Raw genomic sequence first — 57,671 nt, 5'->3', positions numbered from 1 at the left:
CTTTGTTCTTGGCTTTTGCCAATGAGGTTTTGTTGTGCCAAACCACCGTATCCGAAGTGATCACTATTTGGTCGGGTTCCAATTCTTCTTTGAAGGGAGTGGCTTTGAGCTGTGCCAAATATTCTGATATTTCTTGTCCTTGTAATTCTTTAGGATAGACTTCCTCTACGGATTTGGGGCGTACCTCAAAATCCAATCCCAACTCTTCCAAGAACATTTTTCGTCTAGGTGAGCCGGAGCCTAAAATAATTTTTTTATACTTAAGTTGTTCTTTGAGTGGATTTTTAGTCATTCTCGGCGCTAAAATTATCGTTCCAGTCCCCACGAACCTTTAAAACTTGCTCAATAATATCACGAACACAGCCTTCGCCGCCATTTTTATGCGAAACATAGTCAGAGATGGCTTTTACCTCAGGTACTGCGTTTTGTGGGGAAGTGGCCAATGCTACCATTTTCATTGGGGGGATATCGGGTACATCGTCACCCATATAAACCACCGATTGAGGGTCAATGCCATGAATATCCAAATACTCTTCCAAAGGTTCTTGTTTGTGGTGTGCGCCCATATAAAAATCGGTTACCCCGAGTCCTTTTAAGCGCTCTTTTACGCCTTGGTTGGTGCCACCCGTTATAATACAAACGTTGTATCCTTTTTTTATGGCCGTTTTAAGGGCGTATCCATCTTTTACGCTCATTTTCCGGAGCAGTTCCCCATTTGTAGTAATCATAACCGTTCCATCGGTAAAAACTCCATCAACATCAAAAACAAAGGTGGTAATGTTGCTCAAAAGCTCTTTATAATTCTTCTTCATGCGCTTGTTTTATGGCTTGGCTCAATAATTTATAGAGTGTAATGTGTTCTTTTTTGTTTAAAAGTTCCAGATGACTTTCCATACTTTTGGTATCGTTTCTGCGAGCTGGCCCTGTTTGTGCTTCTTTTGGCGACATGGCTTGGATTTTATCTGCTGTTTCCATTATCAATGGTTTCAACAAATCAAAAGATAGTCCTTCTTCCAAACAAAATGCTTCGCCAACACTGTACAGGTAATTGGTAAAGTTGTTCACAAAAACGCCTGCAAGATGCAATTTTTTTCGTTGCTGCGAGTCAATATGGTGCACGTTTTCAGAAATGGAATCCGCCAACTTATGCAAGATTTCCAGTGATTCCTTTTCTTCTGCTTCAATACAGATGGGAATGGGGCTAAAATCAACCGTTTTACCTTTGGTAAAGGTCTGCAATGGATAAAAAACCCCTTTGTTCTGGTGCTGAATCGCCTTTAAACTTATAGCGCCCGAGGTATGTGCCACGATTCCCTTTTTCTTTAATAAATGTTGAGACACTTCGGTAATGGCATCGTCTTTTACGGCAATTAGATAGACATCGGCATCAACTATGGAATCAAAGGAATTGGAAATAGTGGAATGCTCGGAAAATTGCTGTAATTCTTTCTTATTTCGACCCACGACTTGGACAATATCAATAGCATTAGCTTTTGTAAAAGCAGTGTGCAAGTGTTTGGCGAGGTTCCCGGTCCCCAAAATCACAATCTTGAGCATGCCCAAAACTACAAATTTAGGGTTGATACATGGTAGTAAGAATTAACAAATCTGTATGATTTTTATCAGTTTTGACAGCGGGGAAGTTCTAAAAAGGCCGTATTTTTGCAAGCCGAAAGTAGACCGAATTTCCATGATTGATATTCTTAAGAAAACGCTTTTTTCCACAAGACTTATGGCTGTTCTTTTTTTGGTTTTTGCTGCGGCAATGGCTATGGGAACTTTTGTGGAGAGCTGGTATAGCACCGAAACAGCACGGATATACATTTACAATGCCACTTGGTTCGAGGCCATTATGGTCTTTTTTGTTATCAATTTCTTTGGAAATATTTATCGATACCGTCTATTGACTTGGAAAAAGTGGCCCGTGCTTACTCTTCATTTATCTTGGATTCTGATCATAGTAGGTGCTTTTGTTACGCGTTATATCAGTTATGAGGGAATGATGCCTATTCGCGAAGGGGCAACGGAGAAAGTATTTTATTCGGACAAAACCTATTTGACCGCTTTTGTTGATGGGGACATCAACGGTGAAACCAAAAGAAGGGTTCTGGAGGATGATATTTTGGTAACACCCGAAGGAAAACGTTCCAGTTTGCCTTGGAAATCCGATTTTAACGGACAACCTTTCTCCATTGGTTATGTGGATTTCATCAAAGGAGCCGAAAAAGGATTGATTCCAGACGAAAATGGAGCAGAATATCTCCAAATAGTAGAAGCTGGCAATGGTCAACGCCACGAACATTATCTGGAAAATGGTAAAATAGCCAGCGTCCATAACATTCTTTTTGCCCTTAACAACGAAACCGAAGGAGCCATCAATATTTTTTACGATGAAGAGAATGGCTTCCGCATCAAATCGCCTTTCGAGGGGAATTTTATGCGCATGGCGGACCAATTCCAAGGGAAAGTAGCAAGTGATAGCATTCAGCCCTTACAATTACGTTCGCTATACACTATGGGCGGTATGCAGTTTGTAGTGCCCGAACCTTTGGTTAAAGGAAAGTATGGTATTGTTAAAGTGCCCGATGAGGAGATTACCAAGGTAACGCAGGATGCTTTGGTTGTTTCGATTTCTGCCAATGGAGAAACTAAAGAGGTTAAACTGTTGGGAAGTAAGGGAACATCAAATTTTTCTGACAAGGTCCATGTAGGCGGGTTGGATTTTTCATTGAGTTATGGCTCCAAAGTTTACGAACTTCCTTTTTCCATAGAGTTGAATGATTTTATTGCGGAAAAATATCCTGGAACCGAAGCGGGGTATGCCTCGTTTATGAGCAAGGTTACGGTACACGACGACCGTCCTTTTGATTATGATATATATATGAATCATGTGCTGGACCATCAAGGGTACCGATTTTTCCAGTCCAGTTTTGACCCGGATGAACGTGGAACGGTACTTTCCGTAAACCACGATTGGTGGGGCACATGGATTACTTATATAGGTTATTTTCTGTTGTATATTGGTTTGATGGGTATTATGTTCTTTGGAAAAACACGTTTTAGGGATTTACAGACCATGCTCGAAAAAATTAAGAAAAAGAAAGCAGCTTTGACCACCATTGCTCTTTTCTTCGCTTTTGTGTCTACAAATGCTCAGGAGGGTCATGACGAACATTCCCTGTTGCCAACAAAAGCCCAAATTGACTCTGTAATCCAAGCTACGACCGTGGCCACGGAACATGCCGAAAAGTTTGGCGCTTTGGTGATTCAGGATGAAGGTGGACGGATGAAGCCAATAAACACTTTTGCATCCGAATTGTTGAGGAAACTGAGCGGCGATGACAAATTCAAGGATCTTTCGGCCAATCAGGTTTTCCTTTCCATGATGCTGAATCCTGGGGTTTGGTACACTGCGGACATTATTGCTTTGGGCAAAAAGGAAAACGACAGTATTCGTAAAGTTATCGGGGTTCCCGAAGGCACCGAGTTTGTAAAAGCTACCGATTTTTTTGATGCAAAAGGGACATACAAACTAAGGCCCTATCTGGAAAAAGCTACTTCCACCAACAATCCTTCAAACTTTGAGAAGGATTTTAAAAAGGTAGGTGAGCGGTTGAGTTTATTGGACATCGCATTAAGTGGGCAAATAGTAAAGATTTTTCCCCTGCTCAACGATGAGAACAACAAATGGATCTCTGCTGTGGAATATCGCTCTGGGCAATATCAAGTGCAAGATTCGTTGTATGCGAATTTTATCAAAAATGCGATGCCGTATTATTTGAATTCCCTGCAAAAATCCATTGCCACTGGCGATTATTCACAGGCAGATAGATTATTGGAGGCCTTCAAACAAAATCAAAAAAATCACGGGGAGGAAGTCTTGCCATCGGAAAATAAGATCAAGACTGAGATAATCTACAACAAGCTGGATCTGTTCAACCGTTTGTACAAATACTACGCCTTGGTCGGTGTGTTGTTGTTTTTTGTGCTGATTGCTAAAATTTTTAAGGAAAGAAAGGTATTGGATGCCTTTGCCTATTTATTGAAAGGGACCATCATCATATTCTTTATTTGGCATACTATTGGTTTGGTGTTGCGTTGGTACATTTCTGGCCACGCCCCTTGGAGTGATGCCTATGAAAGTATTCTGTATGTAGCGTGGGCAACCATGGGCATTGGTTTGGCCTTGGGCCGAAAAAGTGAACTTACCATTGCGGCAAGTGCTTTTGTAACCTCAATGCTATTATGGATAGCCCACCAGAGTTGGGTGGATCCTGCTATCGCCAATTTGCAACCTGTACTCGACAGTTATTGGTTGATGATTCACGTTGCTGTTATTGTGGGCAGTTATGGTCCTTTAACGGTCGGGATGATTTTGGGAGTGGTCGCATTGCTGCTCATGGTTCTTACTACCAAAAAGAACAAAAAGCGAATGGACCTCAATATAAAAGAGCTTACGGTTATCAATGAACTGGCTCTTACCGCTGGTTTGGTAATGTTGACCATAGGCAACTTTTTAGGCGGCCAATGGGCCAACGAGAGTTGGGGACGTTATTGGGGATGGGATCCCAAAGAGACTTGGGCACTGATTTCGATTATGATATATGCTTTTGTGCTTCATATGCGGTTGGTTCCCGGGCTAAGAAGCAAGTGGGTTTACAATTTTGCAAGTGTTATCGCCTTTGCCAGTATTATGATGACCTATTTCGGGGTAAACTTTTATTTGGTTGGCTTGCACAGTTATGCAAGTGGGGATCAAGTAATAACCCCGAGCTTTGTGTGGTATACCGTACTCGGGGTCTTTATTCTGGGAGGTATTAGTTTTTGGCGTTACAAGGTGCATTACGCCAAAAAATAGTTTATTCCTCCATTAAAAGCTTCATGATTTCTTCTGCGGCAACCTTCCCTTTTTCCTTTAGGAAAGGTCTGGAAGTATTGTCGCCCAATTCAAATACAATGGCAGGCATGCCATGGTGCACGTAAAAGTATTTGCTCGAAACCATGGTCGGGTCAATCTCATCGGAAGCGCTTATGTTGGTTTGCTTTTGAGGTAATCTTTCGCTGATGTTCTCGATCCAATCAAAGATAATTTTCCCTTTTTCACCTGTTACTGTTGTATCAATAGGGTAGTAGATGTCATCCCAAGTGGAGTGGAAATCTGCCCCGAAAACAAAATCGTACGTTTTGTCTTTCTCCACAAGAAAATTTCGAACGTTTCGAGTTTCGGGTTGGTTGAAGTTTTGCCAGTCTCTGTTCAAATCAATACCACCGGTATTATGTCTCCAATGCCCATTGTCTACTCCGTCAGGGTTCATCAAGGGTACCGCAAAAATAGTATGCTCTTGTCTAAACTTCTTAGCTAATTCAGAGTCGCCCGAAATGGTTTCAATAAACGATTTCATGGCCAAAAAACCTGTTACTTCGGGCGGGTGTTGTCTGGAAATAATCATAATTGCCTTTTTGGAATCCTTACTTTCATTGATTTCCATTAAGGACATGGTACGTTTCTCTTTTGAAAGACCGATTGGATAATTCGTAATAAATGGTTTTTGGCTTAAGGAATCCACCCATTCTTTTACCACAGATGATGTGTAAAGTTCTTGTGCGGTTATCCAAGTCGGTTCTTCGGTCACACTTATGGTAATTTCTGCAGATTCTGGGGCCGCTTTTATTCCAAATTCTCCTTCTCCTGGTTCGATGGCTTTAAAATTTGTACTGTCCAATGGTGTAAAGTTTCTCCCATCGCTACTGATCTTTGGGTAATATCTGCTTCGTGAATCTTGGTAATTCAATTGAACCGTAATATCGCGAGGCTCTTTGGACCAAACTTGAAAAGCGTACCATGGACTAACATTTATTGGGGTGTTTTCGGCAGTAACCCAAATAGTGTAATGGTCGTCGCCATCGTAGGCCACACCATTTAAACGGGCACCATCAAATTGGTTCGAAAAAAAAGTTGTACTGTCATTAAATGCCCATATGCCTCTCCATTGCTTTTGAATGGGCTTGTCTACCGTGGGCACAACAGGACTTTTTCCTTGTCCTTGGTAACCTGTTTTTTTCTCGGTTTCAGCGGTTTCAGGATTCTTTTTACAGGATGATGTAAGTACCATGGAAAATAGTATTCCAATGGCAATCAAACTTTTAATACGCATGGTTTTTGAATTATTTGAGTTGGTTTGATTACGAAGGTAGGAACAAGGAATGAAGTAGTACATAAAAAAATATTAATAATATTTCATTTTTTTGCATATTTGCATCATTATGAAGTTATAAGAATTATGTCCACGATAGATGTCACCTTTGGCTTAAAGCCAATTATGTAACCGAAATACTCCTCGGTACGGCTGGCATTTCAACACTTTTTACACACATAATTCTTTTATAATGACTCATCAACATACAAATTCATTTAAAAAATTCATCCATTATTTTTGGATAGCTATTTCTGGTAAAGAAACTGAATTCACCTCAGGCAGCATCCGCAAGGCCATATTTATGCTTTCCATCCCCATGATCTTGGAAATGCTCATGGAGTCCATTTTTGCTTTGGTGGACATAGCTTATGTTTCCAGAGTAAGCGTTAATGCCGTGGCCACTATTGGGCTCACGGAATCCGTAATCACTTTGGTGTATGCCTTGGCCATTGGACTTAGTATGGCCGCCACAGCCGTTGTTGCACGTAGGATCGGTGAAAAAGATGTAGACGGCGCCAGAATTGCCGCAGTACAAGCCATTAGTTTAGGGGTAGTAATTTCCGTAGTAATTGGAATTATTGGAATCTTCTACGCCAAGGACATTTTGGCTCTAATGGGCGGGGAACCGGATTTAATTGAAGAAGGCTACGGCTACACCCAATTTTTGATCGGAGGTAATATTACAGTTGTCCTTCTATTTTTGATCAATGCCATTTTTCGGGGTGCAGGTAATGCATCTATTGCCATGTGGGCCTTGGTGCTTTCCAACGGACTCAATATTATTTTGGACCCCATGTTCATATTTGGTTTTGGTCCTATTCCGGAAATGGGGGTTAAGGGAGCAGCTGTTGCTACCAATATTGGTAGAGGAACCGCCGTAATTTTTCAGTTGGGAATTTTGTTCTTTGGTTGGGGCAAAATTAAATTGGTGGCCAAGGATTTGGTCCTTAACCTTAAGGTTATGATCGGTTTGATCAAAGTTTCTCTAGGAGGGATTGCCCAATTTTTGATTGGAACGTCCAGTTGGATTTTCCTTATGCGTATCATGTCCGAATTCGGAAGTGAAGTTTTGGCAGGTTACACCATAGCCATAAGGGTGATGATGTTCACCTTAATGCCATCTTGGGGCATGAGCAATGCAGCTGCAACTTTGGTTGGACAAAATCTGGGAGCCAAACAACCGGATAGGGCAGAACAATCCGTATGGAAAACAGGAAAATACAATGCTTGGTTTATGGGAACCGTTTCATTGGGATACCTCATTTTTGCGAATTCTATTATTTCTTGGTTCAACACAACGCCTGAAGTAGTCAAGAGCGGTGCGCTTTGTCTTCAAGTGATCGCCATTGGCTATATTTTTTATGCTTACGGTATGGTGGTGACCCAAGCCTTTAATGGGGCAGGGGATACCCGAACCCCGACCAAGATAAATTTGATATCGTTCTGGTTGTTCCAATTGCCGTTGGCCTATATATCGGCCTTAGTTTTGGGCTGGGGAGCAACAGGTGTTTTTGTGGCGATCACTTTGGCAGAAGTATTGTTGGCTGTTTTGGCCATGGTATGGTTTAAAAAAGGAAAGTGGAAGAAAGTCCAAGTATGATGGGTTTCGTATCTTTGATTGGACCTGCAACAGAATCTAAACTACGAAGTAGGAGTTGAGCAGGTACAAAATCGTAATTTTGGACTTATGGACATAAACATTCAAGATAAAAAGATTGAATTGATTCAGTGGCTATCAACTCTGAATGATGAATCCATTATTGAAAAAATAATGAAACTTCGAGAAAGTGAGAAAGCCAATTGGTGGAAAGAAATCTCCAATGAAGAAAAAAAGTCCATTGCAAAAGGAATAGAGGATGCGGCCTCGGGAAAAATGGAATCACATTCAAATGTGAAGAAATTGTATGACAAGTGGCTTTAAAATTCTTTGGACCCATAATGCAATCTCTGAATTGAAGGGGATAGTTGCATATTTAGAGGAAAATTGGACAGAAAGAGAATTGAAAAATTTTTCTCAAGAATTGGATCATACTATTGAATTGATTTCCAAAAATCCTGAATTGTTTCAAACGTCTAAAAAGAAAAAAGATATTCGAAGGGCTGTCATTGCTAAATACACCAATCTTTATTACCGTATTAACTCTGATTCGGTAGAGGTACTTTCACTATTTTCCAATAGACAGAGCCCTGATAAACTTAGCGTATAATAAAGATAACTGACTCAACATGAAAAGCGATAAAAAAGGAATCAATACCATCTGTACCCACGTTGGTGAATTGGAGGATAAAGAATTCAAAGGAGCTGTTTCGCCATTGTACATGAGCACCTCTTACCAATTTGAAGACGTAGCTGTCAAAAGATACCCAAGATACTTTAACACACCCAATCAAGAAGCATTGTGCAAAAAACTGGCTGCCCTGGAACATGCCGAGGCCGCTTTGATTTTTGGCAGTGGTATGGCAGCAATTAGTACGGCATTGATGACTTTTTTGCAAGCTGGTGACCATGTGGTACTGCAACAGACCATTTACGGAGGAACCTATCATTTTGCCGTAAGCCAATTTGAGAGATTTGGAATTGAATATTCCTTTACCACAGGGTGGGATGTAGAAGATTTTGAAAAAGAAATCAAACCGAACACCAAGGTGCTGTATTTGGAAACCCCTTCCAATCCGTTATTGACGATTACCGATGTAAAAGGAGTCGCAGATTTGGCCAAAAAGAAAGGAATCCTGTCCATGATCGACAATACCTTTGCAAGCCCCGTTAATCAAAATCCGATTGATTTTGGAGTGGATGTGGTGGTGCACAGTGCCACAAAATATATGGGAGGACATTCCGATATTTGTGCAGGTGTGGTTGCCGCTTCGCAAGAGAATATGGGTAAGGTGTTCCAAACAGGGATTTGCTTTGGTGGAAGTTTGAGCGATTACACGGTCTGGTTGTTGGAACGAAGCATCAAAACCATGGCCATTCGTGTAAAGGCCCAAAACGAGAATGCAATGAAAATGGCCACCTATCTAAAGCAAAGCAAAGATGTGGATAATGTGTATTACCCTGGCTTGGAAGACCATCCAGGTCACGAATTGGCAAAATCACAGATGAAAGGTTTTGGTGGAATGTTATCGTTTGAATTGACCTCGGAAATAGACGCATCATTATTTTTTAAGGAACTAAAACTGATAAAACCCTCCATGAGTTTGGCGGGAATTGAAAGTACCGTGCTTTCGCCCACCCAAACATCTCATGCCCTTATGAGCCCAGAGGATAGGGAAAAACAGGGGATAAAGGACTCATTGATTCGTTTTTCGCTGGGAATTGAAAAAACAGAAGATTTAATAGCGGATATTGAACAGGCAATCGCCAAAGTAAAATCCATGACCGTTACCGCATAAAACAATATGAAGTTAGACATTTTAGTATTCGGCGCACATCCTGATGATGCCGAACTTGGAGCAGGAGCCACTATAGCAAAAGAAGTTTCCAAAGGAAAAAAAGTGGGAATAGTTGATTTGACCCGTGGCGAACTCGGAACCCGTGGTTCAGCCGAAATCAGAGACAAAGAATCAGCTAAAGCCGCAGAAATATTGGGCGTTGCTGTTCGGGAAAACATGGAGTTTGCCGATGGTTTCTTTACAAATGATAAAGAACATCAGTTAGAACTCATTAAAATAATCAGAAAATATAGGCCAGAAATTGTTTTGTGCAATGCCATTGATGACCGCCATATTGATCATGGAAGAGGTAGCAAGTTAGTAAGCGACGCTTGTTTTTTAAGCGGGTTGAGGAAAATTGACACCAAAATGGACGGAGGTGATGAATGGCAGGATGCCTGGAGACCTAAATTGGTCTATCATTTTATTCAATGGAAAAATTTGGAGCCCGATTTTGTAGTGGATGTATCCGGGTTTATCGATAAGAAAACCGAGGCAATCATGGCATACAGCTCCCAATTCTACGATCCAGACAGTGAAGAACCGGAAACACCCATCAGCAGTAAAAATTTTACCGATAGTGTAAATTATAGAGCAAGGGATTTAGGAAGAATTATTGGTGTGGAATATGCGGAAGGCTTTACCGTGGAACGCTATATTGGCGTGGATAGCTTGGAAGATTTAATCTGATCAAGAAGCTTTTTGATACCTATTCAGTGCTTTGGGTACAGTAAAATAAAAGGTTGTGCCCTTACGCGGAATACTTTCCACCCAAATTTCACCATTATTTTTGTGCACCATTTCCTTACATAACGAGAGACCAAGACCTGTACCTTTTTCGTTATTGGTACCGTAGGTTGTAATGTTCGAAGAATCCTTAAAAATGGAACGCTGCATTTCTGCGGTCATACCAATGCCAGTATCTCGGACGGATACTTGCCACATATCTGACTTTTCCTGTGCTTCAATGGTGATAAGCCCGTTCTCTGGTGTAAACTTTATTGCATTGCTCAGCAGGTTTCGGATAACAATATCAATTTGATTATTATCGGCCCAAATACGGGGGTTTTCCGGTAGTTGGTTTATAATTTTGATAGATTTACTTTTTGCAATCTCCGATAACAATCGGATGTTATTGCCGACAAGGTATGACAAAGATACCCGTTTAGGCTTGGTGACTACACCATTGAGTTGGTTCAACCCCCAAGATAAAAGGTTGTTTAGGGTAAAGGATATATTTTCCACATCCGTTTTTAGTTTGGGAATAAAGGAAATAAGCTCTTTTGTGGAAATATCACCATCGGTAAACATTTTAAGTATTCCCTGCAACCCACCAATGGGGCCTCTAAGATCGTGACCAATAATGGAGAACAGCTTTGTGTTTGTTTTGTTGATTTCGTGGAGTTGGGCCTCCCTTTGGATTACAGCTTCTGATTTATCCTTAAGTTTTTTGTTCAGTTTTTTCTGGATATTCTCACTTCTCCTGATTACAAACAGTATTATACTTAGGATGAAAAGAATGATTATCGAAAAATAGATATAGTTACGCTGCTTGGCAAGGGCCGCTTCATTGGCCTCGATCAGTTCCTGTTTTTCCTGTTCGTATTGCAGCTTGGTCTCTAAAAGTGATAAGCTCTGTTTATTCTTGTCCATGAACAAGGAATCGGACAAGGTTTTAAAAGTCTCTAAATAGGCCAAAGCCTCGGGGTTATTACCGTTTTTCTTATGTACTTTGTACAAAGTTTCCGAACAATCAATTTGTCCTTGGAGTGATTTGATTTTTTTTGATAAAGTCAGGCCTTCCTCGGCATATTTTAATGAAAGGCTATCTTTTTCCAATCCAAAATACACTTTGGCCATACCGTTCATTAATTCAATTTTTATTCTGTCATCCTCAATTTGATGCTTAAACAGCATGTTGCTTTGGTCGAACCAGTACAGGGCCCATTTATACTTTTTTTGATTTAGGTAAATATCTCCTTTTACCTGATAGGCATAAGCCAGCCAATCGTATATTTTATTTTTTTCAAAAGTGTTTATGCTCCTGTTAATGTTGAACATTGCACTTTTGTAATCCTTGGCATCTTTATAGAGCGATGCCATGTTGCTATACGTTTCAGCATCAATTACCTCATTGCCCAGTCTTCTATTTATTTTTTGGACCGTATCGTAGAACATTAGGGCGTTTTTAAAATCTTTTTGATCCGCATACAGCCCAGCAATGTTTTCATTGAGAATAGATAGCATTTGTTGATTGCCCGCTTCCTTTGCCAGGTCAATTCCCTTAAGGTTCCAGTTTAGTGCTTCGGCATAATTTCCTTCAAAGCTATAGTTTTGTGCAAGCGTGTTTATTAGGGATACTTCGCACTCTATATTTTCAATTTCCTGCGCCAATTCCAATGCTTCCTTAAAGAGTGGCATTGATTTTTCTCGATTACCTTTACTATAATAGTAATTGCCAAGGGCATCCAAACCTTTTATTTCACCATAGGCATAGTCAATGTCCTTACTGTATTTTAAAACCCTTTCGCCAATGGAGTACAAACTGTCAGTATCCAAATATCTGTAAGAAAAGGCCAAGCGGGACAAAAGGTTAATATGGGAAGTATCTTTTGGGTTGAATCTATTGGTAGATTCCAATCGTTGCAATTTAAAGGCCAGACTATCTCTTTTGCTAGACTGTGCCAACATAGGTATGGACAAACAAAATGTGAAGGCACAAAGCACTAATTTTGCAAGTGTGCTATTACGATTGGATATGAGGTTATTTTCTGACAATGCTAAGGTGAAAATATTTAATGCAAAAATAAATTCAGAGCACCTTTTTAAGAATTAAATGTTGTGAAATGCCCAAAAAAGTGTGTTTGGTCTTAAAAACGTGTATTTAGTCGGTAAATTGTACAGATTTGGTTTAATGTAAGTTACGGGCAGATGTAATGTTACAGAAAAAGAAAGAAGTGAAGACAGGCATAATAAATTAAGGGAAATTGAAAAATCTTTTGGTTGAATCATTACAAAAAAGTATTTTTGCATCCGTTTTAAATGGTGGTTGTAGCTCAGCTGGTTAGAGCGCTGGATTGTGGTTCCAGAGGTCGCCGGTTCGAACCCGGTCTTCCACCCAAAAACTTGAGAAGAATCCCGAGCCAAGACTGGTTTGGGATTTTTTGTTCCTGCATGGGACAAGGGTGAGAAGCCTGTGCCGAGCGTAGCCGAGGTAAACCCGGTCTTCCACCCAAAAACTTGAAAAGAATCCTGAGCCAAGACTGGTTTGGGATTTTTTGTTTTTGGCTCAATAAAAAAAGCCCTCCATGTTGAGGGCTTTTACTTTTTTAAAAATATCTCAGGACTTAATCCGAAGCTTTATCAACCACCAATCGGTTTGGTCTGTTCGCTATTTCCCAAGCGGTATGGAAAATAAGTCGTGTACGGTTTTCCAAAAGATCGTAATTTATCTTGTCAGGAGTATCAGTTGGGCGGTGATAGTCCGCATGCGTACCATTAAAGTAGAATATGATCGGAATGTTGTTCTTCGCAAAATTGTAGTGATCGCTTCTGTAGTAAAATCGGTTTGGGTCGTTTTCGTCGTTGTAGGTATAATCAAACTCAATGTTCGTGTATTTTTTGTTCACTTCTTCCGATAGATTATGGAGTTCTGTGCTCAATTTGTCAGAACCGATTAGATACAGATAGTTTCTCGCTCCCGTATATTTTGGATCGATCCTACCGATCATATCAATATTAAGGTTGGCGACGGTGTTTTCTAAAGGAAAGACAGGATCAACATCCGTATAGTATCTGGAACCCAAAAGTCCTTTCTCCTCTCCGGTAACATGCAAGAAAACCAAGGAACGTTTGGGACCATTGCCTTCATCTGCTGCTTTTTTGAATGCTTGTGCAATCTCCAGCAATGCAACTGTTCCCGAACCATCATCATCGGCACCGTTGTTGATCTGTCCATCGGCGGTAATCCCAATATGGTCCAAATGTGAAGAAATAACCACATACTCATCAGGTTTTTCGGAGCCTTTAACAAAGGCAACTACATTTTCGGAGTTTACTTCATCGTTGCCACTGGAAATATCCATTGTAATGTTTGTATTGATGGATTTCGGCACATTATCCTCTTCAATATCGCTCTTTAGGGTTTTGGCAGCGTCATCATTCAGATAAATCAGAACTTCATCACCCGCATCGGATGCCAATTGCATTCTACCACTATTGTTGGTCTTCATGAATTGAAAATAGCCCTGAAACCTAGGGAAACTCAGCATATCATAATAGAGAACTCCTAACGCTCCCTTTTCATGGGCAATGTCCCGTTTTTTGCCCACAGCTTCGGATGCATTGCTCCAAACCGATTTCTCCATATTTCCTGAAATTGTGTAAACACCATTTTCATCAACAGGTTCGCCCGCTTTTATGAGCACATATTTTCCTTGAACATCAATCCCTTCGTAGTCGGAATAACCGCCATCCTCAATACCGTATCCCACGTAAACAATATTGTTGTAGGTTCCTTTGGCCTCGGAAAAAGTTAAAATGTCTTCCCCAAGCTCAAAAGATGTATCATTTATACGTAAACTTCCCTCCGGAACTTTGGACACTTCTAAAGGAACTTTCTGAAAATAGTCCCCATTGGATTGGGCAGGGGGCACAGCCAAAGATTCGTAATGGGCCTTTATATATTCAACTGCCTTTTTTTGCCCAGGAGTACCGGTTTCCCTTCCTTCGAACTCATCGGAAGCATAGGTATATAAATGTTCTTTTAAGTCTTCTTGGGTAATTGTTTCCGCATAGGGTACCGGACTTGCCATTGGTTTGGGTTGCGGGGCTTCTGAAACGGTTTTTTGGGAAGAATTACAGGCAATGGCTAGGCCTAAGACTAATAAGGATAGTTTTTTCATTCGTATGTATGTTTTCAAAATCCTCCAAAAATAGTCAAAAGTTTGCTAAAGAAATCTCAATATATGCATTAACATTCTCCAGCCCTTTATGTATCTTGGCGCTTCTTTTAAAGAACACCAAAAACTTGTAGCTATGGGCAAGAACAAAAGTGTTATTGTTGTTGGGGGTGGAATCGTGGGACTTTCAACGGCTTATTTTTTACAGAAAGCGGGACACCAGGTAACCGTTCTGGACAAATCGGATATGAATTCGGGAGCTTCGTTTGTAAATGCGGGCTACCTTACTCCGAGCCATATTGTTTCCTTAGCTTCGCCAGGTATGATTACACAGGGATTGAAGTATATGTTCAATTCTTCCAGCCCTTTTTATATGAAGCCACGGCTGGATCTCGACTTTATTCGATGGGCATGGCTTTTTAAAAAATCGGCCACCCAAACCAAGGTAGAGCGGTCCATGTCTGTTATTCGAGACATCAACCTTTTGAGCAGGGAATTGTATGAAGGAATACAAGCTTCAGGTGACTTGGGAGATTTTCAAATAGGTGACCAAGGGTTGATGATGGTGTACCAAACCGAGAAAGCCCGTGACCACGAAATGGAGGTGGTGGAAAAAGCGGCGAAAATGGGCTTGGTGGGCAAACACCTTTCCAAATCGGACTTAAAAAAAATAGAACCCCATGTAGATTTTAATGCAGAAGGAGCCATACTTTGGGAGTGCGACAGGCATACCACACCACCGCTTATTATGAAAAGAATGGTGGAGTATCTGGAGAAGTCCGGAGTGGATATTCATAAAAATGAGGGCGTAACAGATGTATCTCTTTCAGACGGAAAAGTAACTGGGATTACCACCCCAAAAGCATCCTACAAAGCGGACGAAGTAGTTTTCGCTGCGGGGTCATGGACTTCCGAGCTATCAAAAAAATTGAGCTTAAAATTGCCATTGCAAGCGGGAAAGGGGTACAGAATCAATGTAGAAGAGCCGACAAATATTACCATGCCCGCCATTTTAATGGAGAAGAAAATAGCGGTAACCCCCATGGAAGGATTTACCCGTTTTGCGGGAACCATGGAATTTTCCGGAATTAACCATACCATCCGAAAGGAAAGGGTAGAGGCCATTGCCAAAGGTGTTGAAGGATATTACAACGGGTTCCAGATTCCCGAAAAAGCCAAGAACAATGCAAAATGTGGCCTACGGCCCGTATCGCCCGATGGTCTTCCGTACATTGGAAGGCCCAAGAATATGCAAAACTTGACTATTGCAACAGGTCATGCCATGATGGGATGGAGCATGGGCCCTGCAACTGGTAAATTGGTTACGGAACTCATTTCAGGTGATAAATTGTCCATGGATATTTCACCTTTTGCCACCGAACGTAAATTTTAGGTGATTTCTTGCCAATAGGGGCATGATATATACGGTTTAGATTTTTCAGTTGCGTTTTTAACGACTAATTTTACAGCATGAAAAAACACTACACCATTTTTCTACTTTTTTCATTCTTACAGATTGTTGGAATGTGGTCCCAAGAGGTGCAAATCTTTACCGTGAAAGATTTTGATTTGAAGGGCAAGGTGAAATCCTGTCTTGTTACCACCGATTATGGAAAGGAGTTGTTTGAGTTTGATAGGCAGGGTATTTTGACCAAAACCGTGACCCAATACAACGATACCGACCAAGACATTACCTATTATAAATATGATAATGGCGAATTGGTCGAAAAGCGTATGGAAAGTTATAAGAACAATGTGCTGGACGAATCCACTTCCATGGCAAATTTTTATGAGATTGATACGGTTCCCAACCGAAAAGTAACTGAGAAAATCATTTCGTACGATAAACAGTTCTTGGAGCAACAGCAGTACCATTATGATGATGAGGGTAAATTAGTCCGTATTATATCGTCCAATGGTGAAGGGGTGGACGAGACAACTTTTGAATATGGTCAAGTTAAAAATGAGCATACCGTGAGCACCTTTACGAACGGAATTCTTCAAAAAGCAGTTAGAACGTCTACCAAAAAAGGACCAAACGGCATCCAAGAAGCAGTTTTGACCAAGGAATATATTGATGGTGAACCCAATACGGCCAACGAAGAGGTTTTTAACGACAATGGTAAGTTGGTTACAAGTGAGGACTTTCTGTACGATGTGGCCGAGAAAGAGTTTGTATCGCAGCAAAAACGCTATTACCATTACTCTGACGGCAAATTGAGCAGAATGGTGAAAAAAACTATCAATACGGAGTCTACGGACAAATATATTTTTCAGTTTGATAGCCATACCCCCAGCAATTGGGTAAAACAGATTGTAACGCCAGGTAACACCTATATCACAAGAACTATCGAGTATTACGAAGAGGAAGTACCAGAGGAAAAAACCTCCAATTAAAAGTTATAGAGGTCAGTAGATATTTTTACATACTAAAAATAGCCTAAAAGTGTCAGGCTGAGTGCAATCGAAGCCTTTTTTGACGTTCAAAGAGTTCTCGACTGCGCTCGAACTGACATAGGAAAACGATTTAAAAAAACTGATAACAAGTATTTTAAATGCATAAATTGTATGTATTTTACTACTGACCTCTAAAAAGTTAAATCAAATTTTTGATGATATCGGGCTTCACTTCGTGCCCTCCTTCAAATATGGTAGTTTCCGCATTATCTTGGAACAACTTGTCAATTTTGATTCTCTCGCCTTTAAGTCGGTCTGGGGTCAAGAATTCATCTTGGTTGCCATAAATTATTCTTATATCGGTGTAACTGTAATCCAAAAACTCAAAATCTTCAGTAGTAAGTTCGTTCGGAATGCCACCAGCATATAAAACTACCAGTTTGCAATTTACTTTTTTACTTGCCAACCATCGGCTAGCTATGGAAACGCCTTGTGAAAACCCAAAAAGGATAAGATTCACATCTTCTGGAATATTTTCTGCTTCAAGTACGGCATCAATATAGTTGAGCACGTTTTTTACTTCCATTGATGTATTTTCCCTGGTCAACCAACTGGCGCCAACATATTTGTACTCGTTCTTCAAATAATATTTGGATGGGGCTTGGGGAACAATAATGTAGTTTTCCTCAGCATTCAAACCATTAAAATATTTTACAAAATAACGGCTCAAATAGCCAATTCCATGAAAAACCAACCATACATTTTTAGTTTTTTGGGTTAATTCATTCTGCGTTAGATAGGTATTTTCGGTAGTGTAGGTAACGGTCTTCTCTGTGTTGGACATGATTGAGGTCTCTTGATTTAGCTATTGCCAAAGCTTTGTGTAATTTTACAAAAAATAGAAAGATGAACGAGCATAAAGAGAAGATTCTGTCCGTTTGCAACGAAATATGCAAGGGAACATTAATGGAGACGTTGGACATTACCTATATTGATGTCGGCGAAAATTTTCTCTTGGCCAAAATGCCCGTAACACCCAAGGTGCACCAACCCGATGGTGTATTGCATGGCGGAGCATCCGTGGCACTTGCCGAAAGTGTGGGAAGTGCAGCATCCTATATTTTCTTGGACGGACAAAAGTTTTTTGTTCGCGGTATCGAAATTGCCGCCAACCACGTTCGTTCCATAAAAGAAGGCTTTGTGTATGCCAAGGCGTCCATTCTCCACAAGGGTAGGACTACCCAACTTTGGGAGATAAAAATCACCGACGAGGAGGACCGTTTGATTTCCAACTGTAAACTGACTACCATTGCACTACCCAGAAAATAAAGCTCTCGAAGAGATTTTGGAAAGGGCAGGGGCTTGTTTGGAAAAAGGGTTGCCCTTTGCGATTTACCGGAAGCCAAATAATACTAATATTGTCGGCGTATTTCAGTCGGGCAATGTGCTCCATTATTCCAAAGATTTTACGGAAAAAGGTTTTGTTTTCGCCCCTTTTAATTCAGAGGATAAAGTGGTTCTGATTCAACCCAATGAAGTATGGCAAGGAGAGTTTCATCCTGAAAAATCACAAAAAGCAAACACGATTACTTTGGATGAATCGGGGAAAGACGCCCATATCCAATTGATTAAAAATGGAGTCAAGGAAATTGAAAAGGGCAGGCTTCAAAAAGTAGTGCTTTCCAGAAAAATTGAGGTGTCCATCACAAAATCTCCCGTCAAAATCTTTAAAACACTTTTGAACACCTATCCGAATGCCTTTGGATATCTTTTTCATCACCCCAAAGTAGGGACTTGGTGTGGTGCAACGCCTGAAACTTTGGTTAAAGTAAAGGACAAGAAATTACAAACCATGTCCTTGGCCGCCACGTTACCTTATATTCAGAATGAAGATCCTAAATGGGGCAACAAAGAGATTGAGGAACAGCAAATGGTGTCCGAGTATATTGGCGACAAATTGGCACATACCATGGAACGGCTGGAAATTGATGAGGCCGAGTCCGTACGTGCAGGTAATTTGTGGCATTTGCGTTCGGAGGTGCGTGGAACCATGCTGCCCAACCTCAATGTCAAAGAAGTAATCAGGGCCCTGCACCCAACTCCTGCGGTCTGTGGAATACCCTCGGAAGAAGCGCAACAATTTATTAAAGCCAACGAGAACTACAAAAGAACATTTTACACAGGCTTTTTAGGGGAACTGAATTTACGTTCCCAAGGAGAGCTGTCCTTGTTCGTAAACCTTCGTTGCATGCAATTGGATGATGGTAAGGCTTTCATTTTTGTTGGGGGAGGAATTACCGAGGCCTCCGACCCGGAAAGTGAATGGATGGAGACCCAAAACAAAAGTAAGACCATGTTGGGCATCTTGTAAATTGATGTTTTGCCAGTATCGTTTTACCATCAAGATGATGTATTTTTGTAGTTAATGACGTATTCAGATATACCTTCCGCACAAACCTTGGTTTTGTATTTTAAATCAAGGGGCGTTAAAAATATAGTTATCTCACCGGGGTCCAGAAATGCCCCTTTGACCATCAGTTTTACCAAAAATCCTTTTTTTAAATGTTACAGCATTGTAGATGAGCGTTGTGCCGCTTTTTTTGCCATGGGTATGGCGCAGCATTTGCAGGAACCGGTTGCGGTAATCTGTTCATCGGGCAGTGCCATGTTGAATTTTTATCCAGCCGTTGCCGAAGCTTTTTACAGTGATATTCCCTTGATTGTAGTTTCTGCGGATAGACCAAGCTACCGAATTGATATTGGTGATGGGCAAACCATCCGGCAGGAAAATGTACTGGAAAAGCATATTGGTTATTCCGCCAATTTGAAACAGGATGTTTCCCATGCAACGGATGCCATTTCAAAATTTGGCAAGTCATTATTAAATGAAGAGCAAGAGGAAATACAATCGTACAATGAACGGGAAATTGCCAAGGCTCTTGCACTAGCTTTTGATGAAAAGTGCCCCGTTCACATCAACATTCCGTTTGAGGAGCCTTTGTACGGCAGGGTAGAGGAGCCTTCGGTGCAAATTAAAGATGATGGAAAATACTTGGAACAAAAATCTTCAAGCGAGGAGAATTGGGCCGAATTAACGAAGGTATGGAACAATAGTCCACGTAAACTGGTTTTGGTGGGCGTAAACCAACCCAACGCGATTGAAGCGGAAGTTTTGGAAAGCTTGGCACAGGACCCAAACACTTTGGTGTTTACCGAAACCACATCTAATTTACACTATCCGGAATTCTTCGAAAGTATTGATAGTATTATTGCACCAATTGAAAAATCCAAGAACAGGGAAGAACTTTTTAAAGCATTGCAACCAGAACTTTTGGTAACTTTTGGAGGATTGATCGTTTCCAAAAAAATAAAGGCTTTTTTACGTGAGTATCAGCCCAAGCAGCATTGGCATGTAGACATCAAAAAGGCCAACGACACTTTTTATTGCTTAACGAAGCACATCAAGACAAATCCCAATCAGTTTTTTAAAAAAGTTGTTTCAGAGAATAGTAATCCAACAAGCGATTACAAGGCGTTTTGGGAAAACAAAAAGAATAAGTACGAAGCAAAACGGGATACCTATCTTAAGGAAATTCCTTTTTCCGATTTTAGCGTTTTTGATCGTATCATCAAAAACATACCCAAAGGGTATCAAGTGCACTTGGCAAACAGTTCCACGGTAAGGTATGCGCAGCTTTTTCCTTTGGACGCATCATTGAAAGTATTCTGTAACCGGGGCACAAGTGGTATAGACGGTACCACATCAACAGCCGTGGGCAGTTCTATTTACAGTAAAGAACCTACTGTGTTGCTTACGGGCGACCTAAGCTTTTTTTACGACAGCAATGCCTTGTGGAACAATTATATGCGTCCAGATTTTAGGATTGTTCTCATTAATAATTCGGGCGGTGGAATTTTTAGGATTTTGCCTGGCATGGAGGAAACGGAAGAGTTTGAGACCTTTTTTGAGACCAGTCACAAATTATCGGCCCAGCACTTGGCCAATATGTACGGTTTTGAACATATTACTGCCCAAAATGAAACAGAACTGGAGCAAGGTTTGGCAGAATTCTATTCAAAATCGGATAGACCAAAAATCTTGGAAGTCGCCACACCACGTGTATTGAACAATAAAATTTTGCTTGGGTACTTCGATTTCATATCTTAGAACCTCAGCTATAAACCAATAAAGAACACTAATCAATTATGAGCAAAAGAGACGAACTGATCGAAAAGTACGCAGCGGACATCAAAAGCAAATTCGGACAAACACCAGACATGGATTTGTTGACCAAAGTAGCCATAGGACTGGGTCCTGCAATTTATAATTTAGATGCCTCCAAAGTTTCAGGTTCTGATGAGAAAGAACTGGAGACGGTAAAGAACAATTTTTTGATCAAAAAATTGGGGCTTGCCGAAACACCAGCATTGATGGAATCTATAAATAGTGTTATTGATGCGTACGGAAAGTCAGAAAAGAACAAACACCGCGCAGTAATTTACTATATGCTGACCAAGCATTTTGGAAAAGAATCGGTTTATAATTAGTAAAATTTATTATTTTTAATAAAAATTAATAGGTTAATAAAGTTAAGAAGGGCTGCTCTTGAAGGGCAGCTTTTTTTATACCCATAATTTACAACTACCTTTGCCGAATGATAGAATTGGGAAACTACAATACCCTTAAGGTGCTAAGAAGCACCAGTATAGGACTTTTTTTAGGTGATGACGAAGGCACGGAAATACTTTTACCGAACAAATATGTGCCCGAAGATTTTGAAATAGATCAAGATTTGGAAGTGTTCTGTTATCTGGACAATGCCGAACGCCCCATATCCACAACCCTAAAACCGAAGATTGTCCGGAACGGTTTTGCCTATTTGGAAGTGGTTGAAGTTGGGAATTACGGCGCTTTTTTGGACTGGGGGCTGGAAAAACACCTACTTGTTCCTTTTAGGGAACAGTCCGAAAGAATGGAGGGGGGAAGCAAATACATTGTTCATTGTTATATGGATGATGAAAGCATGCGTCTCACTGGATCTAGCCGGGTGGATAAGTTCCTCTCCAACGAAAATGTGGAATACGAGCAGAATGATCAAGTTGACCTTTTGGTCTATCGGAAGACGCCGTTGGGGTGGGAGGTGATAGTGGATGATAGGCATAAGGGGCTTATATTTGATAGCGATATTTTTAAGCCCATCGCTATTGGCGACCGTTTAAGGGGATTCATCAAAAATGTAAGGGACGATAAAAAGATAGATATATCCTTACAGCCCATCGGAGCCAAAATGTTGGAACCAACAGCTAAAATAATTTTGGACAAGCTAGAGGAGAACAACGGTTTTTTGCCTTTGCACGATAAATCATCACCAGAAGAAATCAAGAAAATTTTGCACTTGAGCAAGAAGGCTTTTAAAAAAGGAGCGGGCATTTTGTACCGACAGCGTAAAATCAATATTCAGGATGACGGAATTCATTTATTGTGATGAAAACCTTGTTGATGCCAGTTTCTTTCAAGCTTTCGGGCGGTAAAGTTTTTTTCTTTGGACAAAAATTCTATTTTTGTAAAGATTCATATTAACTTATTGGTTGTTATGTTTTTAGCATAGCATATAACATAAAACTCCTCCACAGCATGCCTTTTATTGAAGAAAGCGATTTGTTGGACCTTCATAAGGATATAGATAAGGCCCAGATTATAAACGAAAGACTGCTCGATCAAATTAAGTTCAAGAACAAAGATCTTCGTAAAATTAAACTACAGCGGAACATTCTTTTGGGTTTCGTGGGGCTGTTCGTGATCGGTACCTTGGCCATTACATCTTTTACTGCAGGCCTTAGTAGCAAACAATCTTTCGAAAATCAAAGTAATGTACTTGTTTCCATAGATAGTTTGGATGTGATCAAGGCAAGGATAGATAACCTTAGGTCCCAGAACGAAGAGCTGAGTTTGGTAAAGGAGTTTTACTTGGCCAAAGAGTTTTTGAACAAGGAAAAAATTTATTCCGTTCAGGTAAAATCTTTTGTGGAAAACAATGTAACCTTGGCTTCCGAAGCATTGACCAACACCCTTTTTGTAAAGACCAATCCGTTTTATGCCTATTCCCTTGGTAATTTTGAAACCTTGGAAGAAGCACAAAAATTTAGGCAGCAATTGGTTCAAATGGGCTTCCAAGATGCATTTGTTGCATCCTACAAGGATGGTCAAAGAGTTAAAATAGAAGATCCGTATTAATCTTGGGAAACACTAAGGCTTGGGTACAGGCTGCTAGACTGCGCACACTCCCTCTTTCTTTATCAGGAATAATTGTAGGCACCGCCTTGGCCATTTTGGAAGGCCAATTTGAACTGCCCATATTTATTTTGGCCCTGTTGACCACTGTTGGTTTTCAGGTAACCTCCAACTTTGCAAACGATTATGGCGACGGTGTAAAGGGAACGGACAACGAGGATAGAATTGGTCCGGCACGGGCAATACAAAGTGGCTCCATTACCAAAAAGGCATTAAAAAAAGGCATCGTTGTATCTATAATTATTAGTTTGTTGATTGCCTTGGCCCTTATTTATTTTGCCTTTGGCTTGGAAAATTTACCCTACATACTTCTTTTTTTACTACTGGGCCTATTGAGTATTTGGGCCGCTATTACCTATACCGTAGGATCCAATGCGTATGGATATAGGGGTATGGGAGACCTATTTGTATTCCTTTTCTTTGGTTTGTTGGGTGTACTGGGCAGTATGTTTCTCTATACAAAATCTTTGGGATGGTCCTCGCTTTTGCCCGCAATCTCCATCGGACTTTTGTGCGTAGCCGTGTTGAACTTGAACAACCTCAGAGATATAGTCTCCGATAAAAAGCATGGCAAGATCACCATGGTGGTTAAAATGGGTTTTAAGAATGGAAAACGCTACCATTTCCTCTTGATTTTAGTGGCTTTGATCAGCTTTGTATTATATCTTTGGATGGAGGACTTTGGCTGGAAACAATCCTTCTTTATGGTGGCCTTTGTGCCATTATTGATTCATTTACGAAAAGTGATGATGACCAAAGATCCGGGGGAATTGGACACCGAATTAAAAAAAGTGGCACTCAGCACTTTTTTATTGGCGTTGTTATTCTTAATTTCTGTTAATATTTTTTTGTAAATTTGATTTACAACCAAATAAACTTAAAGGAACCTTGGAACATCCGATAAAAATTTTAATCGTAGAGGATAATGTTATCATTGCTGATGACATGCAATCCATGCTAGAGGAAATCGGCTATGAAATTGTTGACAATGTCATAGTTTACGAGCAAGCAGTAGATGTCTTAAAGAACAATCATGTTGATTTGGTGCTCATAGACATCATTTTGGCATCGGACAAAACAGGTATCGACCTTGGCAAACATATCCGGGACACATACAACATTCCTTTCATATTCGTTACATCCAACTCGGACCGGGCCACCGTTGAAAATGCCAAAACGGTAAAACCGGATGGATATTTGGTGAAACCCTTTGAACAACAGGATCTGTACACATCCATTGAAATTGCACTGTCCAACTTTAACTATGCCAAAAAAGGAATAGACAAAGTAGCGGACGAAGCCGATGAAATTACTTCCAACTCCGTTTTAAAGGATTCCATCTTTGTAAAAAAACAACATCTGTACTATAGGATCCAGTTTTGTGATATCCAATTTATAAAGGCGGACAATGTTTATTTGGAAGTTAATACGGCCGATAAAAAGTTTTTGGTACGCTCCCCTTTAAAGGATTATTTGGAAAAATTGCCAAAGAACAAGTTCTATAGGGCCCATAAATCCTACATTGTCAACGTTGACCACATTGATGCCATCAACTCCAAGGACATTATGATCAACAACAACCTGATTCCGATTTCCAAGGATTTTAAAGAATTTATATTGTCCTCCATGAACAGTTAATGTTTGTTGGAACATACCATATACAAGTGCCTTTAGGGGCACTTTTTTTTGTGGCAACATTTTTTAAAGGGGGTGACAACAATTTTTAAGGAGTTCACAACAATATTTTTTCTACAATGCCTTACGCCCATACTTTAGCAGTGTTAATAAATCAGAAAGTAATTTTTTCATTTTCATATAGTGTTCTCGTAAAAGGGTCTTGTTGTAAAAAGCAGGGCCTTTTTCAATTTCATGCCCTTTGTGCCAATCCAAATATTCCATAAAAAGCACAAAACATCGACAAAATGCATTTTGACATACAGAAATTCTGTTTTCACAACAGAAAACAACACTTTCACAACAATAGTGGTCAACTCTTTCCTGTTGGATTTAATTTTGTGGGAAAACTAACGTTCTTTATATACCCCATACGTTGCAATTCGGTACAATGTTCCGTTTTTTGAATTGAATTGGTCGTTGGGGCAATAAAGGAAAAAAGGGCACGATAATAATATAGGACCTGTGGAAACAATCCGTGGTCGCTATATCAATTAAATTAATGGGACGTTACGTAAAATTTTTATTTACCACGGTATTTTTTGTTTTTCTTTTCAATTCATCTGCACAAAACGCTGTAGATGAAGAGGAAAGTGTCCTCAAAGAGTTTCAGGATACCGACCAAGCTTCTCAGCGGTTCGAGGTTTTTTTCAATTCCTTGGATCGGTACAATGTAAATTCTGCCTACGATTGGTTGGATACCATCAAAATTTATTTGGCCAATGCCCAAAAAACTCAAGATACTACAGCTTCGCACCTTTACCAAGTAATGCAGGCACAGGTGTACAACGATTTGGGCGAATATGATAAAAGTACGGCCCTTGCCATGGAATTGTACGAGATTAAGGATTCCTTGGATGCTGACTCCCGGCGAATAGTTTTGGATGTCCTCGATGATAACTACGCCAACCTCCAATTGTTTGATAAACAGATTGAAATCCGAAAACAAAAGCGTGAACTTGGATTGACCAATAATGTTTCCTTTTACGACATCTACAGCAATCTAGGATTGTATAGAAAAGCCCGTAACCAATACATAATGGAGGTAAAGCCAACCATTGCGGACAACGATTCCTACGGTTTGGCAAAATACCACAGCAAGGTGGGCAACTATTTAAGGTTGGACGACTCTGCACCAACGGCCTTGAGCGAGTTAAAAAAAGCAAAGGCTTATTTGGATGTGTATATCAACGATATTTCTACCCAAAAAAGTGAATCGGATATATTTGAAAGTAATCTGTTAAAGGCAGAAATAGAGGGCAACATTGCAAAATGTCATGTAATGCTTGGCGAATATGAAGAGGCAATACCACTATTGGAAACCAGTATTGAAACCTTAAATAAATCACCGGATAATAAGGATCAAAGCGAAGTAGTGGAAAACACCCTTTACTTGGCCGAAGCCAATTTGCAAATGGATCGCTTTTCTGAAGCAAAAAAATATTTAGATGTTGAGTTTGATAATATCTCGGTGCTCCAGACCATAAAAAAGAACAGTTTGCTGGCAGCTTTTTATGACAAGGTCGAAAACTATAAAAACGCCTCGATCTATTACAAGCGTAATGAAAGAATCAAGGATTCCTTATCAAAAAAACAATCAGCACTTATAAAACAACAATTGGTCACCATTGTTGCCAACGAGGACTTGGAAAATTCCCAAAGGCTCATAGATGAGCAAAAAAGAATAAACGAACTGGCCCGTAGCGAGATGAAAGCCAAGGATGAACGAATCAACTTGGTGTTTATTTCCTTGATATTTACCCTTTTGGGTTTTGCAGGATTGGTCTATGCTTATTTAAAGAGTATCAAAAACCAACGTTTGATCGCGGAACAGAAGCACATTATTGAAAATTCCCTTGTGGAAAAAGATTCTCTTTTAAAGGAGATTCACCATAGGGTAAAGAACAATCTGCAAATGGTGAGCAGTTTATTGAGCCTGCAGACCAAAAACACGCGTAGCAAAGCTGCGATTGTAGCTTTGGAAGAAGGCAAGAGCAGGGTAAAGGCCATGGCTTTGATCCATCAAAAATTGTATCAGAACGATGACCTTTCGGTGATAGAAATGCAAGGATATATCGAGAGTTTGATCAATAGTGTGCAATCCGTTTACAAAAAAGGTGGGCACAACATCAGCATTACCATTGATGCAGAAGGCACCGAACTGGACATTGATCGGGCCATTCCCTTTGGCCTGATTTTGAACGAACTTGTATCCAATTCTTTCAAGTACGCCTTTCCCGATAACGATGACAACGGTAAAATCTACATCCACCTGCGTAAAAACGGTGATCAAGGCTATTTTGAATATACCGACAATGGTATAGGGCTACCGGAAGATACCGATGAACGTGCCCACTCCTCCATGGGCATTCGCCTTATCAACCGATTGGTGAATCAACTTCAATCCAAATTGAACATAGATAGAGAAGTTGAAGGGGTACGGTTTTGGTTCAACTTTAGTTGATTTATTTTTCTCTCGCCTTTTAGGATTCAAAATATACTTAAATTTGGCCTACTTCATGAAAGCAAGCTATAAAAAGTATACCCTCAATTTTAAAGTCCCCAGCGGTACCTCGCGCGGGGTAATGACCCAAAAAGAAACCTGGTACATCATCCTTACAGATGCTAATGCATTTGGAATAGGGGAGTGCGGAATATTGCGCGGATTGAGTGTTGATGACGTGCCCGATTATGCACAGCAACTCGCTTGGGCCTGCAATAATATTCATTTGGGAAAAGATGAATTGTTGCATCATTTAAGGGCTTATCCGTCTATTCAATTTGGGCTGGAACAGGCCTTGTTGTCGTTACAATCCAAAGACCCGTTTGAGCTTTTTCCGTCCGATTTTACGCAAAAGGAATCCCCAATACCCATAAACGGGCTTATTTGGATGGGCGACGAGGCTTATATGCTAAAACAATTGGAGCAAAAACTGAAAGATGGTTTTGGCTGCATCAAAATGAAGATAGGAGCTATTGATTTTGAAAAAGAAGCGGCCATTCTTAAAACCATTCGCAAAAATTTTTCACCAGAAGAAATAGAACTTCGGGTAGATGCCAATGGAGCGTTTTCACCCGAAGAAGCCATGGATAAATTGGAACGCTTGTCCACATTTAAAGTGCATTCCATTGAGCAGCCCATAAAAGCAGGACAATGGCAAGAGATGGCCAAGCTTTGCAAAAAAACACCATTGCCCATTGCCTTGGACGAGGAATTGATCGGAGTTTTTGATGTAACACAAAAAGAAAAATTGCTACAAACCATACAACCGCAATATATCATATTGAAACCAAGTTTGGTGGGCGGGATAAAAGGTAGCCAAGAGTGGATAGATTTAGCAGAGAAACAAAGCATTGGTTGGTGGATTACAAGTGCGCTGGAAAGCAATATTGGGCTTAACGCCATTGCGCAGTACACGTATTCGCAGGACACAACAATGCCCCAAGGGCTGGGAACAGGTAGCCTATTTACCAATAATATAGCAAGTCCTTTGGAGGTAGCCGAGGGCAAGCTTTTTTACAGCCGAACAAATGGCTGGGATATGGATTTAATACAAGAAATATGTACATAGAGCAAGGATATAAAGGAAGTATAGGACTTTGGAAGTATTTGGTTTTGCCAGTTGGATTTATTGCGTTTATGGTATTGAATTATATCACAACCATAAATTCCCCAGTAAGCGTGGAAGATGCTATGCAACAAATCATTGATCAATTTGGGAGTAATCTTGTGCTGATTATATTGTTGGCGCCTTTAGTGGTCGGTTTTTTTGTTGTTCTAGGTTGGACACTATTGGTTCATCAACAATCCATTACCTCCTTAACTACTTCACGAAAGCGAATAGATTGGAAACGAATACTATTGGCTTTTGGTTTATGGAGTGTTGCTACAATAGTACTTACAGGAGTTGACATTTATTTCTCTCCGGAAAACTACGTGCTTAATTTTAATCTTTCAAAATTTATCCCATTGGCCATTATTGCCATCTTGTTAATCCCACTACAGACCAGTTTTGAAGAATATTTATTCAGGGGCCACATGATGCAGGGGATTGGACTTATAGCCAAAAACAAGTGGGTGCCATTGGTAATCACTTCCAGTTTATTTGGTTTGATGCACCTAGCAAACCCCGAAGTCGAAAAACTTGGTTTAGGTATAATGATTTACTACATAGGAACAGGATTCTTTTTGGGGATTTTAACTCTGATGGATGAAGGGCTTGAGTTGGCTCTTGGATTTCATGCAGCCAATAATTTGATTACGGCTTTGCTAGTGACCGCTGATTGGACTGCTTTTCAAACCAATTCAATATTTAAGGATATCTCAGAACCCGTATTGGGATGGGATGTTCTGATTCCAGTTTTTGTGGTTTATCCCATTTTGCTGTTTATTTTCTCAAAAAAATACGGCTGGAAGAACTGGAACGAACGCCTTTTTGGAAAAGTGTTGACCAAAGAAGAATATGTAGCAATTAGCGATGGAGCATCCGACTTGGCATAATGTCCACCCCGATTTTAGGTTAAACGATATTCCATTAAATTTTGAAGGTCTACCTAAAATTGGTCAAAATCTCATAAAGGGAGGAAAGCCGTTTGAAAAAAGCATTGGAGACTTTTTGTTGGACTGGGCTTCGGATGAGTCAACAATAAAAGTACATACTTCGGGATCTACGGGCAAACCTAAAACCATTGTGCTTAAAAAAAAGCAAATGGTAAATTCCGCACTGGCTACGGGAACATATTTTGAATTAGAGCCCAAGCATAAGGCACTTTTGTGTTTGCCATGTGCCGGAATTGCCGGAAAAATGATGTTGGTACGTGCCATGGTTCTCGGTTTACATTTGGATTATGTGGAACCCTCATCGACACCCTTGTCAAATACTAATAAAACCTACGATTTTGTGGCCATGGTGCCCTTACAGGCCCAAAATTCCTTGAAAGTTTTAGTAAGGATCAACAAACTGATAATTGGTGGCGCACCCGTGGATTCAAGTTTGCGAAGCAAGCTTAAAACGCTAACTGTTGAAGCTTATGAAACCTATGGGATGACAGAGACCATAACACATATTGCCGTAAAACGAATAACTGATGATTCAGTTAATAGTTTTGAGACGCTGCCCCATGTTTTTGTAAGCCAAGACGATAGGGAGTGTCTTGTAATTGACGCACCTAAAATTTCAGACGAGAAAATAGTCACCAATGATTTGGTGGAACTTGTAAGTAACACCAAGTTTAAATGGCTGGGCAGGTACGATTCCATAATCAATTCGGGCGGAATCAAATTGGTTCCCGAGACGATTGAGGAAAAACTATCAAGTGTAATACAATCGCGTTTTTTTGTTGCTGGTATGCCAGATGAAACTTTGGGACAAAAATTAGTCCTCGTTGTAGAAGGTGATTCAACCGATGCGCAAGAATTGCATCGAGCCGTCAAAGAATTAAAAACGCTATCAAAATACGAGCTACCCAAGGAGGTTTATTTTGTAAAAGCTTTCTCGGAAACTGAAACTAAAAAAATCAATAGACAAAAAACAATACAGCAGATTGCTTAATTTTATAAGCATCAAACTAAAAAATCAACCATGCGAAAAACCATCAACCTAATAGTGCTGCTATTGCCCTTTATTGCCATTTCCCAACAAATACTCCCCGAAGTGGAACGGGCAAGAGTAGTGGACGAAATCCTTGAGGATAGGTTTAATAATTTACTGCCAAAATTAATGGACGAGACCGGATTGGATATGTGGGTATTGATTTCCCGCGAATACAACGAAGACCCAGTTCTTAAGACGATGCTTCCCGCGACATGGTTGAATGCAAGACGAAGGACTATCATCCTCTTTTATAGGAATAAGGAGAACAACACAATAGATAAATTGGCCGTCTCCCGTTATAATATCGGAAAAAGCATTATTTCCGCTTGGGATAAGGACAAAGAGCCCAATCAGTGGAAACGTTTGATGGAATTGATTACCGAACGGAACCCTGAGAAAATAGGGCTCAATTTTTCCAAGGACCACAACATAGCCGATGGTCTTGATAAAACGGATTACGATGAGTTTATGTCCAATCTACCTAAAAAATACCGATCCAAAGTGGTTTCCGCAGAACAACTGGCAGTACGTTGGATAGAGACCCGTACACCTCGGGAAATGACCATTTTTAATCAGTTGACGGATATTACCCACGACATTATCGCCGAAGCTTTCTCGAAAAAGGTGATTACGCCTGGCGTTACCACCACCACCGAAGTGGAATGGTGGATGCGTCAAAAAGTTACTGATTTGGGTCTGGAGACTTGGTTTCATCCTACCGTGGATGTTCAGCGGACAAGTGAAGAGTTGGTAGGTCACCTATATTCTTTTTCGGGAAGACCAGATGACGAAGTCATCCAACAAGGGGATCTGTTGCACTGCGATTTTGGAATCACCTACTTGCGTTTAAATACGGACTGCCAGGAACTGGCCTACGTACTTAAACCAGGAGAAACCGAAGCCCCCTCTTTTTTGGTGAACGCTTTATATGATGGTAACCGTGTACAAGACTTTCTCACCCAAAACATGGTAGCGGGCAGGGTAGGCAACGAGATTTTGGCCAAAGCCCTGCAAGATGCGAAAGATGCTGGACTAAAACCATCAATTTACACCCATCCTTTGGGTACCTATGGACACTCTGCCGGAACCACTATTGGTATGTGGGATGCACAAGGCGGGGTTATGAAAGATGATGGTGAAAACTATCCCTTAAATCCCAACACCGCCTATGCTATTGAACTGAATGCCACCGTGAACATCCCCGAATGGAACAGGGACATCCGCATAATGCTGGAAGAACCTGGTTTTTTTGGTGAAGATGGGTTTCGATACATTAATGGACGACAAACCGAATTATTGTTGGTCCCAAGGCCAAAATCGCATTTAGGGAACTGATTATTTTTTTGTAGATTTAGTAACCTTCTAATTTTCAAGTTGCTATGAGGTTGCTATATTTTGCAGGAGTATTTATTTTGTTTTCTGGTATGGCCTATGGTCAAAATCAGATCAAAGGGCGTGTCACCGATGGTAAATTGGCATTGTCCAACGTTCAGATTGCCAATTTGACCACAGGAAGTAAAACGGCGTCCGATACCGAGGGCCGATACCGAATTATGGCCAAGCCACGTGAAGAACTTCAATATACGCACATGGGCATGGATACCATCACCATTATCGTTGAAGATGTTACCAGGATTTTGAATGTAAAGATGAACATTAAGGTGGAAGAGTTGGCCGGAGTAGAGGTAATAAGTGAAGTAGGTAGGAACAAACAACGTATTTTACAACAACAGTACCCCAACAACGACAAACTGATTAGAACTGCATTTGGAATCATTGACGCGGAAACTTTCCCAAGTCGTTTGCCGGTACTTACCAGTAAGGATATGATCAGTAACCATTATCATTTTGGAATGTTTCTTAGGGGCAAGTTCGCGGGGTTGAATGTGGTTATTTATCGAAATATGGAATTCGATGTATTTTCGAGAGGATTAGGATCTGTTCGAGCTAAAAAACCAGCTATTTATGATATTGATGGTCAAATCTTTACTCAGGGACCATCATGGTTAGACCCAAGTACGGTGGAACGGGTAGCTCTTATGCCAGGTCTTATTGGTGCTTCAAAATATGGGTCTATAGCAGATGGTGGAGTTGTAGTGGTCAATACCAAAAACGGCACATACAAGTCTAAAGATTATAAACCCTTCGATCAAGCAAAACTGAGAAACAATTTTGTAAAGGAAGGTCAGGTAAAAGAAAGAATAGATGCGCAAACATTGCCCGTTTATTTAGAACAACTTTACCAAAGTGAATCTGCAGCAACAGCCAAAAACATTTACAGTAAAATGAAGGGAACCTACGGTAATCACCCGTATTTTCTTTTGGATTCCTATACTTATTTTTATGAGGAACGCGGGGAGGAGGACTTTGCAGAGGAAATTTTGGAAAGATTTATAAATGTAACCGATAAAAACCCAGTGATGCTGAAAGCGCTCGCCTACACGTTGGAGAGCGAGGAGAGGTACGAAAAGGCCCATGAAATCTATAAAAAAGTGTATTCATTACGTCCTGATTATGCCCAAAGCTTTATAGATATGGCCAATAGCTATCGTAATTTGGATCAACCCAAGTCCGCAACCACTTTATATGCAAGGCATGCATATCTTCAGGATGAGGGAATGTTGCCTGTGGATAGTATGGAACTGGGGATGATCATGAAGCGAGAAATCAAGAATTTGTTCACTCTGGAGAACAGCACCTTAAAAATCAAGGATAGAAAAAAGGATAAGGAAGCAAAATATGCTGCCAGACTTGTTTTTGAGTGGAACGATTCGGAAGCCGAGTTCGATTTGCAGTTTGTAAACCCAAGCAATCAATATTTCAACTGGAAACATACCTTGGCCGAAATGCCAGAGAGGATTCGTTCCGAAAAGAAATTGGGCTATTCCATGGCCGACTTTATGCTTGATGATGAATTGCCGGGTATTTGGAAAGTAAATGCAACCTACCATGGCAACAAACAATTGACGCCCTCTTACCTAAAAGTGACCATTTATCGCAACTACGGCAGCAAATTGCAAAGCAAAGAGATTAAGGTTTATCGTTTGGGCACCAAAGGGGCCAATCGGCATTTGTTTGATTTTACTCTTCCCTCACCAATGGCCCAAAGCAAATAAATTATACTTGTAGCACTCCCATATTAAATTGCTTCTCAATAGGAGCATGGTTAGCCGCCTCAATTCCCATGGAAATCCATTTACGGGTATCCAACGGGTCGATTATGGCGTCCGTCCAAAGTCGGGCTGCAGCGTAGTAGGGTGATATTTGGTCATCGTACCGTTGCTTTATTTCATCAAAAAGCTCTTTTTCCTTTTCGGCATCAACAGATTTGCCACTTTTCTTCAAACTGGCCTTTTCAATCTGCAAAAGCACTTTTGCGGCAGAGTTTCCGCTCATAACGGCAAGTTCGGCACTTGGCCAAGCCACAATCAATCTTGGGTCATAGGCCTTTCCGCACATGGCGTAATTTCCCGCCCCGTAGCTGTTGCCAATTACAATGGTAAATTTGGGCACTACAGAATTGCTCACGGCATTCACCATTTTGGCTCCATCTTTTATAATACCGCCATGCTCACTTTTACTGCCCACCATAAATCCGGTAACATCTTGTAAAAACACGAGTGGAATTTTCTTTTGGTTGCAATTGGCGATAAATCGGGTGGCCTTGTCCGCAGAATCGGAATAGATGACACCGCCAAACTGCATCTCGCCCTTTTTGGTTTTGACAACCTTTCTTTGATTGGCTACAATGCCCACGGCCCAACCATCTATGCGGGCGTAACCCGTTAAAATGGTTTTTCCGTAGCCTTCCTTATATTGCTCAAATTCGGAATCGTCCACCAAACGTTTTATGATTTCCAACATATCGTACTGGTCGCTTCGGGATGCCGGCAATATGCCAAAAATATCATCAGGATTCTCGACCGGTTTCTTGGCTTCAACCCGATTGAAGCCTGCCTTGTCAAAATCCCCGATTTTGTCTACAATGTTCTTTATTTTGTCCAAAGCATCTTTATCATCTTTGGCTTTGTAGTCAGTTACCCCACTAATTTCGGAATGCGTCGTAGCGCCGCCCAAGGTTTCGTTGTCAATACTCTCCCCGATGGCAGCCTTTACCAAGTAACTTCCTGCTAAAAATATGCTCCCAGTTTTGTCGACGATCAAAGCTTCGTCACTCATAATGGGCAAATACGCACCACCAGCTACGCAACTACCCATAACGGCTGCAATTTGGGTAATTCCCATACTGCTCATCACGGCATTGTTTCTAAAAATGCGTCCAAAATGTTCTTTGTCGGGAAAAATCTCATCCTGCAAGGGTAAATACACTCCAGCGCTATCCACCAAATAAATAATGGGCAACTTATTTTCGATGGAAATTTCCTGAGCACGTAGGTTTTTCTTTCCCGTAATCGGGAACCAAGCGCCAGCCTTTACGGTAGCATCATTCGCCACGACAACGCATTGTTTACCTTGCACATAACCCACTTTAACCACAACACCGCCCGATGGGCACCCACCGTGTTCCTCGTACATATCTTCACCGGCAAACGCACCTATTTCAATGGATTGGGTGTCATCATCCAACAAATAATCAATACGTTCCCGAGCGGTCATTTTGTCTTTGGCATGATGCTTTTCAATACGGCTTTTACCACCGCCGAGTTTCACTTTGGCCAATCTACGGTTCAGGTCTGAAAGTTTTAATTTATTGTGGTCTTCGTTCTTATTGAAGTTTATATCCATTCTTTTTGAAAATTCATTTAGTTGGTTAAAGATAAGGAGTTATAATTATTACTTTTGAACTCTATGGAAACCAAAATACGATGGGGCATTGTTGGCCCGGGAAAAATAGCTAGAAAATTTGTATCGGACCTTATGCTCGTTGATGATGCCGAGATTGCTGCGGTGGCATCAAGGTCATTGGAACGGGCCGAAGCTTTTGCAAATGAATATAATGTACAACACACTTTTGGAAGTTATGATGCATTGTTCCGGTCAGGAACAGTAGATGTGGTTTATATAGCCACACCGCATAATTTTCATAAGGAATTGTCCGTAAAAGCCCTTGAAAATGGTATTGGGGTACTTTGTGAAAAACCAATGGGCGTCAATAGAGCGGAAGTGGTGGAACAGGTAGATGCTTCCAAACAAAACAACGCTTTTTTAATGGAGGCCATGTGGTCTAGGTTCAATCCATCCATCAAAAAAGTAAAGCAATTGGTTGATGAAGGAGTGGTGGGTGATTTGAAATACATCCATGCGGATTTTGCATTTTACGGTTTGGACAGAGATTTGGACTCTAGATTACTGAATCCCGATTTAGCTTCGGGCAGTATATTGGATATAGGTATTTACCCAATTTTTCTATCTTATTTGTTGTTGGGCATGCCAGATGATATTATGGCTGCATCCAAGTTCCATGAAAATGGAACAGAACTCCAAACCAGTATGATTTTTGATTATAAAGAAGCCCAATCAATCCTCTACAGCGGACTTACAAGCGATTCTAAAATGGAGGCTGAAATATCAGGTAGCAAAGGACAGTTGTTTTTAAAACCTAGATGGCACGAAGCAGACGAGTATACCTTGGCAAAAGATGATAAAACCAATAAGTTCAGTTTGCCTTTAACCGGAATTGGCTACTACTACGAGATTTTGGAGGTGCACAAATGTTTGCGTGAAAACAAAATTGAAAGTGACCTATGGTCACATCAAAATAGCTTGGATTTGTCAGAGTTGTTGGACAAGGTCAGGGAAAAAAGTGGTGTAAGCTTCCCTTTTGAAACATAATCCTTAATAATAACTTTACATTATATCTATTTTTACGATATTTGAAACCCTTCAGAAATTTAAACAATGAGTATGAATAAGAACACAGTGCTGGCCTATGCCACATGGATTATGATTTTGGTAGGTTTGGGTATGATAGCACTTGGAGCTTTTAAATATGATGAAGTAGCAGGATGGGGCTTTGCTGCTGTTGGAATTGGATTTTTTGCCGTAGCTTGGGTGTTCAACGCCTTAAAAGGCAGAGTATAGCCTCTTTTTCTTAAACCATTTAATTTATAGTAGATGTCAGACGATAAAAAAGTCATTTTTTCAATGTCTGGGGTTACCAAGACCTTTAAAACGGCCAATACCCCCGTACTTAAAAACATATACCTAAGCTTTTTCTATGGAGCCAAAATCGGAATTTTGGGTCTAAATGGTTCAGGTAAGTCCACCTTGTTGAAAATAATCGCGGGTGTGGATAAAAACTATCAGGGCGATGTGGTTTTCTCGCCGGGTTATTCAGTTGGTTATTTGGAACAGGAGCCACAGTTGGATGAGAACAAAACCGTTCTTGAAGTGGTAAAGGAAGGTGTTGCAGAAACCGTCGCTATTTTGGACGAGTACAATAAAATCAACGATATGTTCGGCTTGCCCGAAGTATATGAGGATGCGGACAAAATGCAAAAGTTGATGGACAAGCAAACTGCGCTTCAAGATCAGATAGATGCTTCCAATGCTTGGGAACTGGATACAAAATTGGAGATTGCGATGGATGCCCTTCGTACCCCAGAATCTGACAAGAAAATAAGCGTACTTTCCGGCGGTGAGCGTAGAAGAGTGGCCTTGTGCCGTTTGTTGTTGAAAGAACCGGACGTGCTTTTGTTGGATGAGCCTACCAACCACTTGGATGCCGAGTCGGTACATTGGTTGGAGCACCATTTGGCACAATATAAAGGAACGGTTATTGCTGTAACACACGACCGTTATTTCTTGGACAATGTGGCTGGTTGGATTTTGGAACTGGACCGCGGAGAGGGTATTCCCTGGAAAGGAAACTACTCTAGCTGGTTGGATCAAAAAGCGAAACGATTGGAGCAGGAGAGCAAACAAGCTTCTAAACGCCAAAAAACTTTGGAGCGTGAGCTGGATTGGGTTCGCCAAGGCGCCAAAGGAAGGCAGGCAAAGCAAAAAGCCCGTTTAAAGAATTATGACAAACTCCTGAGTCAAGATCAAAAACAGATGGAGGAGAAGTTGGAAATTTATATTCCCAATGGACCACGTTTGGGAACCAATGTGATCGAAGCCAAGGATGTAAGCAAAGCTTTCGGTGACAAGTTGTTGTACGAAAACTTGAACTTTAACCTACCACAGGCAGGGATTGTTGGTATTATTGGCCCGAACGGTGCGGGTAAGACCACTATTTTTAAAATGATCATGGGCGAGGAGACTCCCGATAAAGGGGAGTTTATCGTTGGTGAAACTGCAAAATTGGCCTATGTGGACCAATCGCATTCCAATATTGATCCCGAAAAAACCATTTGGGAGAATTTTAGCGACGGCCAAGAATTGATTATGATGGGAGGAAGGCAAGTAAATTCACGCGCCTATTTGAGCCGATTCAATTTTTCAGGAAGTGAGCAGAACAAAAAGGTGAGTATGCTTTCCGGTGGGGAACGGAACCGTCTCCATTTGGCGATGACGTTAAAAGAAGAAGGTAATGTGCTGCTTTTGGACGAGCCTACCAACGATTTGGATGTGAATACACTCCGTGCTTTGGAAGAAGGTCTGGAGAACTTTGCGGGTTGTGCTGTGATTATATCTCACGATAGATGGTTCTTGGATAGGATTTGTACCCACATCCTTGCGTTTGAAGGGGATTCGCAAGTATATTTCTTTGAAGGTTCTTTCTCTGATTACGAGGAGAACAAAAAGAAACGCTTGGGAACGGATATCATGCCCAAGCGTATCAAATACAAAAAATTGATTCGTTAAAGGAGGAATTATTCTTCTCCACCGAGATTTTTGATGCCTTCCTCCAACAGTTTTTTAGCTTTTTCCAAATAAGCTTTTTGGTGAGCTGCCAAGCTGTTTGGGTCTTGATTGTTACCCGCAGAGGCTGGACCAATGGAACTGGATAGTTCCACCAATTGCGCAATGGCTTGTTCTGCTGATTGGAGTTTGTCATTGGCATGCTTTTCAAAAACCTTTATCATTTCCAGTTCCATAGAGTTAACGGAAGCGGTTTTGGTTTTTTCTTCAACAGCATTTTCTTCGTAGTAACTAGAAGAATCTTCGGTCGCAGTTGTAGTTGTTGAATTGCCAAGGGTACATTGGTCAATAATTGTAATCAATTCGTTGATTTCACCAAGAGCCTTTTTTGTGAAGAACCTACCAGTTTCCCAGTCAACCGGTTCTATGGCCTTGTCCAAGGTTTCCATGGCGTCCAAGGTTTTGTTTTTGGCTTTGTCGCAACTACATTCGGCCATAAACGCTTCAGATTTTTCCAAAGCGGTGCGTGCCCTTTCGGCATAATACATTTGGTGCTCAAAATTCGTAGCGTTCATGGCTTTTTTGCCATGGCTGAGCGCATAGGTTACTTTAGCGTAAAAATTATCACATTGATTAGAGTAGGTAGCTTGTACGGCAAAAAAGATTGCCAAAACTACTAAAACATGGGATTTGGGAGCCATATTCAAGTTTTTTGGTTATTAAGTTTGTTGTTCTAACGATAAAATTAGGTAATTATTTCATGTGCTTAAAAATCATCGTTGGGATACCAGTCCAATTGTACCACTTCTATATCGGAATCTCCTTCGTTCACAATCGTTTTGAATTTTTCAACATCGCTTACCTCGGGTCTTCCCCTGAAGTGATATGGGTAAACTTGTTTGGGTTTGAATTCCAACACTGCATCGGCAGCGCTTTCCACGGTCATGGTGTAGGGTAGGTTCATACAAATGAATGCTTTGTCAATATTTTCCAAGGAACGCATTTCAGGAATATCTTCGGTATCGCCTGAAAAATAAATACGTTCATCACCAAAGGTGAAAACATAACCATTTCCTCTGCCTTTTACATGGAAGTCTTTGGCCTCTTCACGCAAATTGTACATAGGAATGGCTTTTACGGAGAAACCAGCGATTTCTTTGGTCTCTTCATTCTCCATAGTAATTGTTTTGGAAGATAGGTTTTCCTCCATTTGTTGTTTTACCGCGTCGGGGGCAACGATCTGGACACTTTCAAGGTCTAATTCATTTAAGGTTTCAGGATTAAAGTGATCGCCATGTATATCGGTAATAAAAATTATGTCTGGCGATTTTTGCCCCTCAAAAGCTGCTTTGCCGCCAACGGGATCTATATAAATGGTATTTCCGCTCCACTCTATTACGGCTGTAGCATGCACAATAGGTGTTATTTGTGCAGGTGCTGCAACTTCAACCTCAGTAGTAGTTTCTTCTACCTCGGCAGTTTTTTCATTCTTTTCTTCCTTCTGTTTACAGGAAATCAGGAATATCAGCAAAGCACTTGCAGTTAAAAGTATATTTTTTATCATGGTCTATCTTTTTTTTAATCCTCCTAAAAATAAGGGATAAAGGGCAGAATAATAATTTTTTGTGAACATTATTTTAAATCAAATAATCCAAATACAAATCTGATGCGTATATAAACCAAATGCGATTGATTAATAACCTTAAACGAGAATCAATTAAAACAAAAAGTTATGACTGAAACAAAAAATAACAATAACGGATTGAAGGTAGTTGCTGGTCTGTTGGGTGTAGTTCTTTTGGGAACCATTATATACACTGTTAGTCTTTATCAAGATAAAAAAGCAACCACAGAAGCCCTTACTCAAGAGAAAGAATTGGTTGTAGAGGATTTGAACAATTTGAAGTCCGAATACGACAAGGCTATTTTGGAAAGCAACGCTACCAACGAAGAATTGGTTGCTGCTAGAGATAACATTGCAAAGTATATCGATTCTGTAAGCAGCATGAAAGCTGATATTGCTACGCTTTCCCGTTACAGAAGACAAGTAAGTGTTCTTAAAGCTGAAAGAGAGGAACTATTGAAACAAGTTGATTCCTTGACGCAATCCAACAGCTTGTTGGCCATGCAAAGAGACAGTACTTTTGCCGAATTGGAGCAACAAACCGTATTCAACGATTCTTTGATCATCCAGAACACTCAATTGGCCGATGCTGTTGAAAAAGGTTCTGCACTTAACCTAAGCACTATTAGTGTTGACGCCATTAAAGAAAGAAACAGTGGTAAATTGGTTTCTACAAGAAGAGCTAGAGCCACTGATAAATTTAAAGTTTGTTTTACCATTGCCGATAACTTAATCGCCGAAGCTGGAGACAGAGAATTCTATATCGAAGTTCTTGGACCACAAGGTAACGTTCTAGGTGAAGGTCTTACAAAAACTACAGAAGAAGGTAGCTCCCTTACGTACAGTAAAGGAACAAACTTTTACTACGAAAACGATGCTTTGGACGTATGTGACTATATAAACAAGCCTAGTGGAGATTTCCAAGATGGAAATTACATGGTAAATGTTTATGACAACAAGTTGAAATTGTTGGGCACTTCCAGCTTCGAATTGAAATAGTAAACACACACTATCACCATAATAAAAATGCCCGTCCAATTTTGGACGGGCATTTTTTATGTTTTTAAGTGAAATAAACTATTTAAGGCTACCTACCATATCTTCTGGTTTAACCCACTCATCATATTCTTCGGGGGTTACATAACCAAGGTTAATGGCTTCCTCTCTAAGGGTTGTTCCATTTTTGTGCGCTGTATTGGCAATCTCGGCAGCTTTATAATAACCGATTTTCGTATTCAACGCAGTAACCAGCATCAAAGAATTGTTCAATAAGGTTTTAATGGTCTCGTGGTTTGGCTCAATGCCAGCAGCACAGTTTACATCGAAGCTAACACAGGCATCGCCTATCAATTGAGCGGATTGCAAAATATTGGAAGCCATAACGGGTTTAAAGACGTTAAGCTCGTAATGCCCTTGTGTTCCACCTACACTAATGGCAACATCGTTGCCCATAACCTGTGCGCAAACCATGGTCAAGGCCTCACATTGAGTAGGGTTCACTTTACCTGGCATAATGGAACTTCCAGGTTCGTTGGCAGGAATAATAATTTCCCCAATTCCAGAACGAGGTCCAGAAGCCATCATACGGATATCATTGGCAATTTTGTTCAGGGAAACGGCCAACTGTTTCAATGCACCATGACTTTCCACAATGGCATCGTGGGCCGCCAAAGCCTCAAACTTATTCTCAGCGGTCACGAAAGGTTTTCCAGTAAATTCTGCAATGTACTTGGCGACAAGTACATCATATCCTTTAGGGGTATTCAAACCGGTACCCACAGCCGTTCCACCCAAAGCAAGTTCGCTCAAGTGAGGCAATGTGTTTTTCAGCGCTTTCAACCCATGGTTCAATTGGGAAACGTAGCCTGAGAATTCTTGACCCAAGGTTAGGGGAGTGGCGTCCATCAAGTGGGTTCTACCAATCTTTACCACATCCTTGAACTCTTCGGATTTCTTCTGCAATGTGTCCCGCAGTTGTTCTACACCAGGAATGGTTACTTCCACTATTTTTTTGTAAGCTGCAATGTGCATTCCTGTCGGGAAGGTATCATTGGAAGATTGACTCTTATTCACGTCATCATTGGGCTGAATGGTTTTTTCACCCTCTCCAATTTTTTTGCCAGCGATTTCGTGGGCACGATTGGCGATTACCTCGTTCACGTTCATGTTGCTCTGCGTACCGGAGCCAGTTTGCCAAATGACCAAAGGAAACTGGTCATCGTGCTTGCCATCCAGTATTTCATCACAAACCTGTGCAATAAGGTCTCTTTTTTCTTGACTGAGCACTCCCAATTCGTGATTGGTATAGGCCGCGGCCTTTTTTAAATAAGCAAATCCGTACACTACATCCAAGGGCATGGATGCGGGAGCACCAATTTTAAAGTTGTTTCGGGAACGTTCGGTTTGGGCGCCCCAATATTTATCGGCGGGTACTTTTACCTCGCCCATGGTATCTTTTTCAATCCTGAAACTCATAGTTTAAAATTTTGTTGTACAAAGGTAGGATATAGGGCATTTATTTGGTAGTTCATCGAGATAAATACACTTTTTTTTGCCCATCTATTTGTTTTTTTTGATAAGAAGAAAGTATCTTTGTTAAAACAAAAGGAGTAAAGATGTTCGAATTTGACCAATATTTAGGTTTTTTAGCTTTTCTAACAATTTTGACAATCGGTTTTTGGTTGATGATATTCTTGTTGACCTTTGTGGTTCCTTATTGGTTGATTGGTAACCTTAGGGAAATGTTTAAAGAAAGAAAAGAGGCAAAACGCGCCCAACTAAAAGAATAAAAAGATAAACAAAAAAGAAGCCAATTGGCTTCTTTTTTGTTTAAGATTAGTTTTCATTTGGCTTGAGAACTAATTTTTTTGTCTTGTTTAAAATCAAATTACATAAAGCAAAAAAAGCAGCCGTTCGGCTGCTTTTATATTTAAGTTTCGGGGAAACTCGCTTTTTTGTTAGTCTTAGTATTGTCCTTCGCCCTCATCGTCACCAGGACCTTGTTGTCCGCCCCTTTGGCGTTGCTCCTTAGGTTGGTTAAACCTATAAATAAAGGATAAGTTTACCTGTCTTTGTCTCCACTGGAACTCACTGTCCGATGTAAATGTAGGTGTTTGTGTAAAAGACCGTCGCTTTCTGGAGTTGAACAAGTCACTGGCATTTAAGGATAATGTAGCCTTATCATCGAAAAGATCTTTGCTTATCGCTAAGTTTAGCGAGAACATTGGATCGGATTCTGTTTGGGCATTTTGCCTTGGGCCCATATAAAAGGAGTTGGCCTGAAGCTCTAATTTTCCAGGCAATGTAAACTTGGAGCTCAAACGGGCAAAATAGCTGGAATTGGTTGTTCCATAATCGACCCCGTTAAATGTTCCATCCGAAGAAAAAGTGAAAAAGTTGAAACTACCGTTCATTCTCCACCATTTAGTAGGGTTGTACATTACACCTGCTTCGGCACCGATACGCTCGTTGGTGGATAGGTTTATGGGAACCCTTCTAATGATCTGGATACCATCCGAAGTAAATTGACCCGTGTTTTCGGTAATAAACTCAAAAGATTGTGTTTCCCGTTGATAGTATACAGAAGAGGTAAAGGTTATCTTTTTCCACCTCTTCATATAACCCAAATCAAAAGCATTGGCAAAGGCCGGATCCAAGTCTGGATTTCCTTGAAAAACGTTTGTCCTACTAGATCTGGATGGAAATGGGTTGATAAACCAGCCCCTTGGCCTGTTTATCCTCCTGTTGTATCCAAGCGAAATGTTTTGGGTTTCAGAAATTTCGTAAACAAAGTTGACTGTAGGGAAAAGTCCTAAATAGTTCTTATCAAAATTAAGGTCAACATCTTCCCCCACAAGTTCTTCCAAAGCCTGGCTGTCTATACTGGCATCTACCTCACCCCTCAATTCCGTATTTTCCAAACGCAAACCAAGTAACACAGAAAATTTACCGTACTTGTTCCCATATTGGGTGTAAAGTGCATTCACATTTTCGTGATAGGTAAATAAGTTGGTAAGATCTTGATTGGTAATGAAATTGCCTGTTCCTTGATCTAGGGTATCCAACTGGTAATCGTTTACCTCTTTTTCAAAAGTACCTCGGTAACCCGCCTCAAACTGAGCATCTCCCATGGGCAAAACGTAATCAATCTGAGCCAGAATATCGTCCTGTTTTTGTTTTTCGTAAATGTTTTCGAGTGCTATCAAACTATCACTTGGCACCGTACGGTCTTCCCGAATACCGGTCAAAACATCCTCATTATCATAAGAATACTGAAAATCAGCAGTCAACTTTTGTCCATCATCATCAATATTGTTGGTGTAATTAAAAGAGAACTGTCGGCTGTTGTCCTTCTCTGCTTGATCTTCCGTTCTAAAGGTTCTACTGTTGATGCTTCCATCAGAAAACCGTTGATTGTCATTTTCGGTCAGATCATTTTCATCTGACCATCTGTAGAAAAAGCTACCGGTAATCGAGGATTTTTCGGTTAGAAAATACTCCATACCAATATTTATATTGAAGCCATCATCATTTCTACTGATATCTCTGTCTTCGTAAATTCTATCAAATTCACTTTGTTCGGATAGATAGGTATTATCATTGTAACCGCCCCCTGGAGATTCTCGGTGAAAATACCCCAAGGTGTTAAAAATGTTGAACTTTTCAGTTCGGATATTAAAGTTGGTAGTGGCTCTGGCATTAAAAGGGATTCCCCCTGTTAGGTTAATAGAACCATTGATGCCCAAGGTCTTCTCCTTTTTAAGCACAATGTTCAAAATACCTGCGGTACCCTCAGCATCATAACGGGCAGAAGGACTGGTAATTACCTCCACCTTTTCTATGGCATCGGCAGGTAGTTGTTGCAGTACATCGGTAGAGCCAAAACCGGCCAATGCGGATGGTTTCCCGTTGATTAGGATACGAACATTATCGTTCCCTCTTAAGCTAATGCCTCCCTCTACATCTACGGAAACAGAAGGGATATTGCCCAAAGCATCACTAACGTTGCCACCACTTGTGGTGATGTCCTTTCCAATGTTATACACTTTTTTGTCCAAACGGACCTCAACAGTGGTTTTTTCACCTACCACCTCAACTTCTGCAAGCTGGGCAACATCTGGGGACAAAGTAATTGAACCTAAATTGGTATCCGAATTGTACGTTTGTCCTTTTTGGGAGTATGTTTTATATGAAATAAATTCTACTCTAATATTATAAGTTCCAGGTGTGGTTTCAACCTCAAAATTACCAGAGAGGTCAGTGATTCCGCCAGTAACTTTGTCCGGGTTATCCGTATTTTGCAACACAAATGTCGCATATTCCAATGGTTGTCCAGATTCCGAATCAACCACTTTACCTGTAATAGTTATGTTTTTTTGGTCTTGTTGCGCCTTCCCTTTAAAAGTAGCCAGGGTCAATAGCAGCAACGGGATAATAATCCTTTGCATAGTTTGATTTTTACGCTGCAAAAATTGAAGGAAAAAAGGAGGCTACGAAATATAAATCCCCCAACAACGCAATTGAACCTGCGAATGACCTTAAAGAATTGTTAATCCCTGTTCTTCTTTTTTTTCTTCTTCTTCTTCTTCTTTTTCTTTTTGGCTTTGAAGTGGTTCTCTTGTAGCTCCATAAAGGCCTCGTATTTGTCTTCAGGCAGACCTGCCTTTAATTCGGCGTCTTGGCGTCTCTTTATTTTCTCGATTTCCTCTTTCATTTTAAGAGGTTCCAGTTCCAAGATTTGAAGCTCTATACGTTGTTGCACAGATTGTACCAATGAAGTGCGTACTACAGCTTGTTCAAAAGGGTCCAAGCCTATTGCCTCGGTAATGGAGGGCATTTGTTCGTCCACTAATTCCTCTGCAGTTGGTGGGGTTTCTTCTTTTTGGTTGTCCACAGGACCCGCTTGTGGCACATAACTACGTCCTCTGCCATACATACCGCGAGAACCGTATGGCGAACCATAACCGTATTGTGCATACATATCGTTAATGGCCAACATACCTATGAATAGGGTAATCAAGAAGAGGGTTTGTGTACTTTTCATGGGCTAAATATAATATTTAGGATTAATTTATATGCGTATTCGTTGTTAAATGTAACTGTATATCAGAATTATAGCAACTTGGCAATATTCTCTGGGGGTCTGCCCACAACTGCTTTTTTTCCATTCACAACAATGGGGCGCTCTATCAATTTTGGGTTTTCGGCCATCGCGGTGATCACCTCATCATCGGTCAGGGTTTTGCCTTTGAATTTTTCTTTCCAAATGGCTTCGGTTTTACGTACCAAATCTATTGGGGAAATTCCTAAATAATCAACTAAGGTTTTAAGCTCTTCTTTACTGGGAACATCGTCCAAATATTTTACAACTTCAAAATCTTTTCCAGATTTTTCCAATATGGCCAATCCTTCTCTGGATTTTCGGCATCGTGGGTTATGGTATATTTTAATCATGATTATTGTGTTATTCCTGTTCTTCTTTTTGTCCCATCATCATCAAATAGGCTTTTAAAAATGCGTCCAAATCACCGTCCATTACAGCATCCACATTTCCGGTTTCCTGTCCAGTACGTACATCTTTTACCAATTTATAGGGGTGCATCACGTAGTTTCTGATTTGTGAGCCCCACTCAATCTTCATTTTGGAGGATTCTATTTCGGCACGGGCCTCTTGTTTTTTCCGAAGCTCGATTTCGTACAGCTGTGATTTCAACATTTTCATGGCTGTGGCCCTGTTGTCGTGCTGAGAGCGTGAATCGGAACAGGATATTTGGATTCCCGTTGGCTTGTGCACCAATTGGACCTTGGTCTCCACTTTGTTTACATTCTGACCGCCAGCACCACTGGAACGTGCTGTGGTAATCTCAATGTCGGATGGATTCACTTCAATCTCGATACTGTCATCCACCAACGGATACACATATACGGAAGCAAAGGAAGTGTGCCGCTTGGCATTACTATCAAAAGGGGAGATGCGCACCAAACGATGGACTCCATTTTCTCCTTTGAGCCAGCCAAAGGCATATTCGCCTTCAATTTCCAAGGTAACGGTTTTAATTCCAGCTACATCGCCCGCTTGGTAATTGAGTTCCTTTATTTTGTAGCCGTTCTTTTCGGCCCACATCATATACATTCGCATTAGCATGGAGGCCCAGTCACAACTTTCGGTACCACCGGCACCTGCGGTTATTTGAAGTACTGCCGTGAGCTCATCACCTTCGTCCGATAGCATGTTGCGGAACTCCAGTTTTTCAATGGCCAATTGGGCTTTTTCAAACTGTTTGCTCACTTCCTCTTCAGAAACTTCACCAGCTTGTTGAAATTCCATAAGCACCTCAAGGTCGCCGATCAAGGTTTTGGCTTCCTCAAAATCTGCCACCCAATTTTTTTTGGATTTAATGGACTGCATTTGTTTTTGGGCTTCTTGTGGATTGTCCCAAAAACCGGGAGCAAGAGTTTTTTCTTCCTCGTTCTCTATCTCAATAAGTTTGGCATCAATGTCAAAGATACCTCCTTAACGCACCAAGGCGCTCAATAAGATCTTTCTGCTGATCTGTGGTTATCATGTATCGTATTTTGGGGTAAAAATAAGTTTCTTTCTGCACATGACCTTGGAAAAAGATAAGTTCAAGCATCAAACTCAAGTTCAAGTTCAAATATCAAGTTCAAGTTCAATCTCCAACTTTCAAGTACAAGTTTCCGATTGTATGTTTTAAATTCCAATAACCCAATAACCCAATAACCCAATAACCCAATAACCCAATAATCCAATAATCCAATAACCCAATCCAAAGAATCTATAATATATAAGTCTATCATCTTATATCGAAATGTAAAATGAATTCCATATTTTTAGGAACAATATTTCAACCAGATTATGAAGAACACAACTACGCTCATCACCTTATTTTATTTTGTTTGTGCCTCATTGGCAGCACAAACCTTTGAAAAAGCTAAAGACTTCCAGAAATTCAATGGCTACTTCAATTTTTTCTACGACGATTCAACCGACAAAATCTATCTTCAGGTAGATGAGCTCGAAAAAGAATTTCTATATGTTTATGCACTGAGCAGCGGCATCGGTAGCAACGATATTGGACTTGATCGTGGCCAGTTAGGCAACGAACAGGTAGTATTCTTTCGCAAAGCGGGAAAAAAACTGCTTCTGGTTCAGCCTAATCTGGAGTTTAGGGCCATCACCGACAACGAGTTGGAAAGAAAATCCGTGGAGCAGGCCTTTGCAAAATCAATCTTGGAAGGATTTGAAATTGTTGAGGAGTCCAAAGGGAGCTACCTTATAGATTTCACCGACTTTTTAATGCGAGACGCCCATGGAGTTTCCAACCGATTAAAGAGAGCTAAGCAAGGTTCGTACAGTTTGGACAAGTCCAAAAGTGCTTTGGCCTTTGATCGCACAAAAGCATTCCCTAAAAATGTGGAGTTTGATGTAACCTTGACCTTTAAGGGAGACCCACAGGGAGATTGGATTCGTTCGGTAACGCCTACAGCCAGTTTGGTTACCGTGGCACAACACCATTCATTGATTGAATTGCCCGATGATGATTTTGAGAAAAGGCTTTTTGATCCTCGAAGCGGGGGATACCCATTCTCTTATTACGATTATGCCACACCGGTACAAGAATCTTTGGTAAAAAGATTTATAAGAAGACACCGTTTAAAAAAGAAGGATCCCAACGCCGAAGTGAGCGAAGCTGTTGAGCCGATTATATATTATTTGGATAACGGAACCCCGGAACCTATCCGTTCAGCCCTATTGGATGGTGGGAAATGGTGGAACCAAGCGTTCGAGGCAGCAGGGTACAAAAATGCCTTTCAAATGAAAATGCTACCGGATGATGCAGACCCTTTGGACGTGCGTTACAATGTGGTACAATGGGTGCACCGTTCCACACGAGGGTGGAGCTATGGGGCCAGTGTTGTAGATCCACGAACCGGAGAAATCTTAAAAGGGCACGTTAGTTTGGGGAGTTTACGCATCCGTCAAGATTTTATGATAGCCCAAGCCTTGATGAACCAACCATTTGAAGAAAGAGACGACAACTATCAACCTATGTTGGAGTTGGCCTTGGCAAGAATCCGTCAGCTTTCCGCACACGAAATAGGGCATACGCTCGGTTTTGCCCATAATTTTGCAGCAAGCACCAACAATAAAGCATCTGTAATGGATTATCCGCACCCACAATTTGAGTTGGATGGAGGTGAAATCAGTTTTAAAAATGCCTACGATACTGGTATTGGGGAATGGGACAAAGTAACCGTAGCCTATGCCTACTCCGATTTTCCAAGCGGAACCAACGAGCAAGAAGCGTTGGATGCTATTCTGAAGAAAGCCCAAGATGATGGGTTGCGCTATATTTCCGATCAAGATGCCCGCCCTAAAGGCGGTGCACATGTGTTGGCCCATTTGTGGGACAATGGAAAAAGCGCCAGCCAGGAATTGGAGAGCATGTTGGAGATACGGAAAAAAGCGATAGAAAACTTTTCAATAGACAATATTAAAACAGGCGAAGCCTATTCTGTTTTGGAAGATGTGTTTGTTCCCCTGTATTTCTTCCACAGATACCAGACCGAGGCCGTTTCCAAGGTTATTGGTGGTTTGGATTATAATTATGCAGTTAAAAATGGTGGTCAAACGCCTGTAAAACCGGTCAATCAAGCTGTTCAAGAAGCAGCAATGGAATCCATTCTAAAAACATTGGACGCCGAGGTGATTGCGGTTCCTAAGGACAAATTAGACCTTTTTCCACCAAGAGCCATCGGTTTTAGCCGTTCCAGGGAATCCTTTAAAGGGAGGACAGGCGTAAGTTTTGATGCCCTTTCCGTTGCCGAAACCGCTGCGGATATGACCTTGGAACTATTGCTTCACCCTGAGCGAGCTTCCCGTTTGATTCAGCAAAAAAGCCTGGATAAAGGTCAAATGGGTTTAAAAGAAGTTTTGGATGAAACCATAAAAGGTACATTCGACCTTTCTCATCGCGATGATTACGAAGCAGAAGTGCAAAACACCATCAATTTTAGAGTGCTTTACCACATTATGAATTTAGCAGCTCACAATGAAGTGCATCCACAAGTAAACGCCATTGCCAACGAAGCATTGAATGATTTAAAAACACAATTATTGGGCAATGGAAAAAATGCCATATCGGCAGAAATGGTCAAGAGAATCGATGCATTCTTGAAAAAGCCATCAGAATTCAAACTTATTCCAGTTGAAAAAATTCCAGATGGGTCGCCCATTGGTATGGACTGCATGGACTAAATTATTTTATGGAGATAAATTTAATAAGTGACACCGTCACAAGACCTTCAACGGGAATGTTGGAGGCCATGATGCATGCGAAAGTAGGGGACGATGTTTTTAAGAACGACCCTACGGTAAATGAATTGGAAGCTAAAGTTGCCGAGTACTTTGGTATGGAAGCTGCACTATTTTTCCCAAGTGGCACTATGACCAATCAAACGGCGATAAAAATTCACACCAATCCCGGTGACCAGTTAATTTGTGATAAATATGCGCACGTCTACAATTACGAAGGGGGAGGCGTCAGCTTCAACAGTGGTGTTTCCTGTAAACTGGTGGATGGCAACAGGGGGATGATGACCGCAGAACAGGTCGAAGCTTCCATAAACCCGCCCGATTTTTACCACAGTCCATTAACCGCTTTGGTCTGCATAGAAAATACCACGAACAAAGGGGGTGGAGCCTGTTGGGATTTTGAGGAATTAAAAAAGATTCGAAAAGTCTGCGATGAGCACAATCTAAAATATCATTTGGATGGCGCCCGACTTTGGAATGCCTTGGTTAAAAAGGGCGAAGACCCAAAAAACTACGGGCAGTTGTTCGATACGATTAGTGTATGCTTAAGTAAAGGCATGGGATGCCCCGTAGGTTCCGTTTTGGTAGGAAGCAAAGATGATATAGACAAAGCCTTGCGCATCCGTAAAATTTTTGGTGGCGGCATGCGTCAATCGGGTTATTTGGCCGCCGCAGGGATTTATGCTTTGGATAATAACGTAGAACGATTGGCGGAAGACCACAGAAAAGCTGAGGAAATAGGGGAGGTGCTTCAATCTTTGGAGTTCATCAAAAAAGTGGAACCCATTGAGACCAATATCATCATTTTTGAAATTGATGAGGCAAAGATGTCATCTGAGGCATTTTTGGAACAATTGACCAAAAATCAAGTATCCATCATTGGGATGGGGCAAGGTAAATTACGCATCGTCACCCATTTGGATTATACCGATGCTATGCACGAGCACTTTTTAAGGGTTTTGAAAAATATTGGGTGACGGTTTGAGTTCTCGATACGCTTCGCACTCGAACTGACATAGTCATTACTTCATAAAAGCATCCATCCCGGGAATATTCGGCATACCTTCTTTGGCCACAGCGGCCAATTCAGCTTCGTTTACCTTGGTGGCTTTTTCAATGGCTTTGTTCAAGGTAAGTACCAAATAGTCTTCCAATTGCTCTTTGTCCTCCAAAAGCGAATCATCAACAGCAATGGATTTTATTTCCCTATTGGCCGTAAGGGTAACTTTTAGGAGTCCATCGGAGGACTCTTCATCAATCATCACGGTGTTCAAACGCTCCTTTGTCGCTTCTACCTTCTTTTGGGTTTCTTTGATTTTACCCATCATTCCCATTAAATCTCCGAACATAACTTTAAATTTTATATGTATTTACTAACATCTTTACGGTTATCTGTAATGTCGAGCGTAGTCGAAACACTTTAACTCACCCTTCGACTCCGCTCGGGGTGACAAAACTCGGACAAATAAGTGATAATTATCAAACGTAAGTTCAAAAGTAGTAAATTGGCTAAAATACTATCCCATGAAACTAATCAATTCAAGAGTTTCTATTCTGGTTTTATGCCTTATTTTTGCGACCGCTTGCAAAAACAACAAAGACGAATCCATGAGTATAGCTCCCCCGGTAGCACCCAAACATCCTACCCAACTAGAAAAACACGGCGATGTTAGAATCGACGATTATTATTGGATGAACAATAGGGAGGACCAACAGGTTCTTGATTATTTGAACGCCGAGAACGAGTACTATCAAAAAATGACCGCCCACACCAAGGAGTTTCAAGAGAAACTTTTTAAGGAGATGAAGGGTAGGATCAAGGAAGATGATTCGTCTGTTCCCTACAAATTGGATGGGTATTGGTACATTACCCGCTATGAAGAGGGCAAGGAGTATCCCATATATTCCAGGAAAAAGGAAAGCTTGGATGCCGAAGAAGAATTGTTGTTCGATTGCAACGAAATGGCCAAAGGCCACGAATACTTCAACTTGCGTGGTGTTTCCATAAGTCCGGACAATACCATGGCCTCCTTTGGAACGGATACCATTTCCAGAAGGCAGTACAATATTCAGGTGAAAAACTTAAAATCGGGTGAAATTTATCCCGATATTATTGAGAATACAACGGGAAGCGCTGTTTGGGCCAACGATAACAAAACGCTGTTCTACACCAAAAAAGACCCGGTAACCCTACGTTCAGATAAAATTTTTAAACACGTACTGGGAACATCTTCAGAAGATGATGAATTGGTTTTTCATGAAAAGGATTCTACTTACAACACCTTTGTTTACAAGACCAAATCCAGAAAATATATCGTGATTGGCTCTAGCAGCACGTTGACATCAGAATATAGAATTTTGAATGCGGATGATGCCGAGGGCGAATTCAAGGTGTTTTCCCCACGAGAAAAAGGGGTGGAGTATGGCATATCACATTTTGAAGGTGATTTTTATGTGTTGACCAACAAGGACAAGGCCACCAACTTTAAGTTGATGAAAACCGATGAGAACCATACATCATCGGAACATTGGGAGGAGTTTATCCCGCATCGGGAAGATGTTTTGTTGGAAGATGTCGAAATTTTCAGGGATTATTACGTGCTTACAGAGCGCAACAATGGCCTCACTCAAATGAAGATTGCCAAATGGGACGGTTCCGATAGTTACTATTTACCTTTTGATAGTGAAACTTACGTTGCTGGACCTTCTGTCAATTTGGATTTTGACACCAAAATACTTCGTTACTATTACAACGAAATGGGAGAGCCTTATGCCATAATTGATTTTGATATGGAAACCAAAACCAAAACCGTTATGAAGCAACAAGAGGTTTTGGGAGGTGAATTTAATAAAGATAACTACAAAACAGAGCGCTTGTGGGCAACGGCCAGGGATGGTAAAAAAGTACCAATTTCCTTAATTTACCGTAAAAACACCCCTTTGGATGGCACAAGTCCGTTGTTGCAATACGGTTATGGCTCTTACGGTGCCACCATAGACCCCTATTTTTCATCCATACGGTTGAGTTTATTGGACCGTGGGTTTATCTACGCCATTGCCCATATTCGTGGTGGGGAATATTTGGGGAGGCCTTGGTACGAGGATGGAAAGCTGTTCAATAAGAAGAATACGTTTACCGATTTTGTCGATGTTTCTCAATATTTGATTGACCAAAAATATACGACCCCGGAACATTTATATGCCATGGGCGGCTCTGCCGGTGGGCTTTTGATGGGAGCCGTAATCAATATGGCACCAGAACTATATAATGGAGTAATCGCGGGAGTTCCTTTTGTAGATGTGGTCACTACCATGTTGGACGATACCATTCCGTTGACCACGGGAGAGTATGACGAATGGGGAAATCCAAACGAAAAGGAATATTACGATTACATTAAATCTTATTCCCCTTATGACAATGTAGAGGCCAAGGCATACCCAAATATGTACGTATCCACCGGATTGCACGATTCCCAAGTGCAGTATTGGGAACCGGCCAAGTGGGTGGCCAAATTGAGGGAATATAAAACCGACGGCAACCTATTGTTTTTGGATACAAATATGGATGCTGGTCACGGTGGAGCCTCGGGCCGATTTGAAGCTTTAAAGGAAACGGCGAAGGAATATGCCTTTATTTTAGACCTTGAGGGAAAAGCCCTTTAAAAAAAAATGTTACATTTGCATGGAATAATTTTATTTTAAGGTAAGATTGTTCCCTACCTAATACCAGTTATGAAGAAACAGATAAATGCGCACAGCAATATCCTAGACCTAATTGGAAGTACCCCCTTAGTTAAGCTAAACAGAATTACTGCCCCACTTACCGGAAATTTTTATGCTAAGCTGGAATGCTTTAACCCCGGACATTCTTCAAAAGATAGAATTGCGATTCATATTATTGAAGAAGCCGAGCGAAAAGGGCTTCTTAAACCGGGTAGCACCATTATCGAGACCACATCTGGCAACACAGGCTTTAGCTTGGCCATGGTGAGTATTGTTAAAGGCTATAAGTGCATATTGGCCGTAAGTTCAAAATCATCCCCGGACAAGATAGATATGTTGCGTTCCATGGGAGCCAACGTATATGTTTGCCCAGCCCATGTTAGCGCGGATGACCCACGTTCCTATTACGAAGTGGCCAAACGCTTGCACAGCGAAACTGAGAATTCAATTTACATCAACCAGTATTTTAACGAGTTAAATATAGATGCCCACTATTCCAGTACAGGGCCCGAGATTTGGGAGCAGACCAATGGTCAAATTACCCATTTGGTGGCTTGTAGCGGGACAGGGGGGACTATATCCGGAATTGCCCGTTATTTAAAGGAACAGAACCCAAATATTAAAATATTGGGGGTAGATGCTTATGGGTCTATTTTAAAAAAATATCACGAAACCGGAGAGTTTGATCACAATGAGGTGTATCCATACCGAATTGAAGGATTGGGCAAGAACTTGATTCCGGCAGCTACGGACTTTAATAGCATTGACAGGTATATTAAGGTAACTGATGGGGAAAGTGCCCACATGGCCCGTAAATTGGCCCATACCGAAGGCATTTTTGCAGGTTACACCAGTGGCGCCGCAACTCAGGCATTATACCAATTGAACACCGAAGGGGAGTTTACCGAGGACAGCAATGTTGTTGTGGTGTTCCCGGACCATGGTTCTAGGTATATGAGCAAGGTGTACAGTAACGAATGGATGGAAAACCAAGGTTTTTTCGACATCCAAAATGCCGAAATACCAGAAGAAATAAAGTATATTAAATAAACCAATACCCGATAATACTTATAGAACGGCAATGAAAAACATTGCCGTTTTTTATATCTGAACATTTCGTTATGCGAGGTTCATAAAAATATATACTTTTGCATTTGAATTAAATTTAAGGTAGATGAGAGATTTATTCGATAGAATCATTGAGAACAAAGGACCTTTGGGAAAATGGGCCTCACAGGCTGAGGGCTATTTTGTTTTTCCAAAATTGGAAGGACCTATTTCCAACAGAATGAAATTCCAAGGGAAAGATGTGATAACGTGGAGCATCAATGACTATCTGGGTCTCGCAAACCTACCTGAAATAAAGAAAGTGGACGGAGAGGCAGCATTGGAACACGGAGCTGCTTACCCAATGGGAGCCCGAATGATGAGCGGCCACACCGATTATCATGAACAGTTGCAAAACGAACTGGCAGAGTTTGTACACAAAGAAGCTTCATATTTATTGAATTTTGGATACCAAGGCTTTATGTCTGTAATCGACGCTTTGGTGTCTAAGGACGATATTATTGTATACGATGTGGATTGCCACGCTTGCATTATAGATGGTGTTCGTTTGCATATGGGCAAGCGTTTTACCTTTAAGCACAACGATCCTGAAAGCTTGGAAAAAAACTTGGAGCGTGCCACCAAATTGGCCAATGAAACCGGTGGAGGAATCTTGGTGATTTCTGAAGGAGTTTTTGGTATGCGAGGAGAACAAGGGATACTAAAAGAAATTGTAGATCTAAAGAAAAAATTCCAATTCAGGCTTTTGGTAGATGATGCCCACGGTTTTGGAACATTGGGAAAAACAGGTGCCGGAGCAGGAGAGGAGCAAGGCGTACAAGATGAAATTGACGTGTATTTAGCCACTTTTGCCAAGTCTATGGCAGGTATTGGCGCATTTGTAGCAGCTGATAAGGAAATCATCGAATACCTAAAATACAATCTTCGTTCCCAAATGTTCGCTAAATCATTGCCCATGGTTTATGTTAAAGGAGCGCTTAAGCGACTTGATATGTTGCGAACCATGCCAGAACTTAAAGCAAAGCTTTGGGAGAACGTAAATGCACTCCAAAATGGACTAAAGGAAAGAGGGTTCGACATTGGGACCACCACTAGCTGTGTAACCCCCGTTTATTTGAACGGAAGTATTCCAGAAGCAATGGCCTTGGTGAAAGATTTACGCGAAAACCATGGAATTTTCTGTTCCATTGTGGTATATCCCGTAATTCCAAAAGGATTGATTTTACTGCGTTTGATTCCTACGGCGACACACACCATGAAAGATATCGAAGAGACACTTGATGCTTTTTCCGCTATTAGGGAGCGTTTGGAAAATGGCACTTACAAAAGACTTTCGGCTGCCGTAGCTGCGGCTATGGGCGAATAAATTTTATGATGCGCTTGCCTTGTGAGGGGATTTTTGGCTATGGTTAAACTCAAGTTGTTCTACTTGGGTTAATGTAGATATTATTTCAATCGCTATTACTTTTTTCTTTCATCCATACCGGGCTTGTTTCCGATTTATGGTCTTTGCCAATTATATCTTTGTACAATTCTGGTTTTCTGGCATTCTTGTACCTCCAACCTCCTGAGAGTTGAATTTTATCTTTTGTTATTTTTGAAATTGTAATATCATTTTCAAAGGATTTTATTTCGGACAAAACTTCACCATAAGGGTCAATAATCATCGAATTGCCATTTTTTAAGTGCTCGCCATCGTAACCGATCGGGTTTGTAAATGCATAATAGACCCCATTGTCATAAGCTCTTGCAGGCAACCAACGCATTAACCAACGCCTGCCCTTTGGGCCATCGAATTCCATTCGTAACGAAACTGGGTCATCTTCGCGGTTTTGCCAATATTTATCGGCTACATAACCTCGATGTGGCATTGCAGATGGGGTACAGCCCGTAACATGTGGGGCAAAAATCAATTCTGCTCCCAAAAGGCTCGTTGCCCTAACATTTTCAATCACGTTATTGTCATAGCAGATTAAAATTCCACATTTCCAACCAAGTAGGTCGAATACGCAATATTCATCGCCAGCAGACATATACTTGCTAATAAACGGATGTATTTTTCGATATTTTGCAATTAGTCCTTCTCCAGTAACACAGATAAATGTATTGTATATTTTTCCGTCAGATATTTCTACGAGACCGGCCAAAATAGGAATGTCCAATTCTTTGGATATGGCAATCAATTCTTGTGTACTTTTTCCGTTAGGTACCTCTTCGGCCAAGCTCGTTATTTGTTCAAGACTTAAGTCTTTGGTAAAAGTATAGGCCGTAATCGACATTTCATGAAAACTGATTAAGTCGGCTCCTTTGGATTTTGCTTTTTTAGCAAGTTTTTTGATTACCGATAGATTATAGGCTTTATCACCGTCTTTTGGTTCAAATTGGGCTACTGATATGTTCATGTTTTATTGGGGTTGATTTTTTTGATTTTTGGTTGCATGGCTATCCCAACTAAGGTGAGTAGCGTTTTAAATTTGTATGTAACAGTTAAAGGTAGCTATTGGAGATTGATTCGCTATAGCCACTGTGCCTGTTGCACAAGTTAGCGAAAAAAGTCGTTGATGATCATTGCCGATCGGGAAAGGGATCGTACCTTAAAGGGATGCAAGGCAAGAAGGACTATCAGGAAAAGCTGTTCGCCCGGTTCCAACTCAGCGAACGAGTGC

48 protein-coding genes and 1 tRNA gene (1 of these 49 running past the window's edge) are annotated in these 57,671 nt (G+C 40.9%); 32 read left to right on the top strand and 17 right to left on the bottom strand.

What is annotated here, in order from left to right; genetic code table 11:
* The 3 genes in view from AC13CS_RS02030 to AC13CS_RS02020 are tightly spaced (each overlapping or abutting the next) and all read right to left on the bottom strand, a layout consistent with a single transcriptional unit that may run on beyond the window.
* Nucleotides 1-292 carry the beginning of a Maf family nucleotide pyrophosphatase gene (locus AC13CS_RS02030; RefSeq protein WP_293162751.1) on the bottom strand. 308 nt of this gene lie to the left of the window's left edge, so the window shows 292 of its 600 coding nt (coding positions 1-292); it begins with the start codon at nucleotides 290-292; its stop codon lies off the left edge, out of view.
* Nucleotides 285-812: a KdsC family phosphatase gene (locus tag AC13CS_RS02025; protein WP_163626448.1), complete on the bottom strand. Its 528-nt coding sequence runs from the start codon at nucleotides 810-812 to the stop codon at nucleotides 285-287. Before AC13CS_RS02025 ends, AC13CS_RS02030 begins: the two co-directional genes overlap by 8 nt.
* Nucleotides 796-1,557, bottom strand: a complete 762-nt coding sequence (locus AC13CS_RS02020) for a Rossmann-like and DUF2520 domain-containing protein (RefSeq protein ID WP_293162755.1) — start codon at nucleotides 1,555-1,557, stop codon at nucleotides 796-798. The genes AC13CS_RS02025 and AC13CS_RS02020 overlap by 17 nt, the downstream gene beginning before the upstream one ends.
* Before the next feature lie 133 nt (nucleotides 1,558-1,690).
* On the opposite strand from AC13CS_RS02020, the gene AC13CS_RS02015 reads away from it, so the two are divergent.
* On the top strand, nucleotides 1,691-4,858 hold the full coding sequence (locus AC13CS_RS02015; RefSeq protein ID WP_293162757.1) for a cytochrome c biogenesis protein CcsA: 3,168 nt from the start codon (nucleotides 1,691-1,693) through the stop codon (nucleotides 4,856-4,858).
* Nucleotide 4,859: 1 nt separating this feature from the next.
* On the opposite strand, the gene AC13CS_RS02010 is transcribed toward AC13CS_RS02015, so the two are convergent.
* Complete coding sequence (locus AC13CS_RS02010; RefSeq protein ID WP_293162760.1) at nucleotides 4,860-6,155, bottom strand: M14 family metallopeptidase; 1,296 nt, start codon at nucleotides 6,153-6,155, stop codon at nucleotides 4,860-4,862.
* A 232-nt stretch (nucleotides 6,156-6,387) separates the two neighbouring features.
* Between AC13CS_RS02010 and AC13CS_RS02005 the strand changes: the two genes are divergently transcribed.
* The 5 genes from AC13CS_RS02005 to bshB1 all read left to right on the top strand — a co-directional run bounded on the left by AC13CS_RS02005 (nucleotide 6,388) and on the right by bshB1 (nucleotide 10,322).
* Nucleotides 6,388-7,797, top strand: a complete 1,410-nt coding sequence (locus AC13CS_RS02005; protein ID WP_293162763.1) for an MATE family efflux transporter — start codon at nucleotides 6,388-6,390, stop codon at nucleotides 7,795-7,797.
* Between the two features lie 87 nt (nucleotides 7,798-7,884).
* Complete coding sequence (locus AC13CS_RS02000) at nucleotides 7,885-8,118, top strand: hypothetical protein (protein ID WP_293162766.1); 234 nt, start codon at nucleotides 7,885-7,887, stop codon at nucleotides 8,116-8,118.
* Nucleotides 8,102-8,404 (top strand): type II toxin-antitoxin system RelE/ParE family toxin, encoded by a 303-nt coding sequence (locus AC13CS_RS01995; protein WP_293162769.1) that lies wholly within the window; start codon nucleotides 8,102-8,104, stop codon nucleotides 8,402-8,404. Before AC13CS_RS02000 ends, AC13CS_RS01995 begins: the two co-directional genes overlap by 17 nt.
* A gap of 19 nt (nucleotides 8,405-8,423) precedes the next feature.
* Nucleotides 8,424-9,593 (top strand): trans-sulfuration enzyme family protein, encoded by a 1,170-nt coding sequence (locus AC13CS_RS01990; RefSeq protein ID WP_293162772.1) that lies wholly within the window; start codon nucleotides 8,424-8,426, stop codon nucleotides 9,591-9,593.
* Between the two features lie 6 nt (nucleotides 9,594-9,599).
* Nucleotides 9,600-10,322 (top strand): bacillithiol biosynthesis deacetylase BshB1, encoded by a 723-nt coding sequence (gene bshB1 / locus AC13CS_RS01985; protein ID WP_293162775.1) that lies wholly within the window; start codon nucleotides 9,600-9,602, stop codon nucleotides 10,320-10,322.
* Here bshB1 and AC13CS_RS01980 read toward each other — a convergent pair whose 3' ends face one another.
* Complete coding sequence (locus AC13CS_RS01980; protein ID WP_482888335.1) at nucleotides 10,323-12,323, bottom strand: tetratricopeptide repeat-containing sensor histidine kinase; 2,001 nt, start codon at nucleotides 12,321-12,323, stop codon at nucleotides 10,323-10,325.
* A 353-nt stretch (nucleotides 12,324-12,676) separates the two neighbouring features.
* Between AC13CS_RS01980 and AC13CS_RS01975 the strand changes: the two genes are divergently transcribed.
* Nucleotides 12,677-12,752: transfer RNA gene (locus AC13CS_RS01975), tRNA-His, on the top strand.
* A gap of 227 nt (nucleotides 12,753-12,979) precedes the next feature.
* On the opposite strand, the gene AC13CS_RS01970 is transcribed toward AC13CS_RS01975, so the two are convergent.
* Nucleotides 12,980-14,536: a M28 family peptidase gene (locus AC13CS_RS01970; protein WP_293162781.1), complete on the bottom strand. Its 1,557-nt coding sequence runs from the start codon at nucleotides 14,534-14,536 to the stop codon at nucleotides 12,980-12,982.
* A gap of 133 nt (nucleotides 14,537-14,669) precedes the next feature.
* Here AC13CS_RS01970 and AC13CS_RS01965 point away from each other — a divergent pair, with 133 nt between their 5' ends.
* Both AC13CS_RS01965 and AC13CS_RS01960 read left to right on the top strand, forming a co-directional pair.
* A complete protein-coding gene (locus AC13CS_RS01965; protein WP_293162784.1) occupies nucleotides 14,670-15,926 on the top strand; it encodes an FAD-dependent oxidoreductase in 1,257 nt (418 codons plus the stop codon).
* A gap of 77 nt (nucleotides 15,927-16,003) precedes the next feature.
* The gene (locus AC13CS_RS01960) at nucleotides 16,004-16,930 is read left to right on the top strand and encodes a hypothetical protein (RefSeq protein WP_293162787.1); all 927 of its coding nucleotides are present in this window, start codon (nucleotides 16,004-16,006) and stop codon (nucleotides 16,928-16,930) included.
* Between the two features lie 199 nt (nucleotides 16,931-17,129).
* Here AC13CS_RS01960 and AC13CS_RS01955 read toward each other — a convergent pair whose 3' ends face one another.
* Complete coding sequence (locus AC13CS_RS01955) at nucleotides 17,130-17,774, bottom strand: alpha/beta hydrolase family protein (protein ID WP_293162790.1); 645 nt, start codon at nucleotides 17,772-17,774, stop codon at nucleotides 17,130-17,132.
* A gap of 62 nt (nucleotides 17,775-17,836) precedes the next feature.
* Between AC13CS_RS01955 and AC13CS_RS01950 the strand changes: the two genes are divergently transcribed.
* The 14 genes from AC13CS_RS01950 to AC13CS_RS01885 all read left to right on the top strand — a co-directional run bounded on the left by AC13CS_RS01950 (nucleotide 17,837) and on the right by AC13CS_RS01885 (nucleotide 33,606).
* On the top strand, nucleotides 17,837-18,259 hold the full coding sequence (locus tag AC13CS_RS01950) for a hotdog fold thioesterase (RefSeq protein WP_293162793.1): 423 nt from the start codon (nucleotides 17,837-17,839) through the stop codon (nucleotides 18,257-18,259).
* Nucleotides 18,240-19,301 carry a chorismate-binding protein gene (locus AC13CS_RS01945; RefSeq protein WP_293162796.1) on the top strand — a complete coding sequence of 354 codons (1,062 nt, stop codon included), beginning with the start codon at nucleotides 18,240-18,242 and terminating at the stop codon, nucleotides 19,299-19,301. Before AC13CS_RS01950 ends, AC13CS_RS01945 begins: the two co-directional genes overlap by 20 nt.
* A gap of 54 nt (nucleotides 19,302-19,355) precedes the next feature.
* Nucleotides 19,356-21,098: a 2-succinyl-5-enolpyruvyl-6-hydroxy-3-cyclohexene-1-carboxylic-acid synthase gene (gene menD / locus AC13CS_RS01940; protein ID WP_293162799.1), complete on the top strand. Its 1,743-nt coding sequence runs from the start codon at nucleotides 19,356-19,358 to the stop codon at nucleotides 21,096-21,098.
* 38 nt (nucleotides 21,099-21,136) lie between these two features.
* Nucleotides 21,137-21,478: a DUF2853 family protein gene (locus tag AC13CS_RS01935; protein ID WP_166247927.1), complete on the top strand. Its 342-nt coding sequence runs from the start codon at nucleotides 21,137-21,139 to the stop codon at nucleotides 21,476-21,478.
* Nucleotides 21,479-21,585: 107 nt separating this feature from the next.
* The gene (locus AC13CS_RS01930) at nucleotides 21,586-22,416 is read left to right on the top strand and encodes a S1-like domain-containing RNA-binding protein (RefSeq protein WP_293162807.1); all 831 of its coding nucleotides are present in this window, start codon (nucleotides 21,586-21,588) and stop codon (nucleotides 22,414-22,416) included.
* A gap of 149 nt (nucleotides 22,417-22,565) precedes the next feature.
* A complete protein-coding gene (locus AC13CS_RS01925; protein WP_014034277.1) occupies nucleotides 22,566-23,165 on the top strand; it encodes an SPOR domain-containing protein in 600 nt (199 codons plus the stop codon).
* A 2-nt stretch (nucleotides 23,166-23,167) separates the two neighbouring features.
* Nucleotides 23,168-24,076, top strand: a complete 909-nt coding sequence (gene menA, locus AC13CS_RS01920) for a 1,4-dihydroxy-2-naphthoate octaprenyltransferase (RefSeq protein ID WP_293162810.1) — start codon at nucleotides 23,168-23,170, stop codon at nucleotides 24,074-24,076.
* Nucleotides 24,077-24,110: 34 nt separating this feature from the next.
* Complete coding sequence (locus tag AC13CS_RS01915) at nucleotides 24,111-24,860, top strand: LytR/AlgR family response regulator transcription factor (protein WP_014034279.1); 750 nt, start codon at nucleotides 24,111-24,113, stop codon at nucleotides 24,858-24,860.
* A gap of 538 nt (nucleotides 24,861-25,398) precedes the next feature.
* A complete protein-coding gene (locus AC13CS_RS01910) occupies nucleotides 25,399-27,360 on the top strand; it encodes a histidine kinase dimerization/phosphoacceptor domain -containing protein (protein WP_293162814.1) in 1,962 nt (653 codons plus the stop codon).
* A gap of 55 nt (nucleotides 27,361-27,415) precedes the next feature.
* On the top strand, nucleotides 27,416-28,468 hold the full coding sequence (gene menC, locus AC13CS_RS01905) for an o-succinylbenzoate synthase (protein ID WP_293162817.1): 1,053 nt from the start codon (nucleotides 27,416-27,418) through the stop codon (nucleotides 28,466-28,468).
* Entirely contained in the window at nucleotides 28,459-29,397 is a 939-nt protein-coding gene (locus AC13CS_RS01900) for a CPBP family intramembrane glutamic endopeptidase (protein WP_293162820.1), read from the top strand. The genes menC and AC13CS_RS01900 overlap by 10 nt, the downstream gene beginning before the upstream one ends.
* Nucleotides 29,375-30,448, top strand: coding sequence for an AMP-binding protein (locus tag AC13CS_RS01895; protein WP_293162823.1), 1,074 nt, complete (start codon nucleotides 29,375-29,377; stop codon nucleotides 30,446-30,448). The genes AC13CS_RS01900 and AC13CS_RS01895 overlap by 23 nt, the downstream gene beginning before the upstream one ends.
* A gap of 30 nt (nucleotides 30,449-30,478) precedes the next feature.
* The gene (locus AC13CS_RS01890; protein WP_293162825.1) at nucleotides 30,479-31,825 is read left to right on the top strand and encodes a M24 family metallopeptidase; all 1,347 of its coding nucleotides are present in this window, start codon (nucleotides 30,479-30,481) and stop codon (nucleotides 31,823-31,825) included.
* Nucleotides 31,826-31,869: 44 nt separating this feature from the next.
* The gene (locus AC13CS_RS01885; RefSeq protein WP_293162828.1) at nucleotides 31,870-33,606 is read left to right on the top strand and encodes a hypothetical protein; all 1,737 of its coding nucleotides are present in this window, start codon (nucleotides 31,870-31,872) and stop codon (nucleotides 33,604-33,606) included.
* Nucleotide 33,607: 1 nt separating this feature from the next.
* Here AC13CS_RS01885 and AC13CS_RS01880 read toward each other — a convergent pair whose 3' ends face one another.
* A complete protein-coding gene (locus AC13CS_RS01880) occupies nucleotides 33,608-35,236 on the bottom strand; it encodes a carboxyl transferase domain-containing protein (protein WP_293162831.1) in 1,629 nt (542 codons plus the stop codon).
* Between the two features lie 63 nt (nucleotides 35,237-35,299).
* Between AC13CS_RS01880 and AC13CS_RS01875 the strand changes: the two genes are divergently transcribed.
* The 3 genes from AC13CS_RS01875 to ettA all read left to right on the top strand — a co-directional run bounded on the left by AC13CS_RS01875 (nucleotide 35,300) and on the right by ettA (nucleotide 38,257).
* Nucleotides 35,300-36,283: a Gfo/Idh/MocA family protein gene (locus AC13CS_RS01875; RefSeq protein WP_293162834.1), complete on the top strand. Its 984-nt coding sequence runs from the start codon at nucleotides 35,300-35,302 to the stop codon at nucleotides 36,281-36,283.
* Nucleotides 36,284-36,349: 66 nt separating this feature from the next.
* Nucleotides 36,350-36,532, top strand: coding sequence for a CAL67264 family membrane protein (locus AC13CS_RS01870; protein ID WP_203532449.1), 183 nt, complete (start codon nucleotides 36,350-36,352; stop codon nucleotides 36,530-36,532).
* Between the two features lie 33 nt (nucleotides 36,533-36,565).
* Entirely contained in the window at nucleotides 36,566-38,257 is a 1,692-nt protein-coding gene (gene ettA / locus AC13CS_RS01865) for an energy-dependent translational throttle protein EttA (protein WP_293162838.1), read from the top strand.
* 8 nt (nucleotides 38,258-38,265) lie between these two features.
* On the opposite strand, the gene AC13CS_RS01860 is transcribed toward ettA, so the two are convergent.
* A complete protein-coding gene (locus AC13CS_RS01860; protein WP_293162841.1) occupies nucleotides 38,266-38,955 on the bottom strand; it encodes a hypothetical protein in 690 nt (229 codons plus the stop codon).
* A 65-nt stretch (nucleotides 38,956-39,020) separates the two neighbouring features.
* The gene (locus AC13CS_RS01855; protein WP_293162844.1) at nucleotides 39,021-39,818 is read right to left on the bottom strand and encodes an MBL fold metallo-hydrolase; all 798 of its coding nucleotides are present in this window, start codon (nucleotides 39,816-39,818) and stop codon (nucleotides 39,021-39,023) included.
* A 168-nt stretch (nucleotides 39,819-39,986) separates the two neighbouring features.
* Here AC13CS_RS01855 and AC13CS_RS01850 point away from each other — a divergent pair, with 168 nt between their 5' ends.
* The gene (locus tag AC13CS_RS01850) at nucleotides 39,987-40,877 is read left to right on the top strand and encodes a hypothetical protein (protein ID WP_293162847.1); all 891 of its coding nucleotides are present in this window, start codon (nucleotides 39,987-39,989) and stop codon (nucleotides 40,875-40,877) included.
* Between the two features lie 78 nt (nucleotides 40,878-40,955).
* On the opposite strand, the gene fumC is transcribed toward AC13CS_RS01850, so the two are convergent.
* The 5 genes from fumC to prfB all read right to left on the bottom strand — a co-directional run bounded on the left by fumC (nucleotide 40,956) and on the right by prfB (nucleotide 47,443).
* Complete coding sequence (gene fumC / locus AC13CS_RS01845; protein ID WP_293162850.1) at nucleotides 40,956-42,353, bottom strand: class II fumarate hydratase; 1,398 nt, start codon at nucleotides 42,351-42,353, stop codon at nucleotides 40,956-40,958.
* 488 nt (nucleotides 42,354-42,841) lie between these two features.
* Nucleotides 42,842-45,325 (bottom strand): TonB-dependent receptor domain-containing protein, encoded by a 2,484-nt coding sequence (locus AC13CS_RS01840; RefSeq protein ID WP_293162853.1) that lies wholly within the window; start codon nucleotides 45,323-45,325, stop codon nucleotides 42,842-42,844.
* Between the two features lie 101 nt (nucleotides 45,326-45,426).
* On the bottom strand, nucleotides 45,427-45,921 hold the full coding sequence (locus AC13CS_RS01835) for a hypothetical protein (RefSeq protein ID WP_293162856.1): 495 nt from the start codon (nucleotides 45,919-45,921) through the stop codon (nucleotides 45,427-45,429).
* Nucleotides 45,922-45,989: 68 nt separating this feature from the next.
* Nucleotides 45,990-46,331 carry an arsenate reductase (glutaredoxin) gene (gene arsC, locus AC13CS_RS01830; RefSeq protein WP_293162859.1) on the bottom strand — a complete coding sequence of 114 codons (342 nt, stop codon included), beginning with the start codon at nucleotides 46,329-46,331 and terminating at the stop codon, nucleotides 45,990-45,992.
* Nucleotides 46,332-46,341: 10 nt separating this feature from the next.
* Nucleotides 46,342-47,443 (bottom strand): peptide chain release factor 2 gene (prfB, locus tag AC13CS_RS01825; RefSeq protein WP_293162862.1). Its coding sequence is split into 2 segments (ribosomal slippage): nucleotides 46,342-47,379 and nucleotides 47,381-47,443, totalling 1,101 coding nucleotides; the frame shifts between segments, so codons are not numbered across the junction.
* Between the two features lie 311 nt (nucleotides 47,444-47,754).
* On the opposite strand from prfB, the gene AC13CS_RS01820 reads away from it, so the two are divergent.
* Nucleotides 47,755-50,157 (top strand): zinc-dependent metalloprotease, encoded by a 2,403-nt coding sequence (locus tag AC13CS_RS01820; RefSeq protein ID WP_293162865.1) that lies wholly within the window; start codon nucleotides 47,755-47,757, stop codon nucleotides 50,155-50,157.
* A gap of 8 nt (nucleotides 50,158-50,165) precedes the next feature.
* The gene (locus tag AC13CS_RS01815) at nucleotides 50,166-51,191 is read left to right on the top strand and encodes a GntG family PLP-dependent aldolase (protein ID WP_293162867.1); all 1,026 of its coding nucleotides are present in this window, start codon (nucleotides 50,166-50,168) and stop codon (nucleotides 51,189-51,191) included.
* 45 nt (nucleotides 51,192-51,236) lie between these two features.
* Here the strand turns inward: AC13CS_RS01815 and AC13CS_RS01810 are convergent, their stop codons facing one another.
* Complete coding sequence (locus tag AC13CS_RS01810; RefSeq protein ID WP_293162869.1) at nucleotides 51,237-51,563, bottom strand: YbaB/EbfC family nucleoid-associated protein; 327 nt, start codon at nucleotides 51,561-51,563, stop codon at nucleotides 51,237-51,239.
* Between the two features lie 175 nt (nucleotides 51,564-51,738).
* Between AC13CS_RS01810 and AC13CS_RS01805 the strand changes: the two genes are divergently transcribed.
* The 3 genes from AC13CS_RS01805 (at nucleotide 51,739) to capB (ending at nucleotide 56,371) form a co-directional block, all read left to right on the top strand.
* Entirely contained in the window at nucleotides 51,739-53,877 is a 2,139-nt protein-coding gene (locus AC13CS_RS01805) for a S9 family peptidase (protein WP_293162872.1), read from the top strand.
* 69 nt (nucleotides 53,878-53,946) lie between these two features.
* Nucleotides 53,947-54,987: a cysteate synthase gene (gene capA, locus AC13CS_RS01800; RefSeq protein ID WP_293162875.1), complete on the top strand. Its 1,041-nt coding sequence runs from the start codon at nucleotides 53,947-53,949 to the stop codon at nucleotides 54,985-54,987.
* Nucleotides 54,988-55,111: 124 nt separating this feature from the next.
* A complete protein-coding gene (capB, locus tag AC13CS_RS01795) occupies nucleotides 55,112-56,371 on the top strand; it encodes a cysteate-C-fatty acyltransferase (protein ID WP_293162878.1) in 1,260 nt (419 codons plus the stop codon).
* An 85-nt stretch (nucleotides 56,372-56,456) separates the two neighbouring features.
* Here capB and AC13CS_RS01790 read toward each other — a convergent pair whose 3' ends face one another.
* Nucleotides 56,457-57,407 (bottom strand): nitrilase family protein, encoded by a 951-nt coding sequence (locus AC13CS_RS01790; protein WP_293162881.1) that lies wholly within the window; start codon nucleotides 57,405-57,407, stop codon nucleotides 56,457-56,459.
* Between the last annotated feature and the right edge of the window lie 264 nt (nucleotides 57,408-57,671).

The sequence above is a fragment of the Flagellimonas sp. B-3 genome (assembly GCF_056857835.1).
The sequence above is the reverse complement of the archived record's forward strand: the minus strand, read 5'-3'. Positions and strand labels throughout refer to the sequence as shown.

Coding starts and splice junctions, on each gene's coding strand:
- AC13CS_RS02000 (WP_293162766.1), top strand. CDS start 7,885: ATGGACATAAACATTCAAGATAAAAAGATTGAATTGATTCAGTGGCTA.
- AC13CS_RS01955 (WP_293162790.1), bottom strand. CDS start 17,774: ATGTCCAACACAGAGAAGACCGTTACCTACACTACCGAAAATACCTAT.
- AC13CS_RS02025 (WP_163626448.1), bottom strand. CDS start 812: ATGAAGAAGAATTATAAAGAGCTTTTGAGCAACATTACCACCTTTGTT.
- menD (WP_293162799.1), top strand. CDS start 19,356: ATGACGTATTCAGATATACCTTCCGCACAAACCTTGGTTTTGTATTTT.
- arsC (WP_293162859.1), bottom strand. CDS start 46,331: ATGATTAAAATATACCATAACCCACGATGCCGAAAATCCAGAGAAGGA.
- AC13CS_RS01900 (WP_293162820.1), top strand. CDS start 28,459: ATGTACATAGAGCAAGGATATAAAGGAAGTATAGGACTTTGGAAGTAT.
- AC13CS_RS01835 (WP_293162856.1), bottom strand. CDS start 45,921: ATGAAAAGTACACAAACCCTCTTCTTGATTACCCTATTCATAGGTATG.
- AC13CS_RS01815 (WP_293162867.1), top strand. CDS start 50,166: ATGGAGATAAATTTAATAAGTGACACCGTCACAAGACCTTCAACGGGA.
- AC13CS_RS01995 (WP_293162769.1), top strand. CDS start 8,102: ATGACAAGTGGCTTTAAAATTCTTTGGACCCATAATGCAATCTCTGAA.
- menC (WP_293162817.1), top strand. CDS start 27,416: ATGAAAGCAAGCTATAAAAAGTATACCCTCAATTTTAAAGTCCCCAGC.
- AC13CS_RS02020 (WP_293162755.1), bottom strand. CDS start 1,557: ATGCTCAAGATTGTGATTTTGGGGACCGGGAACCTCGCCAAACACTTG.
- AC13CS_RS01850 (WP_293162847.1), top strand. CDS start 39,987: ATGACTGAAACAAAAAATAACAATAACGGATTGAAGGTAGTTGCTGGT.
- AC13CS_RS01790 (WP_293162881.1), bottom strand. CDS start 57,407: ATGAACATATCAGTAGCCCAATTTGAACCAAAAGACGGTGATAAAGCC.
- AC13CS_RS01860 (WP_293162841.1), bottom strand. CDS start 38,955: ATGGCTCCCAAATCCCATGTTTTAGTAGTTTTGGCAATCTTTTTTGCC.
- capA (WP_293162875.1), top strand. CDS start 53,947: ATGAAGAAACAGATAAATGCGCACAGCAATATCCTAGACCTAATTGGA.
- AC13CS_RS01925 (WP_014034277.1), top strand. CDS start 22,566: ATGCCTTTTATTGAAGAAAGCGATTTGTTGGACCTTCATAAGGATATA.
- AC13CS_RS01840 (WP_293162853.1), bottom strand. CDS start 45,325: ATGCAAAGGATTATTATCCCGTTGCTGCTATTGACCCTGGCTACTTTT.
- AC13CS_RS01930 (WP_293162807.1), top strand. CDS start 21,586: ATGATAGAATTGGGAAACTACAATACCCTTAAGGTGCTAAGAAGCACC.
- AC13CS_RS01980 (WP_482888335.1), bottom strand. CDS start 12,323: ATGTTGGCACAGTCTAGCAAAAGAGATAGTCTGGCCTTTAAATTGCAA.
- AC13CS_RS01820 (WP_293162865.1), top strand. CDS start 47,755: ATGAAGAACACAACTACGCTCATCACCTTATTTTATTTTGTTTGTGCC.
- AC13CS_RS01935 (WP_166247927.1), top strand. CDS start 21,137: ATGAGCAAAAGAGACGAACTGATCGAAAAGTACGCAGCGGACATCAAA.
- capB (WP_293162878.1), top strand. CDS start 55,112: ATGAGAGATTTATTCGATAGAATCATTGAGAACAAAGGACCTTTGGGA.
- AC13CS_RS01960 (WP_293162787.1), top strand. CDS start 16,004: ATGAAAAAACACTACACCATTTTTCTACTTTTTTCATTCTTACAGATT.
- AC13CS_RS01895 (WP_293162823.1), top strand. CDS start 29,375: ATGGAGCATCCGACTTGGCATAATGTCCACCCCGATTTTAGGTTAAAC.
- AC13CS_RS01950 (WP_293162793.1), top strand. CDS start 17,837: ATGAACGAGCATAAAGAGAAGATTCTGTCCGTTTGCAACGAAATATGC.
- AC13CS_RS01870 (WP_203532449.1), top strand. CDS start 36,350: ATGAGTATGAATAAGAACACAGTGCTGGCCTATGCCACATGGATTATG.
- AC13CS_RS01965 (WP_293162784.1), top strand. CDS start 14,670: ATGGGCAAGAACAAAAGTGTTATTGTTGTTGGGGGTGGAATCGTGGGA.
- AC13CS_RS01990 (WP_293162772.1), top strand. CDS start 8,424: ATGAAAAGCGATAAAAAAGGAATCAATACCATCTGTACCCACGTTGGT.
- ettA (WP_293162838.1), top strand. CDS start 36,566: ATGTCAGACGATAAAAAAGTCATTTTTTCAATGTCTGGGGTTACCAAG.
- AC13CS_RS02005 (WP_293162763.1), top strand. CDS start 6,388: ATGACTCATCAACATACAAATTCATTTAAAAAATTCATCCATTATTTT.
- AC13CS_RS01910 (WP_293162814.1), top strand. CDS start 25,399: ATGGGACGTTACGTAAAATTTTTATTTACCACGGTATTTTTTGTTTTT.
- AC13CS_RS01805 (WP_293162872.1), top strand. CDS start 51,739: ATGAAACTAATCAATTCAAGAGTTTCTATTCTGGTTTTATGCCTTATT.
- bshB1 (WP_293162775.1), top strand. CDS start 9,600: ATGAAGTTAGACATTTTAGTATTCGGCGCACATCCTGATGATGCCGAA.
- fumC (WP_293162850.1), bottom strand. CDS start 42,353: ATGAGTTTCAGGATTGAAAAAGATACCATGGGCGAGGTAAAAGTACCC.
- AC13CS_RS02010 (WP_293162760.1), bottom strand. CDS start 6,155: ATGCGTATTAAAAGTTTGATTGCCATTGGAATACTATTTTCCATGGTA.
- AC13CS_RS01880 (WP_293162831.1), bottom strand. CDS start 35,236: ATGGATATAAACTTCAATAAGAACGAAGACCACAATAAATTAAAACTT.
- AC13CS_RS01970 (WP_293162781.1), bottom strand. CDS start 14,536: ATGAAAAAACTATCCTTATTAGTCTTAGGCCTAGCCATTGCCTGTAAT.
- AC13CS_RS01810 (WP_293162869.1), bottom strand. CDS start 51,563: ATGTTCGGAGATTTAATGGGAATGATGGGTAAAATCAAAGAAACCCAA.
- AC13CS_RS01890 (WP_293162825.1), top strand. CDS start 30,479: ATGCGAAAAACCATCAACCTAATAGTGCTGCTATTGCCCTTTATTGCC.
- AC13CS_RS02015 (WP_293162757.1), top strand. CDS start 1,691: ATGATTGATATTCTTAAGAAAACGCTTTTTTCCACAAGACTTATGGCT.
- AC13CS_RS01885 (WP_293162828.1), top strand. CDS start 31,870: ATGAGGTTGCTATATTTTGCAGGAGTATTTATTTTGTTTTCTGGTATG.
- AC13CS_RS01855 (WP_293162844.1), bottom strand. CDS start 39,818: ATGATAAAAAATATACTTTTAACTGCAAGTGCTTTGCTGATATTCCTG.
- AC13CS_RS01875 (WP_293162834.1), top strand. CDS start 35,300: ATGGAAACCAAAATACGATGGGGCATTGTTGGCCCGGGAAAAATAGCT.